This window comes from Flavobacterium sp. NPDC079362, assembly GCF_050267765.1.
Lineage (GTDB): Bacteria > Bacteroidota > Bacteroidia > Flavobacteriales > Flavobacteriaceae > Flavobacterium > Flavobacterium azizsancarii.
Genome location: NZ_JBNNFM010000002.1, coordinates 230,212 through 287,882 on the forward strand (window position 1 = coordinate 230,212; position 57,671 = coordinate 287,882).

The 57,671-nt window shown below is 32.7% G+C and carries 47 protein-coding genes and 1 tRNA gene (2 of these 48 only partly in view); 21 read left to right on the forward strand and 27 right to left on the reverse strand.

The genetic code is table 11. From position 1 onward, the window contains the following. Nucleotides 1-916 carry the 5' portion of a UDP-3-O-(3-hydroxymyristoyl)glucosamine N-acyltransferase gene (gene lpxD, locus ACQKCJ_RS03245; protein WP_427401344.1) on the reverse strand. It extends 128 nt beyond the left edge of the window, so 916 of the gene's 1,044 nt are visible here — the first part of the coding sequence; its start codon is at nucleotides 914-916; its stop codon lies off the left edge, out of view. A 39-nt stretch (nucleotides 917-955) separates the two neighbouring features. Further along, a complete protein-coding gene (locus ACQKCJ_RS03250; RefSeq protein ID WP_427401345.1) occupies nucleotides 956-2,185 on the reverse strand; it encodes an HD domain-containing protein in 1,230 nt (409 codons plus the stop codon). A 221-nt stretch (nucleotides 2,186-2,406) separates the two neighbouring features. Between ACQKCJ_RS03250 and ACQKCJ_RS03255 the strand changes: the two genes are divergently transcribed. The 5 genes from ACQKCJ_RS03255 to ACQKCJ_RS03275 all read left to right on the forward strand — a co-directional run bounded on the left by ACQKCJ_RS03255 (nucleotide 2,407) and on the right by ACQKCJ_RS03275 (nucleotide 6,840). Continuing rightward, the gene (locus tag ACQKCJ_RS03255) at nucleotides 2,407-3,960 is read left to right on the forward strand and encodes a bifunctional response regulator/alkaline phosphatase family protein (RefSeq protein ID WP_271336625.1); all 1,554 of its coding nucleotides are present in this window, start codon (nucleotides 2,407-2,409) and stop codon (nucleotides 3,958-3,960) included. A 178-nt stretch (nucleotides 3,961-4,138) separates the two neighbouring features. After that, complete coding sequence (tsaE, locus tag ACQKCJ_RS03260; RefSeq protein WP_427401346.1) at nucleotides 4,139-4,546, forward strand: tRNA (adenosine(37)-N6)-threonylcarbamoyltransferase complex ATPase subunit type 1 TsaE; 408 nt, start codon at nucleotides 4,139-4,141, stop codon at nucleotides 4,544-4,546. Between the two features lie 114 nt (nucleotides 4,547-4,660). Beyond that, on the forward strand, nucleotides 4,661-5,134 hold the full coding sequence (locus tag ACQKCJ_RS03265; protein WP_427401347.1) for a GNAT family N-acetyltransferase: 474 nt from the start codon (nucleotides 4,661-4,663) through the stop codon (nucleotides 5,132-5,134). Between the two features lie 83 nt (nucleotides 5,135-5,217). Further along, nucleotides 5,218-6,417, forward strand: a complete 1,200-nt coding sequence (locus ACQKCJ_RS03270) for an alanine dehydrogenase (RefSeq protein ID WP_072963546.1) — start codon at nucleotides 5,218-5,220, stop codon at nucleotides 6,415-6,417. 36 nt (nucleotides 6,418-6,453) lie between these two features. Continuing rightward, nucleotides 6,454-6,840 (forward strand): DUF4258 domain-containing protein, encoded by a 387-nt coding sequence (locus ACQKCJ_RS03275; RefSeq protein ID WP_271336622.1) that lies wholly within the window; start codon nucleotides 6,454-6,456, stop codon nucleotides 6,838-6,840. 179 nt (nucleotides 6,841-7,019) lie between these two features. Here the strand turns inward: ACQKCJ_RS03275 and ung are convergent, their stop codons facing one another. Further along, nucleotides 7,020-7,691, reverse strand: a complete 672-nt coding sequence (gene ung / locus ACQKCJ_RS03280) for a uracil-DNA glycosylase (protein ID WP_427401348.1) — start codon at nucleotides 7,689-7,691, stop codon at nucleotides 7,020-7,022. A gap of 111 nt (nucleotides 7,692-7,802) precedes the next feature. Between ung and ACQKCJ_RS03285 the strand changes: the two genes are divergently transcribed. Both ACQKCJ_RS03285 and ACQKCJ_RS03290 read left to right on the forward strand, forming a co-directional pair. After that, nucleotides 7,803-9,968: an endonuclease MutS2 gene (locus ACQKCJ_RS03285; protein ID WP_427401349.1), complete on the forward strand. Its 2,166-nt coding sequence runs from the start codon at nucleotides 7,803-7,805 to the stop codon at nucleotides 9,966-9,968. A gap of 423 nt (nucleotides 9,969-10,391) precedes the next feature. Next, nucleotides 10,392-10,808, forward strand: a complete 417-nt coding sequence (locus ACQKCJ_RS03290) for a thiol-disulfide oxidoreductase DCC family protein (RefSeq protein WP_427401350.1) — start codon at nucleotides 10,392-10,394, stop codon at nucleotides 10,806-10,808. Nucleotides 10,809-11,187: 379 nt separating this feature from the next. Here ACQKCJ_RS03290 and ettA read toward each other — a convergent pair whose 3' ends face one another. From ettA to holA, 3 genes are all read right to left on the reverse strand, one after another. Continuing rightward, complete coding sequence (gene ettA, locus ACQKCJ_RS03295; protein ID WP_427401351.1) at nucleotides 11,188-12,879, reverse strand: energy-dependent translational throttle protein EttA; 1,692 nt, start codon at nucleotides 12,877-12,879, stop codon at nucleotides 11,188-11,190. A gap of 64 nt (nucleotides 12,880-12,943) precedes the next feature. Further along, nucleotides 12,944-13,126, reverse strand: coding sequence for a CAL67264 family membrane protein (locus tag ACQKCJ_RS03300; protein WP_035680915.1), 183 nt, complete (start codon nucleotides 13,124-13,126; stop codon nucleotides 12,944-12,946). 67 nt (nucleotides 13,127-13,193) lie between these two features. Then, entirely contained in the window at nucleotides 13,194-14,198 is a 1,005-nt protein-coding gene (gene holA / locus ACQKCJ_RS03305) for a DNA polymerase III subunit delta (protein ID WP_271336617.1), read from the reverse strand. Nucleotides 14,199-14,293: 95 nt separating this feature from the next. Between holA and ACQKCJ_RS03310 the strand changes: the two genes are divergently transcribed. From ACQKCJ_RS03310 to ACQKCJ_RS03320, 3 genes are read left to right on the forward strand one after another with little or no spacing between them, the layout of a single operon-like run. Further along, entirely contained in the window at nucleotides 14,294-14,740 is a 447-nt protein-coding gene (locus ACQKCJ_RS03310; protein ID WP_271336616.1) for a type I restriction enzyme HsdR N-terminal domain-containing protein, read from the forward strand. Between the two features lie 29 nt (nucleotides 14,741-14,769). Next, nucleotides 14,770-15,789 carry a glycosyltransferase family 2 protein gene (locus ACQKCJ_RS03315; RefSeq protein ID WP_427401352.1) on the forward strand — a complete coding sequence of 340 codons (1,020 nt, stop codon included), beginning with the start codon at nucleotides 14,770-14,772 and terminating at the stop codon, nucleotides 15,787-15,789. A gap of 34 nt (nucleotides 15,790-15,823) precedes the next feature. Next, nucleotides 15,824-16,657 carry an OmpA/MotB family protein gene (locus tag ACQKCJ_RS03320; RefSeq protein ID WP_271336614.1) on the forward strand — a complete coding sequence of 278 codons (834 nt, stop codon included), beginning with the start codon at nucleotides 15,824-15,826 and terminating at the stop codon, nucleotides 16,655-16,657. A gap of 227 nt (nucleotides 16,658-16,884) precedes the next feature. Here the strand turns inward: ACQKCJ_RS03320 and ACQKCJ_RS03325 are convergent, their stop codons facing one another. From ACQKCJ_RS03325 to ACQKCJ_RS03335, 3 genes are all read right to left on the reverse strand, one after another. Next, on the reverse strand, nucleotides 16,885-17,505 hold the full coding sequence (locus tag ACQKCJ_RS03325) for an L-threonylcarbamoyladenylate synthase (RefSeq protein WP_427401353.1): 621 nt from the start codon (nucleotides 17,503-17,505) through the stop codon (nucleotides 16,885-16,887). A 226-nt stretch (nucleotides 17,506-17,731) separates the two neighbouring features. Beyond that, nucleotides 17,732-20,071, reverse strand: coding sequence for an ATP-dependent helicase (locus ACQKCJ_RS03330; RefSeq protein ID WP_271336634.1), 2,340 nt, complete (start codon nucleotides 20,069-20,071; stop codon nucleotides 17,732-17,734). A 216-nt stretch (nucleotides 20,072-20,287) separates the two neighbouring features. Continuing rightward, nucleotides 20,288-21,055, reverse strand: coding sequence for a sulfite exporter TauE/SafE family protein (locus tag ACQKCJ_RS03335; protein ID WP_427401354.1), 768 nt, complete (start codon nucleotides 21,053-21,055; stop codon nucleotides 20,288-20,290). A gap of 124 nt (nucleotides 21,056-21,179) precedes the next feature. Between ACQKCJ_RS03335 and ACQKCJ_RS03340 the strand changes: the two genes are divergently transcribed. Further along, complete coding sequence (locus ACQKCJ_RS03340) at nucleotides 21,180-21,701, forward strand: hypothetical protein (protein ID WP_271336611.1); 522 nt, start codon at nucleotides 21,180-21,182, stop codon at nucleotides 21,699-21,701. A 50-nt stretch (nucleotides 21,702-21,751) separates the two neighbouring features. Here the strand turns inward: ACQKCJ_RS03340 and ACQKCJ_RS03345 are convergent, their stop codons facing one another. From ACQKCJ_RS03345 to ACQKCJ_RS03360, 4 genes are all read right to left on the reverse strand, one after another. Next, nucleotides 21,752-22,486, reverse strand: a complete 735-nt coding sequence (locus ACQKCJ_RS03345; RefSeq protein ID WP_271336610.1) for a hypothetical protein — start codon at nucleotides 22,484-22,486, stop codon at nucleotides 21,752-21,754. 46 nt (nucleotides 22,487-22,532) lie between these two features. Further along, nucleotides 22,533-22,940: a hypothetical protein gene (locus tag ACQKCJ_RS03350; protein ID WP_271336609.1), complete on the reverse strand. Its 408-nt coding sequence runs from the start codon at nucleotides 22,938-22,940 to the stop codon at nucleotides 22,533-22,535. 39 nt (nucleotides 22,941-22,979) lie between these two features. After that, nucleotides 22,980-23,879 carry a patatin-like phospholipase family protein gene (locus ACQKCJ_RS03355; protein ID WP_271336608.1) on the reverse strand — a complete coding sequence of 300 codons (900 nt, stop codon included), beginning with the start codon at nucleotides 23,877-23,879 and terminating at the stop codon, nucleotides 22,980-22,982. Between the two features lie 207 nt (nucleotides 23,880-24,086). Further along, nucleotides 24,087-26,147, reverse strand: coding sequence for a M1 family metallopeptidase (locus ACQKCJ_RS03360; RefSeq protein ID WP_427401355.1), 2,061 nt, complete (start codon nucleotides 26,145-26,147; stop codon nucleotides 24,087-24,089). Between the two features lie 67 nt (nucleotides 26,148-26,214). On the opposite strand from ACQKCJ_RS03360, the gene ACQKCJ_RS03365 reads away from it, so the two are divergent. Beyond that, nucleotides 26,215-26,985: a diphthine--ammonia ligase gene (locus ACQKCJ_RS03365; RefSeq protein ID WP_427401356.1), complete on the forward strand. Its 771-nt coding sequence runs from the start codon at nucleotides 26,215-26,217 to the stop codon at nucleotides 26,983-26,985. A gap of 87 nt (nucleotides 26,986-27,072) precedes the next feature. Here ACQKCJ_RS03365 and ACQKCJ_RS03370 read toward each other — a convergent pair whose 3' ends face one another. The 3 genes from ACQKCJ_RS03370 to ACQKCJ_RS03380 all read right to left on the reverse strand — a co-directional run bounded on the left by ACQKCJ_RS03370 (nucleotide 27,073) and on the right by ACQKCJ_RS03380 (nucleotide 31,435). Next, nucleotides 27,073-30,366 (reverse strand): FG-GAP-like repeat-containing protein, encoded by a 3,294-nt coding sequence (locus ACQKCJ_RS03370; protein ID WP_427401357.1) that lies wholly within the window; start codon nucleotides 30,364-30,366, stop codon nucleotides 27,073-27,075. A gap of 11 nt (nucleotides 30,367-30,377) precedes the next feature. Next, complete coding sequence (locus ACQKCJ_RS03375; RefSeq protein ID WP_427401358.1) at nucleotides 30,378-30,920, reverse strand: DUF1697 domain-containing protein; 543 nt, start codon at nucleotides 30,918-30,920, stop codon at nucleotides 30,378-30,380. Between the two features lie 86 nt (nucleotides 30,921-31,006). Continuing rightward, nucleotides 31,007-31,435 (reverse strand): hypothetical protein, encoded by a 429-nt coding sequence (locus ACQKCJ_RS03380; protein WP_427401359.1) that lies wholly within the window; start codon nucleotides 31,433-31,435, stop codon nucleotides 31,007-31,009. A 326-nt stretch (nucleotides 31,436-31,761) separates the two neighbouring features. Between ACQKCJ_RS03380 and recG the strand changes: the two genes are divergently transcribed. The 6 genes from recG to ACQKCJ_RS03410 all read left to right on the forward strand — a co-directional run bounded on the left by recG (nucleotide 31,762) and on the right by ACQKCJ_RS03410 (nucleotide 41,819). Then, nucleotides 31,762-33,870 (forward strand): ATP-dependent DNA helicase RecG, encoded by a 2,109-nt coding sequence (gene recG, locus ACQKCJ_RS03385; RefSeq protein ID WP_427401360.1) that lies wholly within the window; start codon nucleotides 31,762-31,764, stop codon nucleotides 33,868-33,870. A gap of 416 nt (nucleotides 33,871-34,286) precedes the next feature. After that, nucleotides 34,287-35,348, forward strand: a complete 1,062-nt coding sequence (locus tag ACQKCJ_RS03390) for an efflux RND transporter periplasmic adaptor subunit (RefSeq protein ID WP_427401361.1) — start codon at nucleotides 34,287-34,289, stop codon at nucleotides 35,346-35,348. 102 nt (nucleotides 35,349-35,450) lie between these two features. Beyond that, nucleotides 35,451-38,549: an efflux RND transporter permease subunit gene (locus ACQKCJ_RS03395; protein WP_427401362.1), complete on the forward strand. Its 3,099-nt coding sequence runs from the start codon at nucleotides 35,451-35,453 to the stop codon at nucleotides 38,547-38,549. Nucleotides 38,550-38,621: 72 nt separating this feature from the next. Continuing rightward, nucleotides 38,622-39,932 carry a TolC family protein gene (locus ACQKCJ_RS03400; protein WP_271336600.1) on the forward strand — a complete coding sequence of 437 codons (1,311 nt, stop codon included), beginning with the start codon at nucleotides 38,622-38,624 and terminating at the stop codon, nucleotides 39,930-39,932. 27 nt (nucleotides 39,933-39,959) lie between these two features. Further along, on the forward strand, nucleotides 39,960-40,823 hold the full coding sequence (locus tag ACQKCJ_RS03405; RefSeq protein WP_271336599.1) for a bestrophin family protein: 864 nt from the start codon (nucleotides 39,960-39,962) through the stop codon (nucleotides 40,821-40,823). A gap of 72 nt (nucleotides 40,824-40,895) precedes the next feature. Further along, the gene (locus ACQKCJ_RS03410; RefSeq protein ID WP_427401363.1) at nucleotides 40,896-41,819 is read left to right on the forward strand and encodes an AraC family transcriptional regulator; all 924 of its coding nucleotides are present in this window, start codon (nucleotides 40,896-40,898) and stop codon (nucleotides 41,817-41,819) included. Between the two features lie 294 nt (nucleotides 41,820-42,113). Here ACQKCJ_RS03410 and ACQKCJ_RS03415 read toward each other — a convergent pair whose 3' ends face one another. From ACQKCJ_RS03415 to ACQKCJ_RS03425, 3 genes are all read right to left on the reverse strand, one after another. Continuing rightward, nucleotides 42,114-42,488, reverse strand: a complete 375-nt coding sequence (locus tag ACQKCJ_RS03415; RefSeq protein WP_427401364.1) for a DUF779 domain-containing protein — start codon at nucleotides 42,486-42,488, stop codon at nucleotides 42,114-42,116. Between the two features lie 66 nt (nucleotides 42,489-42,554). Then, entirely contained in the window at nucleotides 42,555-43,589 is a 1,035-nt protein-coding gene (gene adhP, locus ACQKCJ_RS03420) for an alcohol dehydrogenase AdhP (protein WP_427401365.1), read from the reverse strand. 80 nt (nucleotides 43,590-43,669) lie between these two features. Then, nucleotides 43,670-45,175 (reverse strand): aldehyde dehydrogenase family protein, encoded by a 1,506-nt coding sequence (locus ACQKCJ_RS03425; protein ID WP_427401366.1) that lies wholly within the window; start codon nucleotides 45,173-45,175, stop codon nucleotides 43,670-43,672. A gap of 275 nt (nucleotides 45,176-45,450) precedes the next feature. Here ACQKCJ_RS03425 and pheT point away from each other — a divergent pair, with 275 nt between their 5' ends. Continuing rightward, nucleotides 45,451-47,871, forward strand: a complete 2,421-nt coding sequence (gene pheT / locus ACQKCJ_RS03430; protein ID WP_427401367.1) for a phenylalanine--tRNA ligase subunit beta — start codon at nucleotides 45,451-45,453, stop codon at nucleotides 47,869-47,871. 81 nt (nucleotides 47,872-47,952) lie between these two features. On the opposite strand, the gene ACQKCJ_RS03435 is transcribed toward pheT, so the two are convergent. Beyond that, the gene (locus ACQKCJ_RS03435; RefSeq protein ID WP_271336593.1) at nucleotides 47,953-48,465 is read right to left on the reverse strand and encodes an adenine phosphoribosyltransferase; all 513 of its coding nucleotides are present in this window, start codon (nucleotides 48,463-48,465) and stop codon (nucleotides 47,953-47,955) included. Between the two features lie 115 nt (nucleotides 48,466-48,580). Here ACQKCJ_RS03435 and ACQKCJ_RS03440 point away from each other — a divergent pair. Next, nucleotides 48,581-48,654, forward strand: a tRNA-Arg gene (locus tag ACQKCJ_RS03440). Here ACQKCJ_RS03440 and ACQKCJ_RS03445 read toward each other — a convergent pair. The 3 genes from ACQKCJ_RS03445 to ACQKCJ_RS03455 form a co-directional block, all read right to left on the reverse strand. Next, entirely contained in the window at nucleotides 48,620-50,170 is a 1,551-nt protein-coding gene (locus tag ACQKCJ_RS03445) for a recombinase family protein (RefSeq protein ID WP_427401368.1), read from the reverse strand. The two genes, ACQKCJ_RS03440 and ACQKCJ_RS03445, sit on opposite strands and share 35 nt — an antisense overlap. Next, complete coding sequence (locus tag ACQKCJ_RS03450; protein WP_171569983.1) at nucleotides 50,167-50,337, reverse strand: hypothetical protein; 171 nt, start codon at nucleotides 50,335-50,337, stop codon at nucleotides 50,167-50,169. Before ACQKCJ_RS03450 ends, ACQKCJ_RS03445 begins: the two co-directional genes overlap by 4 nt. Before the next feature lie 270 nt (nucleotides 50,338-50,607). Continuing rightward, nucleotides 50,608-51,381 (reverse strand): hypothetical protein, encoded by a 774-nt coding sequence (locus tag ACQKCJ_RS03455; RefSeq protein ID WP_427401369.1) that lies wholly within the window; start codon nucleotides 51,379-51,381, stop codon nucleotides 50,608-50,610. Between the two features lie 383 nt (nucleotides 51,382-51,764). Here ACQKCJ_RS03455 and ACQKCJ_RS03460 point away from each other — a divergent pair, with 383 nt between their 5' ends. Beyond that, a complete protein-coding gene (locus tag ACQKCJ_RS03460) occupies nucleotides 51,765-51,941 on the forward strand; it encodes a histone H1 (RefSeq protein WP_427401370.1) in 177 nt (58 codons plus the stop codon). 72 nt (nucleotides 51,942-52,013) lie between these two features. Here ACQKCJ_RS03460 and ACQKCJ_RS03465 read toward each other — a convergent pair whose 3' ends face one another. The 4 genes in view from ACQKCJ_RS03465 to ACQKCJ_RS03480 are tightly spaced (at most 49 nt apart) and all read right to left on the reverse strand, a layout consistent with a single transcriptional unit that may run on beyond the window. Then, complete coding sequence (locus tag ACQKCJ_RS03465) at nucleotides 52,014-53,057, reverse strand: HNH endonuclease domain-containing protein (RefSeq protein WP_427401371.1); 1,044 nt, start codon at nucleotides 53,055-53,057, stop codon at nucleotides 52,014-52,016. A 49-nt stretch (nucleotides 53,058-53,106) separates the two neighbouring features. Beyond that, a complete protein-coding gene (locus ACQKCJ_RS03470) occupies nucleotides 53,107-53,709 on the reverse strand; it encodes a hypothetical protein (protein WP_427401372.1) in 603 nt (200 codons plus the stop codon). A 41-nt stretch (nucleotides 53,710-53,750) separates the two neighbouring features. Continuing rightward, nucleotides 53,751-54,425 (reverse strand): hypothetical protein, encoded by a 675-nt coding sequence (locus tag ACQKCJ_RS03475; protein WP_427401373.1) that lies wholly within the window; start codon nucleotides 54,423-54,425, stop codon nucleotides 53,751-53,753. A 21-nt stretch (nucleotides 54,426-54,446) separates the two neighbouring features. Beyond that, nucleotides 54,447-57,671, reverse strand: the 3' portion of a protein-coding gene (locus ACQKCJ_RS03480; protein ID WP_427401374.1) for a sacsin N-terminal ATP-binding-like domain-containing protein. Its footprint extends 762 nt past the window's final position; 3,225 of the gene's 3,987 nt are visible here — the last part of the coding sequence; its start codon lies off the right edge, out of view; it ends in the stop codon at nucleotides 54,447-54,449.

The following is a 57,671-nucleotide window of genomic DNA, read 5'->3' on the forward strand; positions in this document are numbered from 1 at the left end:
TCCCTTGTAGCGTTTCATCATCTTTAATGTTTCTTGCTACTCCGGATTGAGCCTGCAGTCTGACATTATTACCTATTATTAAGTGACCTGCAATACCTACTTGCCCGCCAATCATACAGTTTTCTCCTATTTTTGTAGAACCAGCCACACCGGATTGCGCTGCAATTACAGTGTTTTTACCAATTTCTACATTATGGGCAATCTGAATTTGATTGTCTAATTTAACTCCTTTTCTAATTATTGTAGAACCAAGAGTTGCGCGATCTATTGTAGTATTTGCTCCAATATCAACATTATCCTCTATAACGACATTCCCAATTTGAGGAACTTTGCTATACACTCCTTCTTCATCCGGAACAAAACCAAATCCGTCTGCACCAATAATAGTTCCTGAATGAATCGTACAATTGTTACCAATAATAGTTTCAGAATAAATTTTAGCACCTGCAAAAATATACACATTATCACCAATAACAACATTATCGCCAATAAAACTGTTAGGATAAATTTTTACATTATCACCCAGCACAACATTTTGTCCTATATAACTAAAGCTTCCTAAATATAAATTCTCGCCATATTTAGTCCCTTCAGACATAAAAGAATGTGCTTCTATTCCGTTTTTATTCAATTTTACCTGATTGTAAAATTGTAAAAGCTTAGAAAACGAAGCGTAAGCATCTTCTACTTTAATTAAAGTTGTGGTAATTTCCTGTTCAGGTATAAAGCTGTCATTAACAATCGTTACTGAAGCTTTTGTAGTATATATGTAATTGATATATTTTGGATTAGCCAAAAAAGTAAGAGATCCTTCCTCCCCTTCTTCTATCTTAGAGAGCCGAGAAACTTCTGCATTGGGATTCCCAACAACTTCTCCCTCTAAAATCCCCGCTATTTGTTCTGCTGTAAATTTCATTGCGACAAAAATATAAAAAATAGATTTTAAATGTTAATTTTAGATAAGTTGTTTTGGAAAACAGATGTAATATTTTGTTACCAATTTAGATAACGATTTCAAATTCAGCTGATCAGATGCTTCTACGACATCCTCAATTGTTTTATCTTTTTTCAAAATTCGTATCGGTTCAGCTTCTTTACTGTAGGCCTGATTTTTTATTTTTCCTCTAAAAATAAAATAACCAGCCTCTAACTGTGTGATATGATGCTTATTAGCAAAATCTTCTTTTAAAGATTGAGACTCTTCCGCCGAAATTTTCTCAGCGCTTAATTTAATCTTTAATAAATCCCTATTAATCAACATCTTACTCAAAGTAGACAATATAAAATCATCTTGCTTTTGCCATGCTTTTAAGGCGCTAATAATATCAAAATCATCTAGTTGAGCAAATAAATCCAACTTCTCAGTATCAAAATCCTCCAAAGTCACCTTATTTTGCATAAAATACAAAAGCGGCTCGCTGCAAGGCAAACTAATTCCTTTTAATGTTAATTCTTTCGCTCTTTTTAGAACATTCATCAAAATTAACTCCGCTACCAAACTTGTTTTATGTAAATAAGCCTGCCAGTACATTAATCTTCTCGAAAGTAAGAATTTCTCAACAGAATAGATTCCTTTTTCTTCAATAACCAAAGTTCCGTCAACAACGTTCATCATCTGGATCAGGCGCTCAGAATTAACGTTACCTTCTGCGACTCCAGTATAAAAACTATCACGTTTTAGATAATCCATTCGGTCCATATCCAACTGACTAGAGATCAGCTGCAACATGAATTTTCTATGATAATCACCTTTAAAAACCTGAATTGCTAAACTTAATTTTCCGTCAAACTCTTCATTTAGCTGATTCATAAACAATAATGAAATTGCCTCGTGATTCACATCTTCCACGATACTTTTTTCCATAGCGTGCGAAAATGGCCCGTGACCAATGTCGTGGAGTAAGATAGCAATAAACAAAGCATTTTCTTCTTCAGATGAAATTGCAACACCTTTGAAACGAAGTGTTTCAACTGCTTTTTGCATTAAATGCATACAGCCCAATGCATGATGAAAACGCGTATGATTCGCTCCGGGATAAACTAAATACGACATTCCCATTTGCGAAATACGGCGTAAACGCTGAAAATACGGATGCTGGATTAAGTCGTAAATAAGTTCGTTCGGGATAGAAATAAACCCGTAGATAGGGTCGTTGAATATTTTTAACTTATTGATATGAGTCACTATTTGGTTATTTTTAGGTCAACAAATATAAGTAAATAACCATAAACAGCTTTGCGTTTTTCATTTAAAAATCAACATTAAATTGTTGTGATTTTCAAGGGAATACTTAATTTGAAATAAGTTTTTATAAAAAAAACATCATTTGTGATACGGAAATTTATACTATTTTTAATACTTTTTAAGTTCTATACATCTAAATTGCATTAAAATTAAACACGTTTATGGATAAGATAAAAATACTTTGGGTCGATGATGAAATCGATCTTTTAAAGCCCCACATATTATTTCTCGAGAAAAAAAACTACGCTGTAACCACTTGTAATAATGGTTTGGATGCTATTACCTTATTTGAAGAAGGTAATTTTGACATTGTCTTTTTAGATGAAAACATGCCAGGAATGAGTGGTCTGGAAACCCTTTCAGAAATGAAGGAAAAAAAATCAGCTACTCCGATGATTATGATCACTAAAAGTGAGGAAGAATATATAATGGAAGAGGCTATTGGTTCTAAAATCGCTGATTATTTGATAAAACCAGTAAATCCCAACCAGATTTTATTAAGTTTAAAGAAAAACCTGGATCATTCAAGGTTAATTTCCGAAAAAACAACTTTAGATTACCAAAAAGAATTTAGAAAAATTTCGATGGAAATGGCAATGGTCAATTCTTATGAAGATTGGGTAGAACTATATAAAAAACTAATATTCTGGGAATTAGAATTAGAAAACATCAATGATCAGGGAATGATTGAGATTCTTGAGTCTCAGAAAGTAGAAGCCAATTCGCAATTCGGTAAATTTATCGAAAGAAATTACGAAGACTGGTTTGCTCCAAAAGCCGAAAAACCAATTCAATCCCATACTTTATTCAAAGAATTAGTAGTTCCTGAAATCAAAAAGAAAGATAAGCCGATTTTATTTGTTGTAATTGACAATTTGCGTTACGACCAATGGAAATCATTTGAGACTGTTGTAGCTAATTATTATAAACTAGAAAAAGAAGTTCCCTACTTTTCTATACTTCCAACTGCAACACAATATGCGAGAAATGCTATTTTCTCTGGTCTATTGCCTACAGAAATGGAAAAACAATTTCCGCAATACTGGAAAAATGACGTTGAAGAAGGTGGAAAAAACCTGTATGAAGCAGAGTTTTTAAGCGCGCAATTAAAACGTTTAGGACTAAACATTAAAGAAGATTACTTTAAAATCACCAATTATGCCGGTGGAAAAAAATTAGCCGAGAACTTTAAAGCTTTAAAAGGCAATGATTTGGTAACGGTAGTCTATAATTTTGTTGACATGTTGTCGCACGCCAAAACCGAAATGGATGTAGTAAAAGAACTTGCATCAGATGATAAAGCGTATCGCTCTTTGACGCTGAGCTGGTTTAAGAACTCTCCGCTTTTAGAGATTATCCAACAAGCTCAACTTCTAGGTTTTAAATTAATTCTTACCACCGATCACGGAACAATTAATGTAAAAAATCCATCGAAAGTAGTTGGAGATAAAAATACAAGTCTAAATTTGCGTTATAAAACTGGTCGTAGTTTAACATACGAGCAAAAAGATGTTTATGTTGTAAAAGAACCAAAGGATATTGGTTTGCCAGCCATAAATATGAGCAGCTCGTTTATATTTGCTAAAAATGATTTCTTTTTGGCTTATGTAAATAACTACAATCATTATGTAAGTTATTATAGAAATACATATCAACATGGCGGAATCTCACTAGAAGAAATGATTATTCCGTTTCTGGTATTTAATCCTAAATAGTAAAAAAGAGTTTTCAGTCTCAGTTTGCAGTAAAGAAAAGTTGCCACAAATTTCGCAAATTTTCACAAATTATTTTTTTTAATAAATACTCTTATTTAATTTTTAATTTGTGAAAATTTGTGAATTTTGTGGCAAAAAATAGTCTGCTTTAGCAGGCAGTCACATTAAATACAGTACAATGAATATCGTTTTTTCATTAGATCAAATTCAGGAAGTAGCAGAGAAAATTCTAGCGTCAAATCCAAAAAAAATCATTCTTTTTAATGGAGAAATGGGCGTTGGAAAAACTACTTTAATCAAACAATTATGCAAAAGTCTCGGCGTCGAAGAAGCTACAAGCAGTCCAACCTTTTCTTTAGTTAACGAATATTACACAACTAATAATCAGATTGTTTATCATTTTGACTTTTACCGTTTAAATATAGAAACAGAAGCGCTCGATATGGGAGTTGATGATTATTTATATTCCGGAAACTGGTGTTTTATCGAATGGTCAGAAAAAATTGAAAATCTTATTCCCGAAGAACATTCCGTAGTTACAATTGAGCTAATGGCTGATGGAAAAAGAAAATTAGTACTAGTTTAATTCTATAGAAATTTGCCAATATTTCGTAGAGAAACACAAAGGTTTTTCTATTAAAAATTTACGGGCCTTTGTAGAACTTCTTCGTTAATTTCTGTGAAATAACATACATATAAAATGAACCTCGAAAATACAGTAGAAATAATCCCTTTCTCTCCAGCCCTAAAAGAGCCAATTAAAACCTTAAATAAGGAATGGCTTCAAAAATATTTCAGAGTTGAAGAAAATGACGAGATTGTACTCTCGAATCCTCAGGAAGAAATTATCGATAAAGGCGGATTTATTTATTATGCCAGATATAATAATGAAATTCTTGGAACTGTGTCTTTACTCAAAGAAGATGATATGACTTTTGAATTGAGTAAAATGGCAGTTTCAGATAAAGCGCAAGGTCTAGGAATTGGAAATGAATTATTAGTTCACTGTATGGCTGTAGCTAAAGAAAATAACATCAGGAAACTATTTTTATATTCAAATCGAAAGTTACTTCCGGCAATTCATCTGTATGAAAAATTTGGTTTTACCGAAATCCCTTTAGGTGATGTGAGCTATGAAAGAGCTGACATTAAAATGGAGAAAAATATACCATAATTTCATCTTGTAGTATTAGCAGAATTTTTACATTGATTCTAAAACTTTTTACGTAATTTGTACTCTTAATTTTTGCACCACCCATGTCAATTACTTTAACTCCATTTACGAAGCAACAATTGTTGCCACAAGAAGAAAAACTTGAAATTGGCCGATTCAAAAGCGAACTTTTTATAGGGATTCCCAAAGAAACAAGTTATCAGGAACGTCGCATTTGCCTGACGCCAGATGCTGTAAATTCGCTTACTTATGAAGGTCATCGCGTCATGATTGAATCTGGCGCCGGAGAGAGCTCAAGTTACTCTGATAAAGAATATTCTGATGCAGGAGCTGAAGTAACAAAAGATACTAAAAAAGTTTTTGGATGTCCACTGCTATTAAAGGTAGAGCCTCCAACGCTTGCCGAGATTAAAATGATTAATCCTGAAACAATTATCATTTCGGCTATACAGTTAAAAACCAAGAAGAAAGAATATTTTGAAGCTCTGGCTCAAAAAAAAATCACAGCACTTGCTTTTGAATATATTAAAGATGAAGACGGATCTTATCCTGCTGTAAAATCATTAAGTGAAATTGCCGGAACAGCTTCTATACTTATTGCTGCCGAATTAATGATTACTGACGAGTTTGGAAAAGGACTTTTATTTGGAAACATTACTGGCGTACCTCCTACCGAAGTTGTGATTCTAGGCGCTGGAACTGTTGGCGAATTTGCGGCTAAAACCGCTATTGGTTTAGGTGCAAACGTGAAAGTTTTTGACAATTCGATTACAAAATTACGTCGTTTACAAAATAATTTAAATCAAAGAATCTTTACTTCTACAGTGCAGCAAAAAGCCTTATTAAAAGCTTTACGTCGTTGCGATGTCGCTATTGGTGCTATGCGCGGCAAAGAACGTTGTCCTATTATAGTTACAGAAACTATGGTTGAGCACATGAAAAAAGGTGCCGTAATAGTCGATGTGAGTATTGATACCGGAGGTTGTTTTGAAACCTCAGAAGTTACGACCCACGAAAAACCAACTTTTATAAAAAGTAATGTTTTGCATTATTGCGTTCCAAATATTCCTTCGAGATATTCTAAAACTGCCTCATTATCAATAAGTAATATTTTAACTCCGTATTTACTTCAAATAGCTGAAGATGGCGGATTAGAAAGTGCTATTAGATGTAATAAAGGTTTAAAAAACGGAATTTACTTATATCACGGAATTTTAACGAACAAAGCAATTGGCGAATGGTTTGATTTACCTGACAACGACATCAATTTACTTGTATTTTAAGAGAACTTTAATGTACCTTTGCAAAAATTTTATTTCATGAAGTTCGCACATCGTTTCGCTTATTATTTAGTTGGTTTAGTTATGGGATGCTTTTTTGTAGCCCTTGTTTTTAGCGGAAAAGATACCCGTTGCAACTATTTCCCGAATGCCCGAGTTTTAAATACTTTGCGCACAAAACCTTTTCAGTATTCTGAAAAAGCAATTCAGGTTCTGAATGAAAAATGGGTTGATACAGCTGATATCAAAAACACATTAAAATTTGGAGACGTTGATTTTGATCAGAGCAATGTGCCTTTCAAAAAAGGAAAACTATATATCATTGAAGGAAAAACAGTAAAAAATCAGGAAATTATTCTTAAAGTAATTAATTATGAAAACAAAGCTGTTCTGGATGAAATTATAAAGAAGCCTTTAGAAAAATAGTTCCTTAAATCTAAATTAATCGAACTTTCTTTTCACTTCGACTAAGGAGAAATCACACATGAAACTTAAGAAAAATTAATGACGTTTGTACGAAATTACTAATACGACTTTTCCTCACGCCTAAATAGTAACATTATAGAAATTAAAGTTTTAATTGGTATAATCGATACAAATTGGTTTCAAAACCACTCAACTTCTTTAATTCCCTTAGATTTTAAAAATTCATTCGTTTTACTAAAATGTCTGTTTCCGAACCATTTTCCCTGATTCGCGCTCATTGGAGATGGATGTCCCGATTCTAAAACGAAATGTTTTGAGCGATCAATTTTAAGCCCTTTTTTCTGTGCAAAATTTCCCCATAATAAGAACACGACATTTTCCTTTTTATCAGAGATAGCCTGAATAACTGCATCAGTAAATAAGTTCCATTTGAGATGTTTGTGACTATTAGGAGTATCTTTCCTAACTGTTAAAGAAGCATTTAAAAGCAGAACGCCCTGATCTGCCCATTTTTCCAGATTTCCTGAGGTTGGCATAAATACAGAATCCAGATCACTATTTATTTCCCTAAAAATATTACGCAAAGAAGGTGGGATTTTCACATTATCATTAACCGAAAAGCTTAAGCCATTTGCTTCTCCTACTCCGTGATAAGGATCCTGACCAATAATAACAACTTTTATATCATTGAACGAACAATGATTGAACGCCGAAAAGATTAAATCTAATGGCGGATAACAAATATGTTTCTTACATTCGTCTTCTAATGACAAAAGCAAATCTTTAAAATAAGGTTTTTCAATTTCATCTGACAAAACAACTTGCCATTCAGGAGAAAGATTAATTTTCATTTTCAATACAATTTATTACAAATTACGCAAAGTTTTTTTCAAAGTACTAATTAATAGTATCATTTCGTTCTAAAACTTTGTAACTTTGAACCTTTACAACTTACGATATAAATGATATCTATTACCGAAAAAACATTACAAGATTTACAATTCCCAACAGTGCTCGAAACCATTTCGGCAGGCTGTAATACTGACATAGGAAAAGAAAAAGCTTTAAAAATAACTCCTTTCAGAGATAAAGAAACTTTGATGCAGGCTTTGATGCAAACATCTGAGTATGTTTCGTCTTTTGAAAATAATAACGCCATTCCCAATCATGGGTTTGACGCGATTACTCACGAAATCAAATTCCTTACAATAGAAGATAGTTTTCTGGAAGTAGGCAGCTTTAGAAAAATAGCTACTCTTTCATCAACTGCAAATGTGTTGTTGACTTTTTTTAAAAAATTCGACGATTATTACCCAAATCTAAATGCAAGAGCTTCGAGAGTTGAGTATACCAAAGACATCGTTACTTTAATTGACGCTATTGTTGATAAATACGGAGAAATCAAAGACAACGCTTCACCCGCTTTACTGAGTATTCGCCAGAATATGAATATCGTTCGCGGCAAGGTCAATCAAAGCTTTGGGGTCGCATTAACGCAATATAACAGCCTTGGATATCTTGATGACATCAAAGAAAGCTTTGTTCAAAACCGTAGGGTTTTGGCAGTCCTGGCCATGTATCGCCGTAAAGTAAAAGGTTCTATTTTAGGAAGTTCTAAAACTGGAAGTATTGCTTATATCGAACCCGAAACTACACTTCAATATTCTCGTGAACTAAGCAATTTAGAATACGAGGAAAAGGAAGAAATCACGAGAATTTTAAAGCAATTATCGAATGCTATTCGTCCGTTTTTACCAATATTAATTGAGTATCAGGAGTTTTTGAGTGACATTGATGTAGTTGCCGGAAAAGCAAAATACGCCAACAGAATCAACGGAATATTACCAACAATTACAGAAGAACGCAGATTATTCTTTAGAGAAGCTTATCACCCTATTTTGTATTTGAACAACAAGCAAAAAAACGAAATTACACATCCGCAAACTATTGAATTAAAACAAGATAATCGAATCATTGTAATTTCAGGACCAAATGCTGGAGGAAAAACAATTTCGCTTAAAACAGTTGGTTTATTACAATTGATGCTGCAATCAGGAATGTTGATTCCGGTGCATGAACGAAGTGAAACTTTCTTGTTCGACAGAATTCTAACAGATATTGGTGACAATCAATCTATTGAAAATCATCTGAGTACTTATAGTTACCGATTAAAAAACATGAATTATTTCCTGAAGAAATGCAACAAGAAAACCATGTTTTTGATTGATGAATTTGGTACAGGTTCTGATCCGGAATTAGGTGGGGCTTTGGCTGAAATTTTCCTGGAAGAATTTTACCATCGTGAAGCTTTTGGAATTATCACAACGCATTATTCAAATTTGAAAATTCTGGCAAATGAATTGCCTTTTGCCACAAATGCGAATATGATGTTTGATGAAAAATCACTTGAACCAATGTACAAACTTGCTCTAGGTCAAGCTGGTAGTTCGTTTACATTTGAAGTTGCCTTAAAAAATGGCATTCCGTTTGGTTTGATTAATCGTGCTAAAAAGAAAATTGAAGTTGGAAAAGTCCGTTTTGATAAAACGATTGCAACACTACAGAAAGAGCGTTCTAAGCTTGAAAAAACTTCGATCAATTTAAAAGAAGAAGAAACCAGGGCGCGAGAGGAAAGCAAAAAGATGGAAAACATCAATGTAAAAATCAAACAGAAATTAGAAAGCTATCAGGAATTATATGATAGTAACCAAAAGACAATTTATATTGGTCAGAAAATAGAAGATATCTCAGAGAAATATTTCAACAATAAAAATAAAAAAGAATTGCTTGGAGAATTTTTGAAAATTATAGAAATTGAAAATTCAAAACGCAAAAAAGCAACTCCAAAAGAAGCCAAAGCCATAACCGAAAAGAAAAAAGAAGTTATCGCAGAAGTTTCTGTTCAGGTAGAAGAAATTCGAAAAGAGAAAAAAGAGAAAAAACTTAAACCTGTAATCGAAAAACCAAAACCAATTTTAAAAGTTGGCGACAGAGTAAGAATGCTCGACGGAAGATCTGTTGGAAGTATTGATTCGATCGAAAAAAATAAGGCAACTGTTAATTATGGAATTTTCACTTCAAAGGTAAGTTTGGATGAATTGGAATTGGTAGAAGCTGCAAAGAAATAAGTTTTTAGTTTTTAGTAGCAGTTTTCAGTTACTAAAAAAGTAATAAAACATCAAAAATTAAAATAAAGCGATTTTAGCAAACATTTTCAAAAAGGCAATTATGAAGATGGATATTTTTAAAAAAGCGCTTAAAAATAATTTATGAAAGCCGTTTGTGATTGATAAAAATTATGGATTTTATTTTATCGATAAATAAAATAAATCTAATAAAAACTAATTAAAGATTACAATTATAACAATCGTTGTCATCTCGACCATGGAGAAATTACACATAAAACTCCGTAAAGAGAATTGCTAATCTTTTTAGAGTTACACGTATAATTTCTCATTCCTCGAAATGATAAACTATACGGAAAGCTTTGTCAAAGTTCAAAACTTTGACAAAGCTAAAACACTTGAAACCTTGAACTTGAAATTTTCCAAATGCAGGACAATCTTCCAAAAAATAAAAAAATAATCCTATTCGACGGTGTTTGTAATTTATGCAACGGCGCGGTCCAGTTTATTATAAAAAATGATAAAAAGGATGTTTTTAGATTTGTGGCTTTGCAATCAGAATTAGGAATTGAAATTTCCAATTATATTGGTGTTGATCAAAAAAAAATTGATAGTATTATTTTATACAATCCCGGAGTAGCTTATTATTACAAATCTTCAGCAGTTTTAGAAATTGCGAAAAACTTAGGAGGTTTTTATAATCTGATGTTTGTTTTTAAAATTTTCCCAGAAAGTTTCCGAAATTATATTTATGATTGTATTGCTAAAAATCGATACAAATGGTATGGCAAAAAAGAAAGCTGCATGATTCCTACTCCGGAATTGAAGGCTAAATTTTTATAAAAAGTTGGCACACGGATTTTACGGGTTGAACAGGTTTTGCACAGGTCTTTTGTTTTTTGTGATCTCGAACGAGAAAGCTTAGTTAGTGATTCGATAATAAAATTCACTTTATGATTTACTTTGCGGAACTTTGACTTTGTTCAGTCTGACAGAATTGTAAAAAAAACAAAATTTCTTTTGAAACGACTGCCCTAGCCCTGATAGAAACGAAAATCCTTTTTGTTTTTTCTTTAAAAATAAAAAGATTGTAGTCAATAGCAGGAAATAGCTCCTAATTCTTTGTAAAATATTACGGACATTACTTTTCCAATAAATCATTAAAATAAAAAAAAGCCTCAAATTCTAAGAACTTGAGGCTTATACTTTTAATCAGAAATTATTATCTAATCAACTTTCTGTATTTCAAACGTTTTGGAGTTAAATCACCACCTAAACGTTTCTTTTTGTTTTCTTCATATTCAGAGAAACCTCCTTCAAAATAGTACACTTCAGAATCTCCTTCGAAAGCTAAAATGTGCGTACAAATTCTGTCTAAGAACCATCTATCGTGCGAAATAATTACGGCACAACCTGCAAAATTCTCTAAACCTTCTTCTAGTGCACGAAGTGTGTTTACGTCCAGATCATTCGTAGGCTCATCCAGTAATAGTACGTTTCCTTCTTCTTTTAATGTCATTGCTAGGTGTAAACGGTTACGTTCTCCACCAGATAACATTGACACTTTTTTATTTTGCTCGCCTCCACCAAAGTTGAAACGTGACAAATAAGCTCTTGAGTTAACTTGTTTTCCGCCCATCATTACTAATTCCTGACCATCGGCAAAGTTTTCCCAAATAGATTTATTTGGATCAATGTTAGAGTGTGATTGATCTACATAAGCGATTTTTACAGTTTCACCAACTGAAAATTCTCCGCTATCTGTTTTTTCTTCTCCCATAATCATTCTGAAAATCGTAGATTTACCAGCACCGTTTGGTCCGATAATTCCAACAATTCCAGCTTGTGGCAAAGTAAAATTCAAATTATCATATAATAATTTATCTCCAAAAGCTTTGGCAACATTTTTAGCTTCTATAACATTTGTTCCTAAACGTGGACCATTTGGAATGTAGATTTCCAAGTTTTCATCCAATTGTTTTTGGTCTTCATTTAATAATTTATCGTAATTCTGTAAACGTGCTTTTTGCTTTGTTTGACGGCCTTTTGCTCCTTGACGAACCCAGTCCAACTCACGTTCTAAAGTTTTTCTACGTTTAGAAGCTACTTTTTCTTCTTGCGCCATACGGCTTGATTTTTGGTCTAACCAGGAAGAATAATTTCCTTTCCACGGAATACCTTCTCCTCTGTCAAGCTCTAAAATCCAACCTGCCACATTATCAAGGAAGTATCTATCGTGTGTTACAGCAATAACAGTTCCTGCATATTGTGCCAAGTGTTGCTCTAACCAAAGAACAGATTCAGCATCAAGGTGGTTGGTAGGCTCATCAAGCAATAATACATCCGGTTGTTGCAATAACAAACGACATAAAGCTACACGACGGCGCTCACCTCCTGAAAGGTTTTTAATAGGCGTATCACCTTCCGGAGTACGCAACGCATCCATTGCAATTTCAAGTTTAGTATCGATTTCCCAAGCACCAAGAGCATCAATTTTGTCTTGTAACGCCGCTTGACGGTCCATCAATTTATCCATTTTATCCTGATCTTCGTAATTTTCAGGAAGACCAAATAAATCATTTATTTGATTGTATTCTTCTAAAACTGCCATAGTTTCGGCAGCTCCTTCACGAACAATTTCGATTACAGTTTTAGAATCATCAAGAATTGGTTCTTGCTCTAAATAACCTACAGTATATCCAGGTTGAAAAACAACATCTCCCTGATAATTTTTATCAACTCCTGCGATAATCTTTAATAAAGAAGATTTTCCTGAACCATTAAGTCCAAGAATACCAATTTTAGCACCATAAAAGAAGCTCAAGTAAATGTTTTTAAGCACTGGCTTATCTGCTCCCTGATAGGTTTTGCTCAATTTTTGCATTGAGAAAATTACTTTCTTATCGTCTGACATTCTATTTATTTTTAATTTTTAATTATTTATTTTCTATTTGATCTGTATTGCAATTGAAACTTGATTAAACTCTACCTTTTAAAGCATTAAAAACCCAGGCATTAGCAAAGAAACCAACACCAACTGCTACAAATCCCCAACCAGATACGTCTCTATATCTAAAAGCACCAAGACCTATAAGTAACAATCCCATAAGTACCATTATAAAAGTAGCCCATCCTAAAACGGTATTTTTATTCATTCCCATAATTGTGTAATTATTATTTTAAAGTAGTAATTTTTTCAGAGATGCAAATATCGTGAATTTTCACGGCTTAATTAAATATTTTATACAGCATTTCTTTTAATAAATCTCCTTGGGACAAAGCATTTGCTCCCACTCCTTTACTTTTCACATCGACATCACGCAAAGCTCCTATAATCTGACTCACTTTTCGCATTGGGTAGTTTTTTATGGCTAAATCATATTCTTTTAAAAAATATGGATTTACACCAATAACTGTGGCTACATTTTTGGGGTTTTTATCCTTGAGTCCATGATATTTTAAAAGCTGAATAAAAAAACCAAAGACCAATCCGGTTGTCATCACTAATGGATATTCTTTAGGATTATGTGCAAAATTTTCTGCTATTTTATATGCTTTAAGCTGATTGCGTTCGCCAATTGCTTTTCGAAGTTCGAACACATTATAATCCTTACTGAAACCAATATTTTCCTCGATATGTTGTGGTGTAATTACAGTTCCCTGAGGTAAAATAATCTGTAATTTCTCCAGTTCATTATTAATTTTACTTAAATCTGTACCTAAAAATTCAACCAACATAGCGTTTGCCTTGGGATCGATTGTATATTTTTTACCAGCAAGAACACGCTTTATCCAGTCACCAACCTGGTTTTCGTATAATTTTTTACTTTCGTAAACGATTCCTTTTTGAGCTAGTAGTTTGGTTACTTTTTTACGTTTATCAAGTGTCTTGTATTTGTAGCAAAAAACCAAAACCGTAGATTCCATTGGATTATTTACATACGATTCTATTTTATCAATTGTTCTCGATAAATCCTGTGCTTCTTTTACAATAACAACCTGGCGATCAGACATCATAGGATAGCGCTTAGCCGTTGAAACGATATCTTCTACAGAAACATCTCTTCCGTATAATACCGTTTGATTGAATCCTTTTTCTTCTTCCGAAAGTACGTTCTGCTCAATATACTCTGATAATTTATCTATGTAATAAGGTTCCTCACCCATTAAAAAATAAATTGGTTTTATATTTCCGGCCTTGATATCATTAACAATTTTTACAACTTCGTCCATTCAATAATCTTATTTCAAGTTTGGGGTTTCACATTCTGGCTTCAATTAGTTAAAACTTTAATTTGAAACCTCAAACTATTTTATATTTTTGCGCTATGCAGCAATTAAATTTTCCTTCTTATACTTTCCGATTCAAAAATAGCGAAAATAAAGTGTCTATTTTTGATGAAATCAGGAAAAAATTTATCATTCTTACTCCGGAGGAATGGGTGCGTCAGCATGTCGTTCATTATTTAATTGACGAAAAAAAGTACCCTAAATCCTTAATCAACGTCGAAAAAGTTTTAACAGTCAACGGATTAAGAAAAAGATACGATGTTGTAGTCTTTAATACTGATGGCTCTATACATATATTGGTAGAATGTAAAGCGCCTAGTGTAAAAATTTCTCAGGCAACTTTTGATCAGATTGCCCGTTATAATATGACAATGCAGGCACGATTTTTGAATGTTACAAACGGTCTGAATCATTTTTATTGTCAAATGGATTTTGAAAATGAAAAATATCTCTTTTTAAGAAATTTGCCAGATTATAACGAATAAAATAATACTAAAAATTAATAAAATTACTTTTGAATAAAATAGCTGTTGTCATTTTAAATTGGAATGGAGTAAAATTGCTGGAACAATTTTTACCCTCAATTGTTCAGTTTTCAGAAGGTGCCCAAATCTATGTCGCTGATAATGCTTCGACAGACGATTCTATAAACTTTATCAAATTAAATTTTCCTACCATTAAAATAGTTGTAAACACTGGTAATCATGGCTTTGCAAAAGGCTATAATGATGCTTTACAACATATTGATGCTGAAATTTATGCCTTGGTAAATTCAGATATTGAAGTAACTGAAAACTGGCTGAAACCCATTATTGAAACTTTTGATAGTGAAAAACAAACTGCTATAATTCAGCCTAAAATTCTTGATTTTAAAAATAAGGAATACTTTGAATATGCCGGTGCTGCCGGAGGATTTATAGATAAGTATGGTTTTCCGTTTTGCCGCGGTCGTGTTTTTGATACTATTGAAAAGGACAATGGTCAATACAATGATAATTGTGAGCTCTTCTGGGCTTCAGGCGCTTGCTTTTTTATTAGAAGTGAAGTATATCGTGAATTAGGAGGTTTTGATGAAAGCTTTTTTGCGCATCAGGAAGAAATCGATTTATGCTGGCGCGCATCAAACGAGGGGCATATCATCAAATACAACTCAGGATCGACTGTTTATCATGTTGGAGGTGCAACCCTACAACACGGAAATCCTAAAAAAACATATTTGAATTTTAGAAATTCATTATTGATGCTTGTCAAAAATTTGCCTAAAAAAGGTTTGTTTTTTGTTATTTTCTTCAGAATGGTTTTAGATGGTATCGCAGGTATCCGTTTTCTTACACAAGGAAAATTCAAACATACTTTCGCAATCCTAAAAGCACATTTTTCATTTTATTGTATATCTTTAAAATATCTGAGGGAACGCAAAGATTTTCAAATACAAAAATACTATACCGTAAAAAGTGTCGTTTACTTGTATTACATAAAGAAATTGCTCGTTTTTAAAGAAATCTTTAACAGTAATCAAAATATTAAGAACTAAATTTGTAATCAACGTTTAATTAAATATAATACCTATGAGAAAAATAGTAATCGCACTATCAGTATTAATGGCCTTAACTTCGTGTGTATCGAAAAAGCAGTACGCAGCATTAGAAGCTAAGAACAAAGAAACCCAAGATTTATTAAACTCTTGCACCGTAAAACTAAATTCTTGTTTAGAGGAAAAAGCAGGATTGGCAGCTACAGCTGAAAGCTATAAAGCACATAATCAAGACTTAATAAGTACTTCTAAGGACTTAACAGTATTGACTACTAAAGGAGCAGAGAATCTTGAAAAATCTTTAGAAAGTTTAAAAGAAAAAGATTTAAAAATATCTAGATTGCAAGATGCATTAACTAAGAAAGACAGTGTAACATTAGCATTAGTTACAAGTTTAAAAGGGGCTGTTGGAATCAACGATCCGGATATCGAAATCAATGTTGAAAAAGGTGTAGTATTTATTTCTATCGCAGATAAATTATTATTTAAAAGTGGTAGCTATGATGTAACTGATAAAGCGAAAAGTGTTTTAGCTAAAGTTGCAAAAGTAGTAAATGACAAACCTGATTTTGAATGTATGGTTGAAGGTCACACAGATAACGTTCCTTACAAAAGCAACGGAGTTTTGTTAGACAACTGGGATTTAAGTGTTAAACGTTCTACTTCTATTGTTCGTGTATTAACAAATGATCTTGGAGTTAACCCTGCTAAATTAATCGCAGCTGGTAGAAGTTCTTATGTACCATTAGTAGCTAATGATACTCCGGACGACAGAGCTCGTAACAGAAGAACTCGTATTGTTGTTATGCCAAAAATCGATCAATTTTATGATATGATTGAAAAAGAAATGAAAAAACAATCGAAATAATCTACGTTTTTTACATACTTTATTAAATAGAAAAAGCAGGTCAATTGACCTGCTTTTATGTATCCTTAACTTTTTTAATAACCAATTAAATATAAATTAAGAATAGCATTATCTTTAAACTAACTAAATTTTAACTAATCTAAAGTTAGTTATTTATTTTAGATTATTATACAATTTCAGTATTTTTTTACAAAATCCTTATTTAGCTATTCTTATATAGTTGTTTATTACAAAATATCAATATCTCCTTTTCCTTCTCTAATAATAACTGGTTCATGCTCTGATAAATCTATAATTGTAGACCCCACATTATCACCATAACCTCCATCGATAACGAGATCAACTAGATTTTGCCATTTTTCAAAAATTAATTCCGGATCTGTAGTATACTCAATTACATCATCTTCATCACGAATAGAAGTCGATACAATTGGGTTTCCTAATTGTCGAACAATTTCTAGCGCAATATTATTATCCGGCACACGAATACCTACAGTAGTTTTCTTTTTAAACTCTTTAGGTAAATTGTTATTTCCTGGCAAAATAAAAGTATAAGGTCCAGGCAATGCTCTTTTCAAAATCTTAAAAGTAGATGTATCAATCTGACGAACATAATCAGAGAGATTGCTTAAATCGTGGCAGATAAAGGAGAAATTAGCTTTCTCTAATTTAACTCCTTTTATTTTCGCTATTTTTTCTAAAGCACGAGAATTGGTAATATCACAACCTAAACCGTAAACGGTATCTGTTGGATAAATTATTAAACCTCCGTTTTGAAGCATTTTTACCACTTTGGCAATTGCAGCTTCACTAGGTTTATCGGGGTATATTTTTATGAACTCAGCCATTTTTTAAAATAAAGATGTTAGATTATGGAATAAAGACTACTCTTTATTCCTTTTATTTTTTTTAAGTAAATAACAAAATTCCAATTGAAAATAGATTTAATCTTAAACTAAAAAGATATTTATTCTTTTGAAAAATTACGAAAAATCATGAAGCTGAAAAATCAAATCTGATGATCGAAAATTGACTTTTTAAAATATATTTCCATTTTTTTTCTATATTCTTTTCTTATCCTACGACATCTAATTTAGCAAATCTTAGCAACAATTTCTTGATTCCTCCAACTTCAAATTTTATTTCCGCTTTTTTGTCGGCACCTACCCCTTCTAAATTCACAACTTCACCTTTCCCAAAACGTTCGTGCATTACAACATTGCCGATAGTTAAACTATTATCAAACAAATTAGGTGCTGAACTATTCTGATTATTACTGGCAACCGGTTTCAATTTTCGAATATTAAGATCCGCTTTGGGTTCGCTATTTCCATTGTGCTTCACAGGTGGAGTTGATCCAATGGGTTTTGCCAAACGTAATTTTGATTTATCTACATCTCCGAAGATATCCCCATCAATTGGCGATTTATATCGGTAATTGCTTTCTGCAGGAGTCAGATATTCAAGATATTGTCCGTCAATTTCTTCAATAAAACGTGAAGGTTCACTATCTGTTAATTTTCCCCAACGGTAACGCGATTGTGCATAAGTTAAATATGCTTGATGTTCTGCACGAGTTAAAGCTACATAAAATAAACGACGTTCTTCTTCTAATTCGCTTCTCGTACTCATACTCATTGCACTAGGAAACAAATCTTCCTCCATACCAACCACAAAAACATGAGGAAATTCAAGTCCTTTTGCTAAGTGAATTGTCATCAGCGCAACACGATCTTCGTCTGATGTATCTTTGTCTAAATCAGTCGCAAGCGCTACATCTTCCATAAATTCAGACAAAGCCCCTCTCGCACCATCAATTTCTTTTTGTCCTTCAGTAAAATCTTTTAAACCATTTAGAAGCTCTTCTATGTTTTGAATTTTTGCCATACCTTCTGGTGTAGCATCTTTTTTAAGCTCCTGAACTAATCCTGTTTTCTTGGCAACATAATCAGTAATATAAAAAGCATCCTGATTTTGATCAATCACCTGAAAATTCTGGATCATCGTCACGAAATCATTGATTTTATTTTTCGTTCCTGTGTTTAATTTCAAGTCAATTTTATCAATATTCACCATCACTTCCCAAATCGAACGTTTGTAGTGGTTGGCAGCAATTGTCAGTTTTTCAACAGTCGTATCACCAATTCCACGTGCCGGATAATTGATTACTCGAACCAATGCCTCTTCATCTTTTGGATTAATTACCAAACGTAAATAACACAAAACATCTTTAATCTCTTTACGTTGATAGAATGACAATCCGCCATAAATTCGATACGGGATATCACGTTTTCTTAAAGCGTCCTCCATTGCACGGGATTGTGCATTGGTACGATATAAAATCGCAAATGAACCGTTATGAAGCTGGTTCTGCATTTTTTGTTCAAAAATCGTACTCGCTACAAATCGACCTTCTTCAGCATCTGTTAAACTTCTGTGGACTTTAATTTTTTGACCAAAATCATTTGCAGTCCAGACTATTTTATCAAGTTTGGTTTTATTGTGCTCCATTACAGTATTTGCCGCTTCAACTATATTTCGCGTTGAACGGTAATTTTGCTCTAAACGGAACATTATTACGCCTTCATAATCTTTCTGGAAATTCAAAATATTATTAATATTCGCTCCACGGAAAGCATAAATACTCTGCGCATCATCGCCAACAACACAAATATTCTGAAATTTATCTGACAACGCTCTTACAATCAAATACTGTGAGTGATTTGTATCCTGATACTCATCAACCAATATATAGCGAAAACGGTTTTGGTATTTGGATAATACTTCTGGAAAACGAGTTAATAGCTCATTGGTTTTCAGCAATAAATCATCAAAATCCATTGCTCCTGCTTTAAAACAACGATCTACATAGTGCTGATAAATCTCTCCCAATCTTGGTCTTTTTGCCATTGCATCAGCCTCGACCAATTCAGGATCGTTAAAATATGCTTTTACTGTAATCAAACTATTTTTATAATTTGAAATTCTGCCCAGAATCTGTTTTGGTTTATAGACGTCGCGATCAAGCTGCATCTCTTTTATAATAGAAGAAATTAGTCTTGCCGAATCCTGAGAATCATAAATCGTAAAATTCGATGGGTAACCTAAATGATCTGATTCCGCACGAAGAATACGTGCAAAAATCGAGTGAAAAGTTCCCATCCAAAGGTTTTTTGCCTCCGTTGCTCCTACAATATCAGATATCCTGTGTTTCATCTCACGGGCGGCCTTATTGGTAAAAGTAAGCGACAAAATGTTGAATGCATCAACGCCCTGAGCCATCAAATAAGCAATTCTAATTGTTAAAACACGAGTTTTTCCTGAACCTGCACCAGCAATAATAATCATTGGCCCGTCTTTCTTTAAAACAGGCTGTCTTTGTGCTTCATTGAGTTGGTCAATGTACTTTTGCATGAAATTTTTCTCCATAATTAGTGCAAAAATAAGAATTATTGATTGAAATAGCTACTAAGTTATTAAGGTTCTAAAAGGGATGCTGTTTTTTTAAACCATATAAGTAATATAAGTCCATTTAATCTGTATTACTTGTAATACTTCTCTAAATCAAATTTAAAATATTTATTTGAGCTATAAGTTATAATGCCTTACATCAATTATTTAGACCAAAAATTATTTATAAAATACATCATAGGCAAATCGTATCAATGTACCGATTACTACAATTAAAAAGAAAATCCTAATAAAGCCATTTCCTTTATTAATTGCTAATTTAGCACCAAGCCATCCTCCAAGTCCGTTGCTAATTGCCATAGGAATTGCAATTGACCAAATGATCTTTCCTTTTATCATAAACAAACATATAGATCCAAAATTAGTAGCCAGATTGACCATTTTGGCATTTGCTGAAGCATGCAAAAAATCAAAGCCTAAAAGAGCAATAAAAGCCACTACAAAAAAACTACCGGTTCCGGGACCAATAAATCCGTCATAGAAACCAACAATTATACTAATAATAACGGCATAAAATATTTGTGTTGCAGGAGAATGATCTTTTGCAACATGCTGCCCAAAATTTTTCTTTGCATAGGTATAAACAAATAATAAAGACAATACTACCAGCAAAAGCGGCTTCATAAAATCATTACTTACCATCGTTAGCAAAGTTGAACCTAAAAATGCCGACGGAACGGCTAAACACATCATCATCAACAGCAACTTCCACTGAATCACAACTTTTTTCATATATTGAAATGCGGCAAAAGCAGTTCCGCTAAAAGCCGGAATTTTTAACGTTCCAATAACTGTTGAAACTGGTAAATTGGGTAATAAAATTAATCCCATTGGTGTCTGTATCAATCCGCCACCGCCAACAATTGCATCAATAAATCCCGCAGCGAAAGCAGCCAAGCAAAGTAAAATTATAATATATGAATCCATTAATATTGTATTTCAGGCAGTTTTGAAAGTAATGTACAAAAGTAGACTTCCGTTTTGTTTATTACAATTAATTTAAAGTGGATTTCTCCCTAAAAATTATATTTTTGTTGAAAATTTGAACCAAATGGATTTTACAAGAATTATAGAATTGGCCAGTTATACTTTACCAGCTATTGTTACAGGATTTGTTGCTTACAGTTTTTTTGAATTACATATAAAAAACAATGATAAAAAGCACAATTTTTTATTGAACAAGGAAGCGCATAAAGAATCTTTACCAATACGCTTGCAGGCTTATGAGCGAATGACATTGTTTTTAGAGCGTATTAACCTGACGAAATTACTTATAAGAATTGCGCCAATTTCTAACGAAAAGCATGATTACGAAAACTTTCTAATCGATCAGATCGAGCATGAATTTGAACACAATCTGACACAGCAAATATATATGTCTGACGAATGTTGGACAATTATTACAACTGCCAAAAATTCGACTATCCAAATTATCCGTAAAGCAGCTATGAGCGATCGTGTAGAAAATGCAGATAAGTTGCGTGAGAAACTTTTGAATGATTTATTAGAGAAACAATCTCCAAGTAATGCTGCTTTAGGCTATATTAAGAATGAAGTTGCCGGATTGTGGTAAAATTGCAGTTTGACAAGATTGATTATGATTTTATTTATCTTGTCAAATTTTTATTTCCACCATTTTTGATGTGGTTCATCTACCCAGCCATTTTTTATGTATTTTTTTGATATACTTAATTCCCCTGCTCCTATATCAAAATCGCAATTTGTATTAGGTACACGATAATCTCCCCAATTGCATACTTTTTCTTTGCCGGAATTATTAGATTTCCAAGTGCCTACAAATGCATTATTGAAATAGCTATCTTTATGAATTTCAATATCATCGTATTTAATAAAACCATTTTTATCTACATAAAATATAGTTGCTAGCTTTCCTTGAAATTCTCCTGTGTTTTTTTGATTTTTATTTTCAACAAACTTATAATTGGCCACCAATAATCCCTGGCTTTTTATACCTGAATTTTTATATTCATCATCAAGTCCGAATTTCACTTTTTTAAGTTCTTGTATCTTTGTAATTGTTATTGTCCCAGCAAAATCACATATATTTGATTTAACCTGCGATTTGCCATTAACAATGTATTCATTTTTATTTTTATCATTTCTTTTAATCGAAATAAATTTTATTAATATTCTCTGGTAATTGTCACCAATAACGCCGTAGACATACTTGTTTTCTGTTTTATTCCATAAAACAGAAAAATCATTATTTGTGTATTTGTTTAGTTCGTTTTTTTGAAACAGTGCTGCATTATTCCAGATCGAAGTTCTGCATAAATTGTCCTGACTGAATGTATTTAAAGAAAACAAGAAGTACAGAAGTAAGGTTATATTTTTCATTTTAAAACACGTATTGAATGTCAATCTGAATTCTAAAAACAGGTTATTATTGAAAATTTTGTTCTAAAAAAGCCAAATCATTATCAGCCAAAGCTTTTAATATTTCTGTTGTTTTTTCTTCATTTTGATCTGTCAATTCAGAAATGAAATTTTTGTTGAGTTTTTCACTTAAGCCAAACCAGGTTTTTTGAATTTTAGCTCTTTTAAAAAATACATAAAATTCATATTTATCAGGTTTACCAACAGCAGATATTGACAGGGCATTTCTATTGCCTGAATTTTCAAACTCAAGCGAAGGTGAATGATATACGTTCTTTGCATTTTCCATCTCTTCCAGATGTAATTTCCATGGAAAATTTTGAAATGTTTTTATTATTTCCGAAGAATCAATCTTTCCCTTTTCAATAATTTTTGGCTTTGTTGGTTCGCAAACACTATGTCTAAATTCACTCATTTTTATTGAATCTGTTTTTTTTTTTTACAATTAAATAAATTACCTGTTATCACTCATTACCTCAGACTTATTCTGAGCATATTCATAGCCTTGTTCCCACCATTCTTTCATTACTTCCTTATTAAAAATAAGTGCATTATCAGTGAGTCTGGTTGGTGTGTAATATAAGTTAAGCTTTACATTCTTATTGTTTGCCATTAGTTTTCCTATAGCAATATCGTGTTTTTCAACCTGATCTAAGGCAATTCGGAACAAATCGATCATTAAAGAAAACGGATTTTTACCAATAACCGTTTTGGTCATATTAACTTCCGTTTCCAGAATGATTACGTCAATTTCTGTTGCACCACGATTAATAGCTTCACGAATAGGAACTAAACTAGAAAATCCGCCATCTCCGTATTCGTAGTTATTTTTTTCTACCAAACTCATGAACGGAACATAATTACTCGAAATCCATGACCAATCGCAAAACTCATCATATGTGCAATCTTTTATAGACTTATATTCCGATTCGTTTTTAGTAAAATTGGTTACTGTAATAACAACATCGCAATGCTGTTTTTTCAGCTTGTTAAAATCTGATAACGAGAAGTTTGCTTTAATGTATTTCTGCAGTCCTTTGCTTTCTCCAAAAGTTCTTTTTCCTTTAAAAAACTGACGTAAAACATTGAAGTGATTGATTGTAACAATATCAACTCCATCTTTAACTTTAACTACAAATGGGCAAATATTAAAGATTCCGCTCATTGTAACATTAGTATAAACGGAGTGAATTTTTTTTATCTGACCAAGCGCCAGATGCGGAATAAGTAAACTTCCTGTAGAAGTTCCTATAAACAAATCATATTCATGTTTTTTTTCCTCTATTAAATACTGCGCTACGCCACCAGCAAACGCTCCTTTACTTCCTCCGCCAGAAATAACCAATGCTTTCATAAATATATTGTAGGTTTTGTAATTATTTAGAAAATAGATTAGAGAATATAGAGAATAGAATATAGAGCAAAGATTTTCTATGCGCTCTAATTGATTACTTATCCTCTTACTTCTATTCTATATATTCTATATATTCTATATTCTTTGTTCTATATTCTATATTCTTTGTTCTATTCTCTATATTCTTTATTCTATATTCTTTGTTCCTTATTCTTTCAACAAACGATTCAGCTGAAATTGTTCATCGGGGTTCAAATTAGGCAAAATTCTTTCAAACGAAGCACGCATTTCGGAATTTTTTAATAAAAACCTAATGGAGTCTCTTCCGAATTTAGAAAATTGCCACATATGATGTGTAGTTGCATTTACCAAATTTGATAATACCTGATCGTTTATAATTTTGAAAGAAAGAAGTTTCTCAAGTGCATTTTGCCTCGTTGTAGCTTCGTACTTTGTGGAAGAAAAAGCAATTAACTCCGAAACTAAATCTTCTGGATTATCACTATAATTTGGTGTCGACAAAGCCAATGAAAGCCATAAAGTTCGAAGATTATAATCGTTGAAACCAATCCAGTTTTTTGATTTGTTCAGATATTCTGTGCGATGATCAGGAAAATTTTTCCATAAATAATACAAGGCAACTTCTTGGGTCTGATATGATTTGTCGTTCAGCAAAGTTTCGTATTCAATTCTAAAGTCTTCGGGAATTTTATTTAACGAAGCAGCAACAGCCTGGCGAACTTGTATATTGTTAGTTTGTAAAGCGACCTGTAATAATTCTTTTTTATCTTCGTATTTCTCACTTTCTATTTGACTTACAATCGATTCTTTTACAGACTCATAACCATCCGATTCTAAAGTCTTTCTTAAAAAATCCTGTTTCTCGACCAATGGCGTTTTCTTTAGCTTATCAACTTCTAACCTAACCTGAATTGCTTTGTTTTTACTCAATAGAGCATTCGCCGCCGGGGTATCAAAAGCGGTAGATTCCAACCAGGTTTTCTGAAATTTTTCCAAATCAAAATTGGATACTTTTCTAATTTCATCAAAGAAATTTTGTGTATTAACAGTTTGATAAGCGTACTTTTTCAGATAACTTTTTATGGCTTTTTTGAAGGCTTTATCTCCAATAGACTCGTGCAAAACAAATAGTGCCCACGCTCCTTTTTCATAGAAAGTCAATGAACTTGCCTTAGCATTCAAAACCGGAATAGTATCAGTTCTCGAAGCAAATTTTATCTGCTGTGCTGTCTGATATAATTTTGAATAGAAAAAATCGTCGCCATAAATCTCCCGTTCAGCCAATGCAGCATAATAAGTTGCAAAACCTTCCTGAAGCCAGTGATGTGTACTGTTCTCTGCCGTTATTAGATCGCCAAACCAGTGATGTGCCAATTCGTGAGCATCAACATTTGTATAATTACGATCTTCAAAACCTATTGAATCCACTACATAACGAGTTGCAAAAAGTGTGGTAGTGGTGTTTTCCATTCCGGCATACAAGAAATCACGAACCGGAATTTCTCTATAAACTTGCCACGGATACTTCACTCCTATTTCTTTCTCTAAAAAATCAAAAATACGTTTTGAATATCTGTAGGTTGGTTCAAAGCGATTGGTGTCTTTATTTTCAAGATAATATTCTAACGGAATTTTAGATTTTGCCCTAAATTCTTTCTTGTCGTATTTGCCAATAGCAAGCATCAATAAATAGGAACTCATTGGATTTTCCATGCGATATTGCCAATGAATTGAATTTCCGTTTGATTTCTTTTCGCTTAAAATTCCGTTAGAAACTACCTGATAATCCTTGTCATATATAATTCCCAAACTAAAAATCACTTTTTCGTTGACATCATCAAAACTCGGAAACCAGTTACTGGTATATCTCCCTTGTCCTTGTGTCCAGATTTGAACTTCAGAATTTTCAATGTTTACAAAATACAAAGCTTGCTTAGGTTTTGCTGAGTATTCAAAAGTAAGATGCTTCTCTCCTTTTTGAAAATTACTGATGATTTGCAATTCTTTGCCTGTATTGATAAAAAGCACGTCTTTATTATCGATTTGAACATGAGAAAATTCCATGTTTTTAGCATCGATTTTAATCGTATCAATAGGGTTTAGAATATCAAATTGATAATCAACCGTTCCTGAAACGGATTTTTCGGTTGCGTTTAATTTTAATTGTCCGTTAACCGATTTAAAATCAACGAATTTAGTTTGTTGCGCAAAAACGAAACTGGTAATAAATAAAAAGATGTATTTCATTGAAATGAATTTGAAGGCAAAATCCCAAAGTTACAAAGGTTTCGCTAACAAATCGAATGAAATTTGTATGTTTACAATAGAAAATTATTACGAAGTGTCAACACCAAAAAAAGCCTTATTTAACTGGAGCAGCGGAAAAGATTCTGCTTTGGCTTTATATAAAATAATACAGGATCCTGATTATAAAATCGAATATTTATTAACGAGTGTCAATCAGGAATTTCAACGAATTTCTATGCATGGTGTTCGTATTGAATTACTTGAAGCGCAAGCAAAAAGCATCGGATTGCCATTAAAGATTTTGCAGATTCCGGAAATGCCCACGATGGAAGTTTATGAGAATGTAATGACTGAAACTTTAATAGAACTTAAAAATCAAGGAATTACACATTCTGTTTTTGGAGATATTTTTCTGGAAGATTTACGCAAATACCGCGAAGATCAATTGGCTAAAATTAGTTTTGAAGGTGTTTTTCCTCTTTGGAAAATCCCAACCAAGGACTTAATTCAGGAATTTATATCACTCGGTTTTAAAACAATTGTAGTTTGCGTAAGTGAACAATATCTGGATAAAAGTTTTGCTGGTCGAATTATCGATCAGGAATTCATAAACGATTTACCTGACAATGTAGATGTTTGTGGTGAAAATGGCGAATTTCATACCTTTACTTTTGATGGTCCGATTTTTTCAGAACCAATAAAATTTGAAATAGGAGAAATCGTTTATCGCAAATACGAAAAACCTAAAGCTCAAGATTCTTCTAATACTGCTTGTGATGCTAATGCAAGTAATCCTTTCGTTTTTGGATTTTGGTATTGTGATTTGATACCCAAATAGTAATTCCTAATAATCTAAATTTAGCTAAAAATCACGGCAAGGGTATCTTGTTTTCTTTCTTATTCCTCTTAAGCAAAATCTTTCGATCTATCTTTTTAATGAAAAATGTCCTTTGAAAATTTTACTATTATTGTTTAGATCTACAGTAAACCAATAATCATCCGAAGGTAAATTTTCCTGATTATATTTTCCATTCCAACCCACACTATTTGGACTTAACTGTTTTAATAGTTTTCCGTATCTGTCGTATATAAAGATCTTGGCATGAGGATATTTATCAATCCCTTTTATTTGCCAAAAATCATTATAACCATCATCATTTGGAGTTATGAATTTGGGGTAATCCAGCAATGTAACATTTTGAGTATCTTCTCCACACCCATTTGTATCCCTTAAATGTATGGTGTAATTTCCGCCTGAAATATTATCAAAAATATTACTTTGCTGATACATATTACCGTCAAGAGAATATTCGAATGATCCGTCTCCTGAAGCTACAATTTCGATTCTAGTACTGTCAAATTCATCATAGATAAGTTTCTCAATCTTAGGGAGTTTTGATCTCGTTAAACTAAAAGAAAAAGTATTTTCGCATAATATTCCGTTAGTATTTTTTAGAACTTTAAGAAAATAATTTCCATTGTCAATAATTTTAGCTTCATTGGTATTTGAAATTATTGTGTTATTTTGAAATTTCCATTCGTAAGAATCAAAACCTGAATAAACAGAAAGCAATAAATAAGGTTCTAAATCACACAAAGAGTATTTTTCAAGTAAATCAACTGTTGGCAGTTCATTCACTATTAAATCAAAACTCGTTTCTGAAAAACACAATGCATTTAGACTATTTTGAACTTTTACAAAAATAGCCTGAACATTAGCTGTTGTGTTTTTTAAATTCCCTGGTAAAGGACTTGGCAGTATATTCCCTTTATCATCTTTGTATACTATTGTTAAGCCAGATTGATTACCTATCAACTGAGATTCTACACTATTGGTGTTAAAGCTGGCAAATCCTTTTCCTTCATCGCAAGCATATAAATTCCTTGGTTTATTTATTATTGGTTTTGACGAAGTTCTAAGCTCTAAATTTGTTTCAGCCCAACAATTCGTGATTTTATTTGTAACACGAACTACAAGTCTTTGATTATAAGAAGTTGTATTAGTAAACGGATTCGGCAAAGGACTTGGTAATGGATTACCCAAACTATCATAATAAGTAACTTCCATTTCTGTTTGTCCATTTAATACACTCTTCTCTATGGCTGAAGTGTCAAAATATTCAGATATACCATCATTATTATCATCGCAACCAATTAAAACACTTAAATTATTTACAACGGGCAAAGGACTCGCTATTAAATTTATTTTTGTTTCGACAAAACAATCATTGTCAAGATTCGAAATTTTTGCCGTAATAAAATCCTTTCCCGCAATTATATTTCTATAAGTAGAAGATAAAGGAACGGCAATACTGTTGTTCCTGCTATCATGATAAATAATTTTTACATTTGTCTGATTTGCTAAAAGCGTACTTTCTACATTGCTTAAGTCGAATAACGAAAATCCGTCGCTATCAATATCACAAACGGTAATATCAGTAACAATATTTATAATCGGAGAAGGTTTAACCTTTATTAAAAAGTCTTTTATTACATAACAAATTGATTTTTCTCTGCTTTGAACTCTTACATAAATACTTTGCTGAGTATTGGTGATTGCATATAATTCAGGTAGTTTATTGGTGTTTTTCTGAGCATCCGTTTGAGATAAATAATAACTAATTTCATAATCAGATGATGGTAATCCGTTTAATATTTCAGCATCTTTCAATGTATGAAAATTATATTGAGCATTTTTATCACACGTAAAAATATCAGTCGGTTTCATAACGATTGGTGGACCAATTATTGTGATTGTTTTTCGCAGCGTTTCAGTTTTTGCCCCTTTAGTATAAGTAGCAGAAACATTGTATATTCCCTTCTTTGAGAAAGTATGTGTTGGTCTTGGCGATGTTGATGTATTTAATGCTCCCATAGTAGGATCATCAAAATTCCATGTAACATTATCTACAGTGTTATTGAGAGAAAATGATGAATCAAAATTGCAATCACATGAATGATCTGATATAATTTTATCAGGATACATTTTTTCTATAGTTGAATTCTCATAAACATATGTAATTTCATCATCTCTCGGGTTCTCCGTTCTTCCAAAATAAAGAACATCTAAGTCACCGTCCTCATCATAATCTCCAAAATCAATTCCTCCGCTATAACAAATGGGTAAAGAATGACTTATTTCATTGAAATTTCCATTTCTGTCATTCTTATATATTTTTAAAACCCTAAAAGATGTTCCGGAACCATAATTAATAAAATCTAAATAACCATCATTATTAAGATCTTTAAGATGAAGCTCAGCCATAAAAACTCCTTGATCATTCAGTGTAACAGAATTTTCAAAGTTCATATTACCTTTGTTAATATAAAAGTAAACTTTACCGGAACTATCACTGCTCATTAATTCATATTTGGTACTGCCTGTAAAAACAAAATCAGGTTTTCCGTCATTATTGATATCTCCAACATCAAGTTTTACATAACTCAACTGTGGCAATTGAAAACTAATTGCCTGAAATTTAAAATTTCCGAGATTTTTAAAAATCTCAAATTTCCTTTCAGTTCCTGTCGATGAAGCTACTATGAAATCTTTTAAACCATCTCCGTCAAAATCAATCCATTCAGAACTGTTAGTTGTGCCATTACCTCTAGCACCATTTATCGTATGAAATCCCAGGTTTTCAACTTTAGTAAAAGTATCATTTCCTGTATTTCTATAAATACCAATAACAAATTTATTTTCTGAACTCAGACCATGATAATAAATGTCTAACAAACCATCATTGTCAACATCAACCCATTTAACGGTACAGTCACCGAGCCCTGGCAGTGACGTTGAAATTTCCACAAATTCGCAACCATTATCTACATTTTTATAGATTTTTGTAATATAATCTGCAGGAAACCCACTTGTTGTTCCTGTGTAAATCAAATCCTGAGTCCCATTATTATCATAATCTCCCCATGAATATCCTCCATAAATAGTTCTGGGAATATTAGATATTGGGCTTTCTGTAAAAGTTTTATCTCCGTTATTTTTATAAAAAATAGCATGTCTAAAATCACCACATGGTCCAAAATCTACACCAGTAACAAAAATATCCAGTAAACCATCGCCATTGTAATCAACAAACGTTGAAAATCCGTTATAACCTCCCTTTAAATAATCTGTATTAATTTTGGTGAAATTCTGAGCATTCGAACCTAAAAAAGAAAAAAGAAGCACAAATAAAAGTAGTTTTTTTAGCATGTATGGCATCAAAATTATTATTAATCCTCAAACATTTGCAACAAATTAGTAACTGTATTCCAGTTTCTAATAGTCGCTGTAACATTTAGTTTTTTCTCAATATATTTTTGATCAAATCTTGTTTTTCCTGCTCCAACAGCGTATTTAATAAAAATCCTGTTTCCGTCAATACTCGCTTCATCAGGTTTAAACTGACTGATTTTTAAGTCATTTATATTTTCACTTTTTAAAGCTACAGAAACAAAAGCAACATAAAGTTTTTTCATATCCAGTTCTTTTTCTTTTAGAAATGGACTATTTTTAAAACACAATTCCAGATCTTGTTTGGTAATGACAATTGTAGGAACTTCATGTCCGAAAACCTTAAAAATTTCCTGTTTGATCATAAAACCCACTTTCGAAGTACTTTCTTCGTCGGTGTCAACAAAGACATTTCCGGATTGTAAATAGGTTCGTACATTTTGAAAACCAATATTTTCTAACATGGTTTTCAAGGCTTCCATTTTCATCATATTGTGGCCGGAAACGTTGATTCCTCTTAAAAGCGCTAAATGTGTTGTCATTTCTAAAAATTAAAATAAAAAAAATAAAGAGTATTCAATAACTTAAAATCAAATACTCTTTTATATCCCTGCAAACTTACAGCTTTTTATTTCGACTTTTTATATATCAATCCCGGGCCGTCGCACATTTGCCATGAATTTACCAGTAATCCTTCTTTATTAATAGAAAGATCCTCGATTAAATTTCCAGTGCAAGTCCCTATAATATCATTGTTTTCTTCATAAGTTAATTCAAAATGTGTTTCATTATCGAGCTTTTTAACTGCAAATTTACCTGTTGCCGTAGTTGTTTTGTTGTCTTTTGTTCTTGTCTTTATGAATGTTTCATCAGTATTAAAAACATAAGATTCCTGCCAGCCTAACTTATCAAAGATAATATTGGCCGGTCTAAAACCTGTCACTTCAATTAGTTCCCATTTTCCATGATAATCTGATACCATTGGCGATTTTGCTTTTTCATTTGAACAAGAAATGAAAATTAACATTAGAATGACTGCAATCCCTATTTTTTTCATTTATTTTAGTTTTTAAGACTTTGTATATTTAATAGATTCTTATTATGTCAAATGGTTGCTTCGTTTAATAAAAAAATAACGCTAATATATTATTAAAATCTTTTGTACCTTATTACTAAAGGCTTTTCGATTAAATCAAAAACTACAATAAGACTAAAAAATCATCATTATAATTTTCAGATTTTTATTTTTGAGATCTAATAACACTTTTAAATTTCCTAATTAAAATCTATCTTCGCTTACTAAAAGAGAATAGAAAATAGAGCATAGAAAACAGATCAAAATCTTTTTTCCATATTCTTAAATCAATAATCTAAAATAAATTAATGTCTAATAATCTCCTTGAAACCCCAATTGAATACTTAAAAGGTGTTGGTCCCAATCGTGGCCAATTGCTTCGTAAGGAACTGGGTATTCATAAATATCGAGATTTAGTTAATTTTTTTCCGAATAGATATATTGACAGAACCCGTTATTACAAAATCAATGAACTTCAGAATACAGGTGCTGAAGTTCAGATTATAGGTAAAATCATCAATGTCAAAACTGTTGAGTTTGCTAAAAACAAAAAGCGTCTGGTGGCCACTTTCGTGGATGATACAGGACAAATAGACCTGAATTGGTTTCAGGGACATAAATGGATACGTGAAAGTTTGAAACTAAATGAAGTTTGCGTAATTTTTGGAAAATGTTCTCTCTACGGAAGTCAGTTTAGTATGGCGCATCCGGAAATTGAATTGCTAAGCGAGCATGAAAAAAGTCTTCGTTCAGCCATGCAAGCTGTTTATCCTTCGACTGAAACCCTGACCAACAGAGGTATTTCAAACCGCACTATCAATAAAATGATGGAGCAATTGTTTATTGAAACACAGGCTTTGTTTACAGAAACTTTTCCGCCTTATTTAGTCGAAGAGTTAAAGCTGATTTCAAAGAGAGCCGCTTTATTCAATATACATTTTCCTAAAAGTACTGAAGCTTTGGCAAAAGCACAATTTAGATTAAAATTTGAAGAATTGTTCTTTATTCAATTGCAATTAATTACTAAAAATCTGATTAGGAAACATAAAATAAAAGGACATCCATTTACAAAAGTGGGTGAATTTTTTAATGAATTTTACCAGAATCATCTGCCTTTTCAGCTTACAAATGCGCAAAAAAGAGTAGTTAAAGAAATCCGTTCAGACATGGGAAGTAATGCCCAAATGAACCGATTATTGCAAGGTGACGTGGGTTCCGGAAAAACTATTGTTGCTTTTTTAAGCATGCTTCTGGCAATTGACAATGGTTTTCAGGCTTGCCTGATGGCCCCAACAGAAATCCTGGCAAATCAGCATTTTATAGGATTATCAGAACTGGCCAATACATTAAACATCAATATAAAAATCCTTACAGGCTCGACTAAAATTGCAGCCCGAAGAATCATCCATGAAGAACTTGAAAACGGAAGTCTGCATATTTTAATTGGCACGCATGCTTTACTGGAGGATAAGGTAAAGTTTCAAAACCTTGGGTTGGCTGTAATTGATGAGCAACATCGTTTTGGAGTTGAACAGAGATCAAAACTGTGGAAAAAGAACGAGATTCCGCCACATGTTCTCGTGATGACAGCTACTCCAATTCCAAGGACATTAGCTATGAGTTTGTACGGGGATTTAGATATTTCGGTCATTGATGAATTACCTCCCGGCAGAAAACCAATTCAAACTGTACACAGATTTGACAGTAACCGCCTTAAAGTATGGAAATTCTTAAGAGACGAAATTGCTCTGGGAAGACAAATATATATCGTTTATCCTTTGATCCAGGAATCTGAAAAAATGGATTTTAAGGATCTAATGGACGGTTACGAAAGTATTTCGCGTGATTTTCCGTTACCTCAATATTCAATTTCGATATTGCACGGAAAAATGAAACCGGCAGATAAAGATGCTGAAATGAAACGCTTTTCTGAAGGTAAAACCAACATAATGGTCGCCACAACCGTAATAGAAGTTGGGGTAAATGTACCTAATGCAAGTGTTATGATTATCGAAAGTGCAGAACGTTTCGGGTTATCACAATTGCATCAGTTACGTGGCCGTGTTGGCCGTGGAGCTGAACAAAGTTATTGTATTTTAATGACGAGCTATAAATTAAGTTCTGACAGTAAAACCCGAATGGATACTATGGTTCAGACGAATGATGGTTTCGAAATTGCCGAAGTCGATCTTAAACTCCGGGGTCCGGGTGACTTAATGGGAACGCAACAAAGTGGTGTTTTAAACCTTCAAATTGCGGATATTGTTCGTGACCGGGACATTTTGGGTCTTGCCCGAAACTACGCCTTGAAAATTCTTAAAGAAGATGCGCCATTACAAAAACTGGAACATGCTATACTGAAAGCTATTTTTATTGAATTGACAAAAAAGAAAAACATCTGGAATTATATTAGTTAAGCTACAAAAGTTCTAAATAAAAAAAGATTAAATACTAAAATCTTATTTCAGCAAAGTGCACCATTTCAGGATTTAGAATCACAAACTCAAAAACCTAACGACTTAGTAACTACAAAGCTTAAAAAAGACACTTCATTGCAGTAAAAAAACATAGGTAAAAACACATAAAAAGTTTGATAGTTTTCAATTTGAATCTGATTCTCTAATTATTTCCAAAATAAATCGAATTCATTTTAAACCTTTTCCTAAAAACTATGTCCAATTACAAAAACTTAACATAAATAGCTGTTAAAAGACATTTAAAATTAACATTAATCAAGTGTTAAATAAAACCTAACATCTTTCGTTTTCGTTTCAAAAAGTTAAATTTGCAAGCTTACTAAAAACACACCCAAAAAAAACATTTACTCAATTTTATGAAAGTAAAAAACCTTGTTTACGCCTTACTGATTATATGCATCGGAGGATTTATAACCTACAGAATAGTTTCTAACAAAAAGAAAAACGAAGAGTCTAAAAGCTTTGGAGACAAAGACAAACCTACTTCGGTAACCGGAATAGTTGTTAAAACAGCTACTTTCGATAATAACTTATCACTTTCAGGGTCTATTGAGGCTAACGAGCAGATAGAAATTCATAGCGAAGTTTCTGGAATAGTCGAGGGAATTTACTTTAATGAAGGCAGTAATGTCAATAAAGGTCAGGTCCTTTTTAAGGTTAATGATCTTGAACTTAAAGCACAATTAAGACAGGCTGTAACCAGAGAAGGTTTGGCTGCTGAAAACGAAAGAAGAGCCAAATTATTACTTCAAAAGGAAGCGATTAGTCAGGAAGAACTTGATGTAGCAAGCGCAGATCACGCATCAGCACAAGCGCAAAGTCAATTAATCAGGGCTCAAATTGCCAAAACTTCTGTAAAGGCTCCTTTTTCAGGAAAAATTGGTTTGCGCTCTATTTCTCCGGGTACCTATATTACGCCAACAATTTTAGTTGCCAAATTAGTTAATACCGGAAAATTAAAAATTACATTTTCTATCCCTGAAAAATATGCTTCACAAGTAAAAACCGGATCATCAATTGAGTTTAAGGTTTCCGGTTCAGATAAGGTTTATACTGCAAAGATCTATGCCATCGAACCAGAAGTGGCAGTTGCAACACGTACTTTACAAATTCGTGCCATTGCTGATAATATTGACGGAAAGCTTTTTCCGGGAACATTCGCTGATGTCAAATTACCTTTAAATATTATTAAAGATGCAATTGTTGTTCCTACAGAAGCAATAGTACCAGTGCAAAATGGTAAAAAAGTATACATTGCTAATATGGGCAAAGCCAAAGAAGTTATGGTAGATGCCACTACGAGAACAGATGCTTCTATTTTGATTTTATCAGGATTAAAAGCCGGAGATACAGTGATTACTAGTGGTGTTATGTCATTAAAAAATGATGCGCCTATAAAAGTTAAAGTCAAAGAATAGTTTTGAGTTATGAATTATGAGTTTAAATTTTAAATCTATAATCTGTACTCTATTTTCTTTATTCTAAAATCTCAACTCTAAAATCTAAAATATTACTTCATAATGAGTTTATCAACAACAAGTATAAAAAGACCTGTTTTAACTATTGTACTGAATCTTTTGATTATTTTATTCGGTTTCATTGGTTATACTTTTTTGGGTGTCAGGGAATTTCCTTCAATTGACCCCGCACAGGTTTCTATTAGAACCAATTATACAGGTGCCAATTCTGACATTATCGAATCGCAAATTACTGAACCTCTCGAAAAGGCCGTAAATGCTATCGACGGAATTCGGAATATTACATCATCGAGTAATCAGGGAAGCAGTAATATAACTATCGAATTTAATCTGGATAAAAATCTGGAAGAAGCTGCAAATGATGTTCGTGATAAAGTTTCGCAAGCGATCAGGAGTTTACCGCAAGATATAGATGCTCCGCCGGTTGTATCAAAAGCTGATGCTGACAGTGATGCAATCATTTCAATGACGGTTCAAAGTGATACCAGAAGTGCATTAGAATTAAGCGATTACGCCGAAAATGTCATTTCGCAACGATTAGAAACTATTCCCGGTGTAAGCGGTGTGCAAATTTGGGGACAAAAACGTTATGCGATGCGTTTGTGGATTGATCCTGTAAAATTAACTGCCTATGGCTGTACTGTAGCCGAAGTCCGTAATGCACTAAACGCGCAAAATGTCGAATTGCCTTCAGGAAAACTAACCGGAAATAATACAGAGCTAACGGTAAAAACGGTTGGTAATCTTTCTAAACCGGAAGAGTTCAACAATATTATTATCCGTACGGACGGAGACAAAATTGTTCGTTTAAGCGATATTGGAGGTGCAGAATTAGGTCCTGAAAATATCGAAACAAAATTAAGTCAATCCGGACTACCTATGATTGGTCTGGCTATTGTGCCAATGCCGGGAGCCAACTATCTTGATATTTCATCTGAATTCTACAAAAAATATGACGCCTTAAAAAAAGATCTTCCAAAAGATATTAAACTAAATATTGCGCTTGATAATACTATTTTCGTAAAGAAATCTGTACTTGAAGTTGCAGAGACTTTAGGAATTTCGATTATTTTGGTAATCATTATTATTTACCTGTTTTTTAGAGACTGGGCAATTGCTTTCAGGCCATTGATCGATATTCCGGTTTCCTTGATTGCTACCTTTTTCATCATGTGGCTTTTTGGGTTTTCAATCAACGTATTGACTTTATTGGCTATTGTTTTGGCAACTGGTCTTGTAGTTGATGATGGAATCGTTGTTACTGAAAACATCTTCAAAAAAGTCGAAGAAGGAATGTCGCCAATTGAAGCTGCAATCAAAGGATCTAATGAAATTTTCTATGCTGTAATTTCTATTTCGATAACGCTTGCTGCAGTATTTTTGCCTGTAATTTTTCTGGAAGGTTTCGTAGGTCGACTCTTTCGGGAATTTGGAGTCGTTATTGGTGCCGCGGTATTAATTTCTGCCTTTGTATCCCTGACTTTGACGCCAATGCTAAATGCTTATTTAATGAAAGGCGGAGAACAGAAAAAATCAAAATTCTATGTTAGAACTGAACCATTTTTCGAAAAATTAAATAGTGGTTACGCAAGTGCATTAAGTAAATTCATGGAAAAAAAATGGATCTCCTTCCCTATTCTTATTGCTTGTTTTGGAATCATTTATTTATTCTTTACAATACTCCCAAAAGAAACTGCTCCTTATGATGACCGTAGTTCTGTTACCATGCGAATGACAACTCCTGAAGGTTCATCATACGAATATACGGATCGTTTTATGCAGGAAATCTCTAAATTGGTAGATGATTCGATTCCTGAGAAAAAAGTAAGTTTGGTAATTACTTCGCCTGGTTACGGATCTTCGTCAACGAATAGCGGTTTTGTCAGGTTGTCGCTAAAAGAACCGGACGAAAGAAACAGGTCTCAAAAAGAAATCGCAGATCAGTTAACAAAAATGACCAAGAGATATCCGGATGCTAAAACATCGGTTATTCAGCAACCTACAATTGCCGTTAACAGACGTGGAGGTTTACCGATTCAATATATAATCCAGGCTCCTAATTTTGAAAAATTAAGAGAGAAGATTCCTGTTTTTATGGATGAAGTGGGCAAAAGTGACGTTTTCTCTGTCACCGATGTTAACCTAAAATTTAATAAACCTGAAATCAATGTGAGCATCGATCGTGAAAAAGCAGAAAGCCTAGGAATCTCAATTATTGATATCGCTCAGACTTTGCAACTTTCATTAAGCGGACAACGTTTTGGTTATTTCATTAAAAACGGAAAACAATATCAGGTTATTGGTCAATTTGATCAAAAAGACCGCTCTAAACCTTTGGATTTAACTTCGATGTTTGTTAAGAATAAAAAAGGAGAACTAATCCAGATGGATAATGTTGTAAATGTGGAAGAACAAAGTAATCCACCGCAATTGTATCACAACAACCGCTATATGTCAGCAACCGTTTCAGCAGGTTTGGCACCGGGAAAAAGTATCAGTGATGGTATTAAGGAAATGGATAAAATAAAAGCAAAAGTGCTGGACGAAAGTTTTACAACTGACTTAAGTGGAGAATCAAGAGATTTTGTCGAGAGCAGCTCTAACACTTCTTTTGCTTTTGGATTGGCGTTATTATTAATATTTTTGATTTTGGCGGCACAATTTGAAAGTTTCATTGATCCGTTAATTATCATCCTTACAGTACCAATGGCAGTTGCAGGAGCTTTATTTTCGTTATGGCTGTTCAATCAAACCTGGAATATATTCAGTCAGATTGGTACCGTAATGCTTATTGGTTTGGTGACCAAGAATGGTATTTTGATTGTAGAATTTGCAAATCAGTTACGAGAACAGGGAAAACCAAAACTCGAAGCAATTCTTGAAGCATCAGAAGCGCGTTTACGTCCAATTTTGATGACCAGTTTAGCAATTGCCTTAGGAGCATTGCCTATTGCAATGTCCCTTGGGGCAGCGTCTACAAGTAGAATCGGAATGGGAGTCGTTATTGTTGGAGGAACTATTTTCTCATTGGCATTGACCCTTTTTGTAATTCCGGCGATTTACTTAATGTGGTCTAAAGCCCGAAAACATTATCCTGAGTTTGATCATATCGAAGAATATGAAAGAGAGAGCATTAAATAGATATTAAAAATTTGAAAAATATAGACTGCGAATTTCGTCTTAACGCTTAATTCGCAGCCAACAATTCATCACATGAAAACTAAAACAACATTAATAAGTATCGTTTTATTTTTGTTTTGCATAGCAAAAAGCAGCGCTCAGGATGTCCTGACTATTGAAGACGCTATGAAAATAGCTTTGGAAAATAATTTTGAAATTAAGATCGCCAAAAACAATACGAAAATCACAGAAACCAATGTAACTGTTGGAAACGCAGGTATGCTGCCAACAGCTACAGCATCTGTTACAGACAATAACAGTGTCACAAATTCATCACAAACACGTCAGGATGGAACTTCGACATCCTTAAACAATGCTAAAAACAATAGTTTAAATTATGGTGTAAGTTTAGGATGGACTGTTTTTGACGGTATGAAAATGTTTGCCAGATTAGACCAGTTAAAAGAGTTGCAAAAATTAGGCGATGCGGAATTAAAAAGAACCATTTTAATGAAAATTGGTCAGGTAAACTCGGCTTATTATGATTTAGTACAGCAACAACAGCAATTATCTGCTTTAGATACTACAATTGTAATCTCAAAACAAAGATTAACATTAGCCAAGAATCGTTTCAGCATTGGAAAAGCATCGAAACTTGAGGTATTAAATGCTCAGGTAGATTTAAATTCAGATCAGGTAGCCTTGTTAAGACAAAAGGAATCTTATGCGAATGCCAAAATATTACTGAATCAATATTTAGCCCGTGACCCTAAAATTAACTTTACTGTAACTGATTTGGTAAAAGTTGATAATAAATTGGTTTTGATTGATTTAATGGAATTAGCACGGAAACAGAACCCGGCTTTAGAATCGCAAATCATCAACAAAAGAATTGCCGAATTACAGCTAAAACAGGTAAAAGCAAATCGATATCCGATAGTAAACTTAACATCCGGTTACAATTTTTCTGAAACGCAATCTAGTTTAGGTTTTACAAGCGAAGCTTCGTCAAAAGGTTTTAATTATGGTTTTAACGCTACTCTGAATATATTTGATGGTTTTAACCAACACCGAAATGAAAAGGTAGCAAAACTGGAAATCGAAAATTCTCAAATTGCGATTGAGCAGCAAAATATGATTCTGAATACACAATTAAGCACTGCTTTTCAAACGTACTTGACCAATCTGGAATTAATTGGTCTTGAAGAAGATAACGAAGCAATTGCAAAACAAAATTTAGACATCACGCTGGACAAATTTAGAATTGGAACCATTACAACTCTGGATTTCAGAACAGCTCAATTAAATTATGTAAACGCAAAAGTACGTTACAGTAATGCACAATATGAAGCGAAACTATCCGAAATTGCCTTAAAAGAATTGGCTGGAAATATTAATTTTTAAAGTAAATTTGTTTCAAAACAAACATCAATGATCTCATATAATACAAAAGATTGGTTTACTTTTATATTCCATGTTCATAAATCAGATACCGTAAGAAAGCTGTTTCCGATTATGATCGCTATCGGAATTTATTCCTGTATTATTGGGTATCTTGAAATCGCGTATTTTAAATTTGGTAAAAACGATTACATCCACAACATTCCAATTATGCACGGAATGTTAGGATTTGTAATTTCGTTATTGCTTGTTTTCAGAACCAATACAGCGTATGATCGTTGGTGGGAAGGTCGGAAATTATGGGGAGGTCTCGTAAATAATAGCCGTAATCTGGCTATCAAACTTTCGGCAATGCTTAAAGATGAAAACGATCGAAAGTTTTTCAGAAAATTCATTCCCACTTATGCTTCAATTTTGCACAAACATTTGCATGATTCTGAAACGAGCAAACAACTTTTTGAAGATGTAGATCTTGAAATTGATCATCATAAACATAAACCGAATCAGGTAAAAAGAATGATGTTTCATAAGATCAACGATTTATATGATGCTAAAAAAATCACAGGGGATCAACTTATTATTTTAAATGAAGAATTACAATCTTTTACCGATATCTGCGGAGCGTGCGAGAGAATAAAAAACACTCCTATTCCCTATTCTTACAGCGCTTTTATCAAAAAGTTCATCTTCTTTTACACCATGACATTACCTTTTGGCTATTCTATAAGTCTGGGTTATTTTGTTGCTCCGGTCGTTGTTTTCATTTTTTATGTATTGGCTAGTTTAGAGCTTATCGCTGAAGAAATTGAGGATCCTTTTGGTGACGATGAAAATGATTTGCCTACCAAAAAAATTGCAGAAAACATAAAAAAACATGTTGAAGAACTCATTTAATTAAACGTTAAATGTAAGTTTTCTATTAAAATTTTCATTAAATTTAAAGTCTTTACTTAAAATTTAATCACAATGAATAACCAACGTGCTTTAATCAATCCTCCGCAATTATCAAATGAAAAATCATTAAAAACTCTTATCGAAAACAGGACCGTTTATACACTAAACCATTGTGAACTAAATATTTTCGAAACTTACGAATCTTCGAACCTGGTTCCTTTAAAATTCAATGATTTTGTGGTGACCAGTATGTTAAGAGGCAAAAAAGTAATGCATCTTTTTGATGAACCCGGATTTGATTATCTGCCAGGCGAAACAGTGGTTATTCCGTCGAACGTAGAAATGAAAATTGATTTCCCGGAAGCTTCCAGAGAAAATCCCACCCAATGCCTTGCATTAGCAATAGACAAACCTAAAATAACAGAGACATTAAACTTTCTAAACGAGCGTTATCCAAAAGAAGGTGCTGATGCTTATTGGCAATTAAATTATCAAAACTATTTCTTTTACAATAATGTAGATCTTGCTTCAACAATCAATAAACTGATAAAGGAATGCATGGGAACCTCTATTACCAAAGATGCTCTTGCTGACTTGACTTTGCAGGAATTACTAATCCGAATTATACAAACACAAACGATAAAATCGATTGATGATGGAATTGCAATTCAATCCAATAATCCAATTTTTGAAGTAACGGAATTTATTAAACTCAATTTAAAAGAAAATATAAACCTTAAAAATCTGAGTGACAAAGCTTGTATGAGTACAGCATCTTTCTATCGGTTCTTTAAACGAGAGTTAGGTATGAGTCCGATTGAGTATATTTTGAATGAAAAAATAAAACAAGCTAAAAAATTACTTCGAAACCCTGCAATTCAAATAAATGAAGTTTGCTACTTATCCGGTTTTGAAGATGCAAATTATTTTATCAGGTTGTTTAAAAAACACGAGGGAATTACTCCTAAACAATATCAATTACTTTATGTTAATTAATTTTCTTTAAAAGGTACAAGGATCCAGAACTGCAAAGTGACAAAGGTTTCTCGCATTCGATTATGGCATTTTGCCTTTGGTAATAAACGAGACTCCTTTTTAGATTCTCATAGAAGCTTTACTAACCGCTACAGATAATAAACCCGACGGGCTCTAAAAACCTGTCGGATTTGAACATAATAGAAATAACTCATTTTTCGAAACGATTCAAATGTTATTTTTTATCATTTTTTAGTGAATATAATGGACAAAAAAACTTTATTAATTTACAACTCTGTTTCTTTGAACCCCTTTTTAATCAATAAACTTAACTGGTTCAAGATCTTTCTCTTCTTCTTCAGTAAAAATTCGATATTCAATTTGAAATGTTTTTTTCAAAGGAGTCTCCAGTGAAAAGCCCCCTACTCCAAAAGCGTCTATTACCGTTAATGTAAAATGCGCATGTTTCCAATATTCGAATAAATCCTTGTCGACCCAAAATTCAGTATCTTCAATAGTTCCTATACAAACATCTCCCATACGCTGATAATATCCTCCTTTTTCAAAACATTGTGGTTGTGTACCTTCACAACAGCCTCCAGCCTGGTAAAACATTAAATCACCATGTTTTTCTTTTAGAACTTTTATTAAATCAATAGCTTTTTGCGTGGCGTCAAGTCTTTTTATCATGATTCTAATAATTTAAAAAAGTAACAAACTTATAATACTATAAGCTTGTTACTTTTATGATTTTAGTTATGCCTTTGCAATTTCAAGAACGACTCGTCCTTCAATTTGCCCCTTTTTCATTTTGTCAAAAACTTCGTTAATATTTTCCAGTTTTGCTGGCGTAACGGTAGCTTTTACTTTTCCTTCAACAGCAAATTCAATTGCTTCTTTCATGTCTTTACGAGTTCCTACAATTGAACCTCGAATTGTAATCCTGTTTAAAACAGTATCAAAAATTGATAAATCAAAATTTCCCGGAGGAAGTCCGTTGAGTGCCATTGTACCCTTTCTTCTTAATGTTTCAAGACCTTGCTTGAAAGCAATAGGAGAAACTGCGGTAATCAATGCCCCGTGCATTCCACCGACTTCTTTCTTTAAGAATTCTCCAGGATTTTGATTTTTTGCGTTTACTACTAAATCTGCTCCAAGTCTTTTAGCCAAATCAAGTTTATCATCGGCAACATCAATTGCTGCAACATGCATTCCCATTGCTTTTGCGTATTGTACAGCAACGTGTCCAAGACCTCCAATTCCTGAAATTGCAACCCATTCACCAGGTTTTACTTCGGTTTCTTTAAGTCCTTTGTACACGGTTACTCCTGCGCAAAGTATTGGTGCCATTTCCATAAAATTCACATTAGATGGTAAAATCCCAACATATCTTGCATCTGCAATTACATATTCTGCAAATCCTCCATCTACACTATAACCTCCATTTTGCTGTGTATCGCATAATGTTTCCCAACCCGTTATACATTGATCACAACCACCACATGCACTATAAAGCCATGGCACACCAACTGCATCTCCTTCTTTAACATTTTTTACGTCCTGCCCTAAAGCAACTACATATCCTACAGTTTCATGACCCGGAATTAATGGCATTTTCGGTTTAACCGGCCAATCTCCTTCAATTGCGTGTAAATCAGTATGACAAACTCCACTTGCAATTACTTTTACAAGAATTTCATTTCTTCCCGGGCGTTTAACTTCGACTTCTTCAATTTGTAAAAGAGAACCAAATTCTCTAATAACTGCGGCTTTCATAGTTTTAGGTAGCATATAGATGATTTATTAGCGAGAACAATACACTTTTGTTTAACATATTGCTCTCTGATTTATATAAGGGTTGTAATTTATTTTTAGAAGAAACCTAATTTCTTTTTATCGTATGAAATCAGCATATTCTTGGTTTGACGGTATTGTCCTAACATCATTTTATGATTTTCACGACCAATTCCGGATTGTTTATAACCTCCAAAAGGTGCTCCCGCTGGGTAAGAATGGTACTGATTGATCCATACACGACCTGATTGGATCGCTCTTGGAACCTGATAAATTTCATGTGCATCACGTGTCCATACTCCTGCTCCCAAACCATACATAGTATCATTGGCGATTTCTATAGCTTCTTCAGTAGTTTTAAATGTTGTTACTGCGAGTACTGGTCCAAAAATCTCTTCCTGAAAAATTCTCATTTTATTATTCCCTTTAAACAAAGTTGGTTTGATATAATAACCGCCTTCAAGGTCTCCTCCTAAATGATTTTCATCTCCTCCTGTCAACAATTCTGCACCTTCTTCTTTGCCAAGTTTAATGTAGGACATGATTTTTTGTTTCTGCACTAATGAAGTCTGCGCACCAATCATTGTTGATTTATCTAACGGATTTCCTGCAATAATTGCTTCTGTACGTTCGATAACTTTTGCAATGAACTTTTCGTAGATATCCTCATGAATTAATAGTCTTGACGGACAAGTACATATTTCACCTTGATTTAAGGCAAATAAAACAGCGCCTTCGATTGCTTTGTCAAAAAAGTCATCATCATGATCTGCTACTGACGGAAAGAATATATTTGGAGATTTACCACCAAGTTCCAGAGTAACCGGAATAATATTTTCTGTAGCATATTGCATTACCAAACGTCCTGTAGTCGTCGAACCAGTAAAAGCGGCTTTAGAAACTTTTTTGTTGGTAACTAACGGACGACCTAATTCCGCACCAAAGCCATTTACAATATTCAAAACTCCCGGAGGCAGAATATCTCCTATTAATTCCATTAGTACTAAAATAGAAATTGGCGTACTTTCTGCGGGTTTTAAAACAATTGTATTTCCTGCAGCCAATGCCGGAGCAATTTTCCAGACTGCCATCAGAATTGGGAAATTCCATGGAATTATCTGGGCAACAACACCCAATGGTTCGCTTAAAGCTATAGAAACCGTCTGAGAATCAAGTTCTGCAATTGAACTTTCTTCAGCACGAATTACACCTGCAAAATATCTAAAGTGATCAATTGCCAACGGAATATCTGCAGCAAGTGTTTCGCGAATTGGTTTTCCGTTATCAATAGTCTCTACTGTAGCAATATACTCAAGGTTATCTTCTATTTTTTGTGCAATCTTATTCAATAAAATACTACGTTCTGTAACTGATGTCTTTCCCCAGGTTTTAAATGCTTCATATGCGGCATCTACAGCTAATTCTAAATCTTCTTTGCCTGAATGTGCAGCTTTTGTAAATACTTTTCCATCAATAGGAGAAAGAACATCAAAATATTCGCCTTTAACCGGTGCGGTAAATTTGCCGTTTATGTAATTGTCATATTTCGCCTTAAATTCAGGTCTTTGGATGGTATTGCTCATGATATTATGTTTTTGATTCATTTCAAATTTACCTTCATACTTCTTAACAGAATAGCACTATTCATTCACATAGTAGCACAAATATTTCACATTCGTTTTTATAACTAATAATTAATAATAAATTAATAAAATATTAGCAGTAAATATGTTAAATACTCAATAACAGAAACTTTTATACTGAATAAAAACAGCTCGAAAAAACCAAATAAATTGTTTCTTACTACCACACGCAATCCTTATATTTGTATCCTTATACAAAGAATAAAAAAGTTAACATGAAAATATCTTATAACTGGTTAAAACAATTTATTAAAACAGACTGGACTTCTGAGCAAACTTCAGAACTATTGACAGATTTAGGTCTTGAAGTAGAAGTAGTCGAAAAATACCAATCGGTTAAAGGCGGTTTAATAGGTGTTGTTGTAGGGCACGTACTTACTTGTGAGAAACATCCTGATGCAGACAGATTAAAGATTACTACTGTAAATATTGGTTTAGAATCTCCTATACAAATTGTTTGTGGAGCGGCGAATGTTGCAGCAGGACAAAAAGTACCGGTAGCTACTATCGGAACTGTTTTATATGATAAAGATGGCGTTGAATTTACTATTAAAAAAGGAAAAATTCGCGGACATGAAAGTCACGGAATGATTTGTGCTGAGGATGAATTAGGATTGGGCACAAGTCACGAAGGAATCATGGTTCTGGATGCTGCATTGGCACCCGGAACAGCAGTATCAGAAGTATTTCAAGTTGTAAATGATGAAGTTTTCGAAATAGGATTAACTCCTAATCGTGCAGATGCAATGAGTCATTTTGGAACAGCGCGCGATTTGAGAGCTGGAATGTTACAACGCGGTGTCAATATCGAATTAATTACTCCGTCTGTAAGTAACTTCAGGGTTGACATGCGTACTTTGAAAATTGATGTAAATGTAGAAGAGCCTCTTCTAGCACCAAGATATTGCGGAGTAACAATCTCAGGGATTTCTGTAAAAGAATCTCCTGCATGGTTACAGGATCGCTTAAAAGCTATTGGACTAACTCCAAAAAATAACATTGTTGACGTTACTAATTATGTTTTACACGAATTAGGTCAACCTCTTCACGCGTTTGATGCTGCAAAAATTAACGGAAAAATAATTGTAAAAACGCTTCCTGAAGGTACAAAATTTGTCACTTTAGACGATGTTGAAAGAACATTGCATAAAGAGGATCTAATGATTTGTGACGAAAAAGGCCCGCTTTGTATTGCAGGTGTTTTTGGTGGAAAAAAATCAGGTGTAACTGAAGGTACAACTACTATATTTTTAGAAAGTGCTTATTTTGATGCTGTAAGTATTCGTAAAACAGCTAAAAGACATCAATTGAATACTGATGCTTCTTTTAGATTTGAAAGAGGAATTGATCCAACTATCACAGAATATGCATTGAAACGTGCTGCTCTATTAATTTTAGAAGTCGCTGGCGGTAAATTGACATCTGATGTTGTAGAAGTATATCCTAAAAAAGCAGAAGATGTTTCTGTTTTACTAAACTTTAGTCATGTTTCTAAAATTATTGGTCAGGAAATTCCAAAAGATACAATCAAAAAGATATTAGTTTCTTTAGATATTAAAGTAAACAGCGTTTCTGATTCTGGTTTAGGTTTAACAATACCGGCTTATCGTGTAGATGTACAACGAGAAATTGACGTAATTGAAGAAATCCTGAGAGTTTACGGTTATAACAACATTAACTTTTCAAAAAAATTCAATGCAACAGTTTCTAATTCGCCTAGAACTGAAGATTATAAAGTACAAAATGTAATTGCGTCTCAATTAAACTCGCAAGGTTTTCATGAAATGATGGCCAATTCGTTGACTACAGCAGCTTATGCTAAATTATCAACCGTATTAAAAGAAGAGCATAATGTTACTATGCTAAATCCTTTAAGCAGTGATTTGGCTACCATGCGCCAGTCATTATTGTTTTCTGGTTTAGAGGCTATTTCATATAACATCAACAGAAAAAATTCTGATTTAAAATTATTCGAATACGGTAAGTCATATCATAAATATCTTAACGGATACGAAGAACACAAACATCTGACTTTATTGGTTTCCGGAAACAGAAATAGAGAAAGCTGGACAAACCCACAAAAAACTACTGATTTCTTTTTATTAAAAGGATATGTAAAAGGAATTCTTGCCCGTTTGGGAATTGACAAAATTTCTAATGCGCCGGTGCAAACCGATATATTTTCAGAAGGAACTGCGATTTGCTACAACAATGACACATTAGTAGAAATGGGTGTTGTAAAAAAATCAATACTAAAACATTTCGGAATCAAACAGGATGTATATTTTGCTGATTTTAATTGGGATTTGGTATTGAAAATCATCACGGGAAAAATTAAATATACTGAAATTCCTAAGTATCCAGAAGTTCGTAGAGATCTTGCTTTATTGATTGATAAAAGCACCACTTATGAAAGTATTTTTAATCTGGCGAAGCAAACTGAAAAGTCACTTTTGAAAGATGTCAATTTATTTGATGTTTATGAAGGTGAAAAGCTTCCGGAAGGAAAAAAATCATACGCTTTGAGCTTTACCATTCAGGACAATACAAAAACGCTTACTGACGCTCAAATTGACAAAATCATGTCTAAATTGCAACAAACTTTCGAGACGGAACTTGGAGCTACTTTGAGATAAGATCGTTTTCTACAAAACATAAGAATCCCAATTTTGAATTATTTCAGAATTGGGATTTTTTATTTTTGACAATTTCTATCCTTAATAGGTAATAGCAGCAAAAATTGGATGTTCCTTAATTTTTTCTCTTCCGTTTAAAAAACTAAGTTCCATCAGGAAATTGCATTGTACAATTTCACCTCCTAATTTTTCTACAAGTTCACAAACGGCCTTCGCTGTCCCTCCTGTCGCTAAAACATCATCATGAATCAAAACCCTGTCGCCTTTTTTTATTGCGTCTGTGTGCATCTCTAAACTATCTATACCGTATTCCAGTTCATAAGAAGCCGATATTATTTCATAAGGAAGTTTTTTGGGTTTTCTCACAGGAACAAAACCTGCATTTAATTCCTGAGCCAATAATATACCAAAGAAAAAACCCCGGCTCTCTGCTCCTACAACCTTATCTATATTTTGTCCGTTTAGCGATCCTACTAAAATAGAAAGCGCCTCTTTTCTGGCTATCGCATCATTTAGTAACGGAGTGATGTCTTTAAACAAAATTTCTTTTTTTGGAAATCCCTGAATATCACGTATATAATTTTCAATCTTCATTTTTTTTCATTTTTATGTTATTTTATGCTTGGATATCTCACATTTATTCCTATCTTTGCACCCGCAATAAGGGCACAATAAAGGTACAAAAAATAAGCTTATTGCAAACAAAAAAGGCCTCGTGGCGCAACTGAATAGCGCACTTGATTACGGCTCAAGAGGTTACTGGTTTGAATCCAGTCGAGGTCACTACTCGGGACAAAAGAAAAATATCATCTTTTGTCCCGTTTTTTTTTACCCGTAATCTATTGTTTACCAAGTATATACAGTTGACCATTTCGTTGATCCTAGCGGTTTGGATTTTGTTTTCTCGAAATGTAAAATTTTCAGGAAAAATTAAACCAATTATCTCCCTTGAATCGGCTAAACTCGCATTATCAAAGGCTTCACCAAGCTTTAGGAGGTTTTCCAATCCTGAGTTCGTTAAATACTCTATATTCCCTCTGTCGTCCTCTACATTTCCCATCTCTTTTTCCAGATTACTGATAATTTCATTGTATTCATTCTTCATCAGATTATAGTCCTCAGCATCAATTTTCTCACTTACTAATAAATTTCTGGCAACCGATAATTTCTTTTCGTAAGCTGCAATTTTTTCAAGCGACTTCTTTTTTTCGTTAGCTACTAATCCAGTGTGTTCCCTGTATCCTTCAAGCAAAACTGCCGCATATAGTTTCTTTACCTCTTGTAAAGGTTTGAATTTGTTTAAATTGTCTTTAAATATTTTATTGACAATCTCAGAGTTAACTCTCCATTTACAATCTTTATGACAATGATAATAGTAGTAATATTTATTCCTTCCTTTACATTTGCTGCCTGTTAACTTCTGACCGCATTCGGGACATAGAAAAAAACCTCGCAATGGGAAATTTTCAATTGTCTTAATCTTTGGCCTATATGTCCTCGCTTTACTGTCAAGTACATCTTGTACGCGATAAAATAAGCCATCACTAATAATGGCATCGTGTTGTCCAGTTACCCATCTTTCTTCTTCATCTCTATATTTAGGAACTACAATTTTTCCGCAGTAAAGTGGATTCCTAAGAATGATCCACAAGTTACTCTTAGACAGGATAAGCCCCTTGTCCTTGGCCATCTGGTAAATAGACTCGGTACTAAAAGCATTTCTGGCAACCTGTTCGAATATCCAAACTAGTTTTGCTGCTTTCTCCGGTACAATGGCAATATATTTTCTTCCATCCTCAGTTATCTTATTGGCATATCCATAAGGAGCCATGCCCATATGCCTTCCTTCTTTCTTACCCCTTCTAAGTCCCTGAAAGGTATTTAATGCTCGACGGTCATTTTCAACTTCGGGTGCAGCCAGGTAAAATGCAAGCATCATTTTGTTTTCCGGAACACTCAAGTCAAGTGGTTGTTCTATAGCCTGCGGATCAATACCCAGTTTCCTTAATACATTGATCATTTGATAAGCATCACCCGCATTACGGCTGAACCTGTCCCACTTCATGAATAGAACCAGATTAATTTTATTTTTATATTTCTTCGCATCAGCAAGAAATTTTTTCCATTGAGGCCTATTAAAAGTCTTTGCCGAATGATCTTCATAAATTACATTACGTATCTGTATCTGATTTATGCTGCAATATTTCCTTAACATTTCTTCCTGATTACGTTGCGAGAAACCTTTTTCTGCCTGCTCATCAGTACTTACACGAATATACAAGTCCGCTATCTTACTCATTTTGTTATATTTAAATGTTTTAACACAGCGATATTAGCAATTATTCTTAAGAAATACAAGATTTCCTCTGCCTGTTCAATAGTAACATCTAATCCCTCAGATCTGAGCATCTGTAAAGCTTTTTCCGGTGTCAACTTTGAATTACTGTAGTCAATATCTTTCTCCATAATACACTTTTTTAAAATCCACAAAATGCAATTTAAATTAAAAGTGCTTAAATCTTATTAATTATCATGATCTGTCCTTAAGAGGAAGTCTATTTCCTTCTTCAACCTTTTATTTCTTAAGCATAATAACAAACTCACTTCTTAAAACAATTCGAATAGCTCACAGAAAAGGTTTTAATCACTACAAGATTAATTTAAAAAAAAAGTGGTCAGTATAATTTAATACTGACCACTTTAGAAAAGTTTTAATCTTTAATTAAGAATTTCACGCTAATCATCTGTTTCAACGGCAAGTTCAATAACATGATGAACCAAGAAGGCATCGATCAGAGAAAGTGCATAATCACGATCGATTGGCAACATTTCTGGTTTTAACAGAATTTCATCAATATAATTTCCTGCATCCCATAGTTTTCTAACTAACTCAGGATTTTTCGGTTCAATTGTGCTCAAGACTTTCTCGAAAATCAAATCAGCTGTTCTGATAAACTCTAATCTTTCATCGTCAACTAGTGGTAATACAAAAATTTGCAGAGATGACTTGTTCATCTTCTTCTTCGGTTTACTTTTTTGATTTTTTTCTAATAGTTTTTCAGATTGTAATAAACGATAATCATATCCATCGGATTGATGATCATCTACTTGATCAAAAACTGTTTCAAAGATATCCAGTTTAAGATCGTCATCGAAAGCAAAACCATTCTCGCGCTGTTGTGCCGAGATATAAATATCCCATTCAGTAACACTAATCTTATGCATATTTTTAAACAGCAGTTCAGATAGTTTCAATGCTGAAGAAGAAGCATCCAGCATTTCCGTCCATTTTCTAAATCCAGCCAAATTTGCAATGTAATGCTGAGCTTTCATTAGTGTAAAATTGTCTTCTTCGATATCAAAATCGAGAACAAGAGCATCTATATCAAAATACTTGGGCGTATATTGATAAAGTTCACGGCCAAAATCGGCATCGAAATAAGACTTTTGTGTTTTAAAATCTTTGCAAAGATTTTTTGCTTGGAGTTTGAAGTACTCAATAATTTCCATAATACATTCCTTTTTACACCGGCTGTATTATCCTATTTTTTGGCGTTCGTAATCTTGTTTGGATAATAAGCAGGTAGGTTTGCATTATTAAACTATTGGCTGATAAAATCTTTGCACGAACGGGCTTGCTTGCCAATAAGCATAAGTAAATGTAGTAATAAAATCTAATAACTACAATACATAAATCATTTTTAATTAACGTTTTAGGTAATTTATATCTGAAGAAGATTCTAGAAAGCGATGTCCTCGAGGTCTTTCCTATACATAAAAAACCTAACTAGCGGAGGAAAATATTGATTTAATTAGCACTAAAACAAGAAGAATGTTTTTTTAAATTGAATTAACCTTCTATTTTTACGTACTCAATTTAACAATATAAAAACATGAAAGATTTAGTAGCAAAAATCAATGCAGAAATCGAAACATTTAAAGCAGAATCAGATTCATTAATTGAAAAAGGTGTGAAAGCCTCTGGAGCCAGAGCTCGTAAATCAACCTTAGAAATTGAGAAACTTTTAAAAGAGTTTAGAAAAGTTTCTATTGAAGAATCAAAAAAATAAATACATTCTTAATTTTACTAAATTTGCCTTTCAGATTCTGAAGGGCTTTTTTATGTATAAAATTAATGCTCATTAATCTTTCATATATGAGAAACCATTATTACTGGCAATAGTAATTAAAGGCTGGATAGTTTCTTTAAATCTTAAATAATCCCATCCGCTATCATCTAAATCAGGAAAAATGCTAAGATATTCCTCCAAATATTTATTCTTGGAGTTATAACTTTTAACTATTTCAAAAGCTGTCTTGTGAAGAGTATAAAACTTATCAAAATATTTATCTATCAACGGGAGTCTATTGCTTTTAAACGAATTAAAATTTTTATCAATTGGAATTAGATTCCAAATTAAATCATGAGAAACAAATGCATGGGGCACAAAATGGTCTAAAGCATATTTTTTCTCATCAAAAACTAATTTTTTATTAGTAAAAATACAATCTACTGTCCCCAATTCATTAAACACAAATTTCCAATATTCGTTTGTTTGTTTAATCAATGAATTTCTTGTAACAGTCTTGAATATTTTATTTGAAATGTCTGGAACATTTGGATTTCTTTTTTGAAGAAAAATCGACAAATTCCAATAACAAAAGTCTTTTAATATTTTTGAATTCGACTGTAAATAAGTAATCCATATAGGATTAATTTCTATATAATCTTTTTGCAAATGATACAGGGCCCCATGCTCAAAATTTTGAGAATGGGTATATATATCATTACGTCCCCCTGAAAACCAAGATGAAATAAACCAATGAGGAACATTTTTATCAAAATGATTTAATATTTTGACAGTTTCGATCTTCTGGCTATCTTCTAAAACAGAATTTATGATGTTTTTATTTTCATTTATCTTAAGATTTTCAATATTCATAATGGCTCTCACTGCATCTTGAATAAGGTCTTGTTTACCAAAAGATACTTGAAAATAATTAACGGTATACCATGAATTACTAATCATCCTTGAGAATATTTTTCTTTTCTCAATATAAAAGATATCTTTTTCTACTAATTCGAGAATCGCTAGAAACCAATAAAATTTATAAGTAGCAGACGTACTTGAAAATACTGATGATAATTTATCTATTTGAAGATGCTGGGAAATTGGAAGATTCATAGAATTCTAAATAACCTTTTAGGTTAAATTAATACTTTATATTAACAGATTATAGATATTCATTGTTTTTTGCATACTTCATTAATTTTTCAAGCTCAAAAAAACTTTCTTTTGCCAATCGATTCATTTCTTTGGTCTCTTGTTCAACTATACTACGATTTTCACTTAAGTTATCCTTGTTAGGAATAAAATAATTATCTCCTCCATATAGATGAATCGAACTATACTCGTGAAATTTATTTAATTTTTCAGTAAAATTACTTATCAAAACCTGAAGTCCGTTATCCGTTACTCTATTTTTTATCAATCGAGCTTTATAAATAAAACTAATACTTTTACTGATAGCTTCTTTTTTATATCCATACCAAGAATTCTGCTCATAGATATCTTCATGAAAACTATCCAAGTCTAATTCTTTTAATAATTTCTGAATTATTTTTTTATCACTTTTTTTAGGAACAAAAACATTTAATTCATTTTTAAGATTTCTCAATTCATACAACAGAATAGAAACAAGTAAAACTAATGAGACTATGATAGAATATTGCCAATTCTTAAAAATATCTGGAAGTGAAAAATAAGAAGTTAAATACGTGAGCACTATAGGGATGACAAAAATACTTAAATACCATTTTTCCAATATTCTTTTCATTTTACAAATTTATTTCTTAATGCAAATATATACTCCTCATCTTACAAATTCAATTTAGTATCTATTGATTTTGAAATACTATAAAGAATACCAGGCTTTTCATCATAGTCATCATAATAATCTAAATGTATTTTAATCTTTGATTTATAGTGGTATTTGATACTTTGAAGTAAATATTTTTTGTCATCAGCATTAACCTTATCTTCAACTACATCGCCCACAAAATCGTTAATATACTCAAGCAGTAATCGAAATTTTTCAAGATGGTAAACATCTTCTAATAATTCTTCTTCATCTTCTGTTTTCTCTTTTTTATAAAGTTCTAGAAATTTAGACAATCCGTCACCCCCTTTATAAATCTTTTCTTTTTTAGTAATACTCCCAACCTCTATAAATTCGAAGTCATTAATATCTGTCCTTACCACATCTAGCTTCCCATTCAAATAATTAACTATTTTTTTCTGTTTATCATCATTTTTTTGATCATTCAACTGACCCTGGATAATTTCATTTGCTTTGATTTGCTCCAATAATGCAAAGTACACCAAAATAGCTCCAACAAATCCAACAATTGGAGAAGTGATTCCTCCTATTGTATCACCAATATTACCAGTTTGTGAAAAATCGATTAAGCCAACTTTTCTAGTCATTAAATATGGAAAAAACATTACTAGTAAAGCACCTAAAATTAGAACTGCTAATGCATTTTTTTTCATAATTTAGAAGTTTATTTTATATTAAATAATTAGGGATGTTTCGGTTGGCAATATCTTTCCTTCTCTCAATAAATCTGCAGGATTATTTATTATTTCAATTCTTGGATTTTCTTTATTCGCGTCAAAAACTCTATAAATATAATAATTGCTTCCATGTTCAAGCATGAACTTCCACTCATTCAATGATAGAAATACCACATTCTTATCTGATGAAGGAGTTCCTTTAACATCAATATATTTTTTAACACCATTTTCTATTATCGAAAAATCATAAGGTTTGCGACTTTCTTCATTTTCATTTTCCCATTTAATTTCTGTATAATTATTTTCTTCTTGGTTAAGTAATTTATTAACTAATCCTTCGCAAAAAAAACCAACATCAGTTCTAAACTGTTTATCATCTATTGCAATATAATTTTCTCTTGTTACAGAATCCTGAGTGTTAAAGGATCTTGTAGAAGTGGTAATTTTACTCATATCAAAATTTCCAAACTCTGCAAAAGGTTTAAAGGGAGTTTCATATTGAAAATTATCACTATCATCATTCTCTTCCTCAACGTTAACAGAAATTTCTTTTTCCATTATTTCAGAAGAATAAGCAGGTACAATAATATCACTATTGTCTAAAACTTGCTTAACAGTAAAAGTTCGTCTATTCTTTATTTCAGAGTCCTCAATATTCATTTCTTTTAACCATTCATAAATCTCCTTATCATCATTTTCTAATAATAGAAACCTTAGGATTTCAGTATCCTCAAATACTTTTAAAGTTTCGCAAATCTCTTTTATAAAATTTAGCAGAATCCTCTCGCTTCTCCAAGAGCCTCGATAATAAAAATTCTTCTCTTCTTTAAAAACAGTTACAACTGGTCCTTTAATAAGATCTTCCATATGCATGAAGGATAAGTTAATTTCTTGAGCACTGTAAAAGTTAGTCCGATCTATAATACTAAACATTCTCTCAAACTGATCAATTGTATCATCTACACATCTTTTTTGCAGATATGCTGAAAAAAATGGTAGCACATCTTCAAATCTCTTTTTAAAAGAAGTATCTATTTCCCCATTTTTTAATTCAGGTACAAACTTTGTTATAATTTGTACTCCAAATAAAGACATTAAACTACCCAGCTTTTCTCTTTTACAATTCTCAGGAATATTAATTAATTTTAAAGAACTGGATTCTTGTGAAAAACCGTCGATTGTTATCCATTTTAATTCCGTCACCGGTTCAAATGAATTTCCTATCGCTAAAAGTTGATTCTGGGAGCCCCATTTTCGAATTAACTGCAATGTATCTTCCGCAAAATCAGGTAATAATTCTGAGAGTTTATTGTATATCAATCCAATTCTATTAATGGAATTTTTACTTATTGTATCATCTTTCGATTCTTCAGAGATTAATTTTAAAATTGTTAAGTAATCTGAAATATCTAATTTGTTTTTAAAATTAAAAATTTCATTCCATCCATCTGTTGGGCGTTCATCACAATCAAATACAGGAAAATAATCCCCAGCAATTTGTTTAATCTCTCGAATATTTATATATACCTTATTTGAATATTCTAAGCCCTTACTAGTTGTCGGAATACATTTTGATCTACTTACATACCATCTAAAGTAATTAGGAACGCTTTTCGAAAACATGTTATGACCATTACCCGTTCCATATCTAAATATTGCTGGCGATGATAGTTCTTCATGTCCACTACCGTTTGAAAGCATGTATTTCCAAAATATCTTACTGTAGTCAAGATTTTCTGCAATTAGATTAAGAAATGATGGAATTTTTATCAATCCAATTACATTGTGAGAGCCAAATCCATAGCCCCCGCCATTTCTTGCCAAATTTTCGCACTCATCAACCCATTCAGGATGCGTGATTTGCTTAACCGTTGCCAAGGTATTATTACCGTTAATAGTTTCTATATCAATTTTATTCTTGACACGGATCACTTTAAAAAAAACACCCCATTCAGCTGCCGAATATTTAGTTTTTAAATATTCTTCAGAGATAAAGTTTAAATCTCCAATTACACCTTCAAGGGGTAGTTGTGGATAGTAGACATTTGAAAGATAACAGTTTTGAGCTTGCTTAAATATAATTTCTTCTCCTTTAATTCTAATTTTAAATTCACGAAGGGATTCAATCATTTCAGCATCCAAAAGATTGTTTTTATACATCTTATGAAGATAGATTGTAAGGTCCAAATAATTATCATTTGTGATAAAAGCAGAATTGTTAAGATTTGGAACAATAACATTTGTTATGAAAGAACTATCAGAAGGCTCCTTCACTCCCAGCCTTTTTAGCCATTCATAAACTTTATCATTCTGTTCAATTTTATAAAACACCTCAGAATGTATAATCGGAATATCCCCAAGATCTGTAGATGCACTAAAAGAACCTGTAGGAAAGCAAATTCCAGTTACAGGGTTTTTAAGTTTTTTATCTTCATCATAAATAAATGGCAATGTTTTCATCATTTGAAACCACTCCCCTTTGCTATCGTTATCAGAGCGGTACATCAAGAACTCTATTAACTGAAAATTTTGTTCAACTTCATGTCTTGTAGTGAATGATTCTGAAGTAAAAAAAGACTCGAAATTATCAAGTTCAAAAGTATATACTCCTAATCCTTTAAGTTTTTCCGGGTGTTGAATTCTGGCATTTACAAAACTACTTTTTTCAAAAGTTATATTTTTTTCTTTGTGTAAATAATCTGTTATGGAATCAATATTAATAAATGATTGATGAGACAATCCAGTCTTATCGTATAGAACCTGGCCAGCCTTTTTAGGTAAATTATCCTCTGAAACAATGAACGCTCGCAGTTTACTATTTTTCTCGTATCCAGTATTAAAAGAACTTTTTAATCTATCATAGGTTTCAGGGAATTTCCCTGGAAGCAAACGTAGAACTTGATACGAGTATTCACTTAAAGCCAAAAGCTCAAACCATTCAAAAGTTTTTTCAGCAACTAATTCAAACAACCATTTATTCCAGGCTGAATCTTTATGAAGGGATTCTCTTGATGCATTGGTGATAAAATTTCCATTAACTATAAATGGAAAATTCATATCATTAACTTTGGTTGGCAAATAAGTAAAAATAAGCCTTTCCTCTTTACTGAGTATTTTTATATTATCATCTTCAACCTTTGCGGCAAAAGATATTTCTGTAATCTCGATTTCTTTTAATTTTTCAGGAGTTTCTTCGTCATTATTTAGCGCTGTTTTAGTTGC

Coding starts and splice junctions, on each gene's coding strand:
- ACQKCJ_RS03415 (WP_427401364.1), bottom strand. CDS start 42,488: ATGATAAAAAGACTTGACGCCACGCAAAAAGCTATTGATTTAATAAAA.
- ACQKCJ_RS03460 (WP_427401370.1), top strand. CDS start 51,765: ATGAAAGATTTAGTAGCAAAAATCAATGCAGAAATCGAAACATTTAAA.
- ACQKCJ_RS03320 (WP_271336614.1), top strand. CDS start 15,824: ATGAGAAAAATAGTAATCGCACTATCAGTATTAATGGCCTTAACTTCG.
- ACQKCJ_RS03325 (WP_427401353.1), bottom strand. CDS start 17,505: ATGGCTGAGTTCATAAAAATATACCCCGATAAACCTAGTGAAGCTGCA.
- ACQKCJ_RS03410 (WP_427401363.1), top strand. CDS start 40,896: ATGAATAACCAACGTGCTTTAATCAATCCTCCGCAATTATCAAATGAA.
- ACQKCJ_RS03310 (WP_271336616.1), top strand. CDS start 14,294: ATGCAGCAATTAAATTTTCCTTCTTATACTTTCCGATTCAAAAATAGC.
- ACQKCJ_RS03345 (WP_271336610.1), bottom strand. CDS start 22,486: ATGAAAAATATAACCTTACTTCTGTACTTCTTGTTTTCTTTAAATACA.
- ACQKCJ_RS03380 (WP_427401359.1), bottom strand. CDS start 31,435: ATGAAAAAAATAGGGATTGCAGTCATTCTAATGTTAATTTTCATTTCT.
- ACQKCJ_RS03300 (WP_035680915.1), bottom strand. CDS start 13,126: ATGGGAATGAATAAAAATACCGTTTTAGGATGGGCTACTTTTATAATG.
- ACQKCJ_RS03330 (WP_271336634.1), bottom strand. CDS start 20,071: ATGCAAAAGTACATTGACCAACTCAATGAAGCACAAAGACAGCCTGTT.
- ACQKCJ_RS03290 (WP_427401350.1), top strand. CDS start 10,392: ATGCAGGACAATCTTCCAAAAAATAAAAAAATAATCCTATTCGACGGT.
- ACQKCJ_RS03350 (WP_271336609.1), bottom strand. CDS start 22,940: ATGAGTGAATTTAGACATAGTGTTTGCGAACCAACAAAGCCAAAAATT.
- ACQKCJ_RS03265 (WP_427401347.1), top strand. CDS start 4,661: ATGAACCTCGAAAATACAGTAGAAATAATCCCTTTCTCTCCAGCCCTA.
- ACQKCJ_RS03275 (WP_271336622.1), top strand. CDS start 6,454: ATGAAGTTCGCACATCGTTTCGCTTATTATTTAGTTGGTTTAGTTATG.
- ACQKCJ_RS03455 (WP_427401369.1), bottom strand. CDS start 51,381: ATGGAAATTATTGAGTACTTCAAACTCCAAGCAAAAAATCTTTGCAAA.
- ACQKCJ_RS03390 (WP_427401361.1), top strand. CDS start 34,287: ATGAAAGTAAAAAACCTTGTTTACGCCTTACTGATTATATGCATCGGA.
- ACQKCJ_RS03255 (WP_271336625.1), top strand. CDS start 2,407: ATGGATAAGATAAAAATACTTTGGGTCGATGATGAAATCGATCTTTTA.
- ACQKCJ_RS03395 (WP_427401362.1), top strand. CDS start 35,451: ATGAGTTTATCAACAACAAGTATAAAAAGACCTGTTTTAACTATTGTA.
- adhP (WP_427401365.1), bottom strand. CDS start 43,589: ATGCTACCTAAAACTATGAAAGCCGCAGTTATTAGAGAATTTGGTTCT.
- ACQKCJ_RS03285 (WP_427401349.1), top strand. CDS start 7,803: ATGATATCTATTACCGAAAAAACATTACAAGATTTACAATTCCCAACA.
- ACQKCJ_RS03445 (WP_427401368.1), bottom strand. CDS start 50,170: ATGAGTAAGATAGCGGACTTGTATATTCGTGTAAGTACTGATGAGCAG.
- ettA (WP_427401351.1), bottom strand. CDS start 12,879: ATGTCAGACGATAAGAAAGTAATTTTCTCAATGCAAAAATTGAGCAAA.
- ACQKCJ_RS03340 (WP_271336611.1), top strand. CDS start 21,180: ATGGATTTTACAAGAATTATAGAATTGGCCAGTTATACTTTACCAGCT.
- recG (WP_427401360.1), top strand. CDS start 31,762: ATGTCTAATAATCTCCTTGAAACCCCAATTGAATACTTAAAAGGTGTT.
- ACQKCJ_RS03405 (WP_271336599.1), top strand. CDS start 39,960: ATGATCTCATATAATACAAAAGATTGGTTTACTTTTATATTCCATGTT.
- ACQKCJ_RS03435 (WP_271336593.1), bottom strand. CDS start 48,465: ATGAAGATTGAAAATTATATACGTGATATTCAGGGATTTCCAAAAAAA.
- ACQKCJ_RS03465 (WP_427401371.1), bottom strand. CDS start 53,057: ATGAATCTTCCAATTTCCCAGCATCTTCAAATAGATAAATTATCATCA.
- ACQKCJ_RS03450 (WP_171569983.1), bottom strand. CDS start 50,337: ATGGAGAAAGATATTGACTACAGTAATTCAAAGTTGACACCGGAAAAA.
- ACQKCJ_RS03425 (WP_427401366.1), bottom strand. CDS start 45,175: ATGAGCAATACCATCCAAAGACCTGAATTTAAGGCGAAATATGACAAT.
- holA (WP_271336617.1), bottom strand. CDS start 14,198: ATGGACGAAGTTGTAAAAATTGTTAATGATATCAAGGCCGGAAATATA.
- ACQKCJ_RS03375 (WP_427401358.1), bottom strand. CDS start 30,920: ATGACAACACATTTAGCGCTTTTAAGAGGAATCAACGTTTCCGGCCAC.
- ACQKCJ_RS03400 (WP_271336600.1), top strand. CDS start 38,622: ATGAAAACTAAAACAACATTAATAAGTATCGTTTTATTTTTGTTTTGC.
- ACQKCJ_RS03355 (WP_271336608.1), bottom strand. CDS start 23,879: ATGAAAGCATTGGTTATTTCTGGCGGAGGAAGTAAAGGAGCGTTTGCT.
- ACQKCJ_RS03475 (WP_427401373.1), bottom strand. CDS start 54,425: ATGAAAAAAAATGCATTAGCAGTTCTAATTTTAGGTGCTTTACTAGTA.
- ACQKCJ_RS03335 (WP_427401354.1), bottom strand. CDS start 21,055: ATGGATTCATATATTATAATTTTACTTTGCTTGGCTGCTTTCGCTGCG.
- ACQKCJ_RS03365 (WP_427401356.1), top strand. CDS start 26,215: ATGTTTACAATAGAAAATTATTACGAAGTGTCAACACCAAAAAAAGCC.
- ACQKCJ_RS03470 (WP_427401372.1), bottom strand. CDS start 53,709: ATGAAAAGAATATTGGAAAAATGGTATTTAAGTATTTTTGTCATCCCT.
- ACQKCJ_RS03360 (WP_427401355.1), bottom strand. CDS start 26,147: ATGAAATACATCTTTTTATTTATTACCAGTTTCGTTTTTGCGCAACAA.
- ACQKCJ_RS03370 (WP_427401357.1), bottom strand. CDS start 30,366: ATGCCATACATGCTAAAAAAACTACTTTTATTTGTGCTTCTTTTTTCT.
- pheT (WP_427401367.1), top strand. CDS start 45,451: ATGAAAATATCTTATAACTGGTTAAAACAATTTATTAAAACAGACTGG.
- ung (WP_427401348.1), bottom strand. CDS start 7,691: ATGAAAATTAATCTTTCTCCTGAATGGCAAGTTGTTTTGTCAGATGAA.
- ACQKCJ_RS03270 (WP_072963546.1), top strand. CDS start 5,218: ATGTCAATTACTTTAACTCCATTTACGAAGCAACAATTGTTGCCACAA.
- tsaE (WP_427401346.1), top strand. CDS start 4,139: ATGAATATCGTTTTTTCATTAGATCAAATTCAGGAAGTAGCAGAGAAA.